This window comes from Burkholderia sp. RF7-non_BP4 (assembly GCF_001521935.1).
Lineage (GTDB): Bacteria > Pseudomonadota > Gammaproteobacteria > Burkholderiales > Burkholderiaceae > Burkholderia > Burkholderia diffusa.
Genome location: NZ_LOTA01000095.1, coordinates 56,392 through 114,062, shown reverse-complemented (window position 1 = coordinate 114,062; position 57,671 = coordinate 56,392). Strand labels below are relative to the sequence as shown.

The following is a 57,671-nucleotide window of genomic DNA, read 5'->3' as shown; positions in this document are numbered from 1 at the left end:
TGCCGGCCAGTCGAGTTCGCGCCACGGATTCGCCGCAGTCGCGCCGTACAGCACGTCGGCCATCACGCGGCCCATGTGCACGGACATCTGCACGCCGTGGCCGCTGTAGCCCATCGAGTAATAGAGCCCGTCGTGCTGGCCCGCGCGCGGCAGCCGGTCGGCGGTGATGTCGACCAGCCCGCCCCAGCAGTAATCGAGCCGCACGTTCGCCAGTTCCGGGAAATAGCCGGCCATGCCGGCGCGCAGGATCTCGCCGCTTTTCGCATCCGACCGCGGGCTCGACATCGCGAAGCGCGCCCGGCCGCCGAACAGCAGCCGGTTGTCGGGCGTCACGCGGAAGTAGTTGCCGATCTGGCGCGACGTGACGTACGCACGGCGATGCGGGAACAGCCGGTTCAGTTGCGCGTCGGGCAGCGGCTCGGTCACGACGATGAAACTGCCGACCGGCGCGATGCGCCGCCGGAACCAGGCGAACGGGCCGTGCTGCGACGCGCCGGTCGCGACCAGCACGCGATCGGCGACGAGCGTGCCGCGCACGCAGGTGATCGCGTGGCGCTCGCCGTCGATCCGCTCGAGCCGCGTGACGGCCGCCTGCTCATAGATGCGCGCGCCCGCCCGCACGGCCGCCTGCGCGAGGCCGACGCCGAACTTGCCCATGTGCATCTGCACGCCGTTCCGCTGCAACAGCCCGCCGTGGAAGCCGTCCGAGGCGACTTCATCGCGAATTCGCGACGGCTCGATCAATTCGATGTCGGGATCCACGTCACGCAGCAGCGCATCGAACGTCTTCGCCAGTCCAGCGAAATGCTGCGGCTTCGCGGCGAGCTTCAGCTTGCCGGCGCGCCGGAAATCGCAGTCGATCGCATGTTCGGCGACGATCGCCTCGACGCTCTTCACCGCGCTTTCGTAGGCGCGATAGAACTGCTTTGCAGGTTCGGCGCCGATCCGCGCGGCCAGCGATGCGTAGTCCTGCGCGACGCCGGTATTGCACTGGCCGCCGTTGCGGCCGGACGCTTCGCCCGCGATCTGCGCGGCTTCGAGCACGACCACCGATACGCCGCGCTGCGCCAGCGCGAGCGCCGCCGACAGGCCGGTGAAGCCGCCGCCGATCACGGCGACGTCGGCGCGCCCTTCGACGGGCCCTTCGCAGCCTGCACGAAACGCGGGGCGCGTATCCAGCCAGTACGATTCGAATTTCATCGGATCCTTCTCGAGCATTCCGTCGACAGCGATCGGTGATCGCCCGTTGAAAGCCATTTAATCACCGTCAAAAAGCGCGGTTGCCGCGTATTCGCGCACGGCGCGCGCACGATCCACCGTTTTGCACGACCGCCGCAGCAGACTATGCGGATCGCCGCGCGGCGCGCTACAAACGCACCGGCTGCACCGGCGCGGCACCCTCCGCTGGCTCGGCCTGGAAGCGCGCGAGATCTTCCTCGCTGCGATGGCACAACACCTGCGCGCCGTTCTCGAGCGTGCGCAGCGCGGGCGCGGTCCGGTTGCACACGCCGTCCACCCGCATCGCGCAGCGCGACAGGAACGGACACAGCTCGGCGTCGTCGGCGCTCGCGCCGATCGGCACGAGCGGCCGGTGGCAGCGCTCGGCCGCATCGTCGAGCCAGCCCGCGCGCAACTCCGGTGCCGACGACACGAGCAGATGCGAATACGGGTGGTAAGGCGGCGCACAGAGCGCGTCGCAGCTACCCGTTTCGACGCGGCGGCCCGCGTACAGCACGACGATGTCGTCGCTGATCGCGCGCACTTTCGCGATGTCGTGTGTGATGAACACGTACGACACGCCGAGCTTCGCCTGCAGGTCGCGCAGCAAATCGATGATCGCGGCGCCGACCACGGTGTCGAGTGCCGACGTGACCTCGTCGCACAGAATCAGGTCGGGCTCGGCCGCCAGCGCGCGCGCGAGATTCACGCGCTGCTTCTGTCCGCCGGACAGCTCGCCGGTGCGCCGCGCGGCCACCGCCTGCGGCAGCCGCACGAGTTCGAGCAGCTCCGCGACGCGCTGCCGTGCACGCGCGCCCTTGATCCCGTGATAGAACGCGAGCGGCCGCGCGAGCGTGCGCTCGACGCTGTGCACCGGGTTGAGCGCGGTATCGGCGTTCTGGAACACGATCTGCACGCGACGGTGCTGCTCCTTGGTGCGTTTGCCGATATCGAGCGCGAGCGGCTCGCCGTCGAGCAGAATCTGCCCGGCCGTCGCCGGCACGAGGCCCGCGATCACCTTCGCGAGCGTCGTCTTGCCCGAGCCCGATTCGCCGATCACGCCGACCGTCTGCCCACGCCCGATGCGCAGGTCCACTTCGTGCAGGATCACCTTCGCGGGCCAGCCTTTCGCGGTACGGCCGCCGTAGCCGGCGACCGCGCCACGCACGTCGAGCAGCGGCGCCGGCGCGGCGCTCGCCGCTTTCGCGTCGCGTTCGGCATCGCTCGGCGTCACCGCCGCGATCAGGCTCTGCGTGTATGGATGCGCCGGCGCATGCAGGATCTGTTCGGTATCGCCCGCTTCGCGGATCACGCCGTCGCTCAGCACGACGATCCGGTCGGCCATCTGCGCGACCACCGCCAGATCGTGCGACACGTATACGGCGCTCATCCCGTAGCGCCGGATCACGCTCTTGAAGGCCTGCAGCACGTCGATCTGCGTGGTCACGTCGAGCGCGGTGGTCGGCTCGTCGAGGATCACCAGCTCCGGATCTGTGATCAGCGCCATCGCGGCCATCAGCCGCTGCAACTGGCCACCCGACACCTGATGCGGATAGCGTTTGCCGATCGTCTCGGGCTCCGGCAGCGCGAGCGCGCGGAACAGCTCGACCGCCTTCGCCTGCGCGTCGCGCTTCGACAGCGTCCTGTGGATCAGCGCGCTCTCGATCACCTGGTCGAGAATCGTGCGCGACGGGTTGAACGCGGCGGCCGCGCTCTGTGCGATGTACGCGACCTTGCGGCCGCGCAGCGCGGCCAGCGCCGGCGCCGACAACGTGCAGACATCGGTACCGCCGAGCTTCACCGAGCCGCCCGCGATCCGGCAGCCGGCACGCGCATGGCCCATCAGCGACAGCGCGATCGTGGTCTTGCCGGAGCCCGATTCGCCGATCAGTGCGAGCACCTCGCCACGCCCGATATCGAAGTCGACGCCGGGGACGATCGTCGTTTCCTCGCCACCCGGCCGGCCGCCGACCACGCGCAGCCCGCGCACCTCGACGAGCGGAGTCGAATCGTCTCGCATCAGTGTTCTCCGGCGGCAGCGGCCGCGCCTTTGCGGCGGCCGCGATGCGGCAGGCCGTCGATCAACAGGTTGACGCCCACCGTCAGGATCGCGATCGCGACCGCGGGCATGATCGCGACGGCCGAGCCGTCGCCGAGGCTCGCGATGTTCTCGCGCACGAGCGAGCCGAGGTCCGCGTACGGCGGCTGCACGCCGAGCCCGAGAAAGCTCAGGCCGCTCAGCAGCAGCACGACGAACGTGAAGCGCAACCCCGTATCGGCGAGCATCGGGTGGATCATGTTCGGCAGCATCTCGACGCACGCGATGTACAGCGCGCTTTCGCCTCGGGCGCGTGCCACCTGCACGAATTCGAGCGTGCTGATGTTGACCGCCAGCGCCCGCGCGATCCGGTACGAGCCCGGCATGTAGCTGACCGCCGCGGTCAGGACCAGGAGCGGCAGCGACGAGCCGAACGCGGCGACGAACATCAACGCGAACATCTTCGACGGAATCGACGTGAGCGCATCGAGCAGCCGGCTCATCGTCTCGTCGACCGCGCGGCCCGACACCGTCGCGAGCAGCCCGAGCGTCGTGCCGGTCAGCGCGGCGAGCAGAACCGCCGCGAGCGCGAGCAGCACGGTCAGGCGCGTGCCGTACAGGATCCGGCTCAGCATGTCGCGGCCGAGGAAGTCGGAGCCGAACGGCAGCTTCGCGCTGAACGGTGCGAACACGTCCGGCGTGACGATCGCGCCGACGTCGTGCGGCGCGAGCAGCGGCGCGAACGCCGCGATGAACAGCATCAGGCCGACCATCGACAGGCCGACGCGGCCGCCGGTCGTCAGTTTCACGCGCGCGGCGCGGCGCTTGCGCGGCTGGTCGGGGGCGGGCGCGGCGGGCGGCGTCGCGCCGCTCCACGGCGGAGGCGGATCGCCGGACGGCGGCAGCGCGCTACTGCGTTGAACGGGTTCGGTCGGGTGCATGGGCGGCATCTCGGAAGAAGGACGGGACGCTCAGGTCCGCAGTCTCGGGTTCGACACGATCGAGCACAGGTCGGCGAACAGCACGAGCGTCAGATAGGCGACGCAGAAGATCAGCGTGCACGCCTGGACCAACGGGAAATCGCGGTTGCCGACGGCGTCGACCATCAGGCTCGCGAGGCCCGGATAGTTGAAGATCGTCTCGACGACGATCACGCCGCCGAGCAGATACGACAGGCTCAACGCGACCGCATTGGCGATCGGGCCGATCGCGTTCGGCAGCGCATGGCGCAGCACGACCCGCGCGGGGCTCGCGCCCTTGAGCACGGCCATCTCGACGTACGACGCGCTCAGCTGCTCGATCACCGCGGCGCGCGTCATCCGTGCCATCTGCGCGATCACGACCGCGCACAGCGTCAGCACCGGCATCGCATACGCGCGCAGGAAATCGTGCAGGCTTTCGATCGGGCCGCTGTACGACAGCGCGGACAGCCAGTGCAGCTTCACGGCCAGCACGAGCACGGCGACCGTCGCGATCAGGAATTCCGGCGTCGCGACGAGCGACAGCGTGCCGAGGCTGATCACGCGATCGACCACCGATTCGCGCTTGACCGCCGCGAGGATCCCGAGCAGCAGCGCGATCGGCACCGACACGGCGGTCGTGATCGCCGCGAGCGCGAGCGACTTCGGCAGGCGCCCGCCGATCATCTCCGACACCGGCATGTCGCCGGACAGCGAGCGGCCGAAATCGCCGTGCAGCAGCCCCGCGAGCCAGTGCAGGTAGCGCACGTGGGCCGGCATGTCGAGGCCGAACTGCTGACGCAGCGCGGCGACCGTCTCCGGCGTCGCGGACTGGCCGAGCGCGGCCTGCGCGGCGTCGCCCGGCAGCAGGTTCGTGATCGTGAAGATGATCGCGGACACGATCAGCAGCGTCAGCGCGGTGACCGCGATGCGCCGGCCGATCAGCCCGAGCAGGATTCGATTCATGAAGCGGCACTCCGGAAAAGGTCGCGCGCGACCGGGGCGGTGACCCGCACCGGTCGCGCGGCGGCGGCACGCGTCGTGCTCAGGCGTTCCACCACACGTGCTCGGCGAACATGAAGCCCATCATTCCGCCGGTCGGAATCGAGCCGAGGCCCGCGAGCCGCTTGTCGTAGCCGTCGAGGAAGCTGATGAAGGCCGGAATGCCGACCCGGCACTGCTGCGCGACGAGCACCTGCATGTCGCCATACATCTGCTTGCGCTTCGCGTCGTCGGTTTCCGATCGCGCGGCGAGCAGCAACTGGTCGAACTTCGCGTTCTTCCAGCCCGACTCGTTCCACGGCGCATCCGACTTGAAGAACTGCGTGAACACCACGTCGGCGCTCGAGCGCGGGTTGATGTTGCCGAAGCCGAGCGGATGCTTCATCCAGTGGTTCGACCAGTAGCCGTCGGGCGATACGCGGTTCACCTGCAGGTTCAGCCCGATCCTCTGGCCGGCCTGCTGCAGCAGCACGGCCATTTCGATCGACCCGTTCGCGTCGGACGTCGCATAGATCGGCGGCAGCGTGGCGCCCAGCGCGCCCGCCTTCTGGAACAGGAACTTCGCCTTGTCCGGATCGTGCGGCCGCTGCGGCAGCGATGCGTTGAAGTAGCGATGCCCCGGCGGGATCGGCTGGTCGTTGCCGATCACCGCGTAGCCGCGGAACACCGCCGAGCGGATCTGCTCGCGATCGAACAGGTACTTCATCCCTTCGACGAAATCCGGGTTCGCGGTGATCGGGTTGTCGCTGCGCACGATCAGGTCGGTATAGAGCCCCGACTTGGTTTCCTGCAGCGCATAGCCCGGCGTCGACGCGACCCGCTGCGTCGAGCGCGGATCGATCGCGTTGATCAGGTGCACGTCGCCCGACAGCAGCGCGTTCAGTCGCGCGGCGCTGTCGCTGATGCCGATCAGCTCGATCTCGTCGAGGTACGGCATCCCCGGCTTGAAGTAGCTGTCGTTGCGCACGCCGACGGTCGACACGCCCGGCTTGAACGATTTCAGCTTGTACGGGCCGCAACCGATGCCGGTGCTGAAGTCGGTCGTGCCGTCCTTGACGATCACGAGCTGCGGCGTCGCGAGGATCACCGGCAGATCGGCGTTCGCGCTGGCGAGCGTGAGCGTGACCTCGTCCGGGCCGCTCGCCTTCGCATCGGCGAACTGATCGGCGAGCGGCTTGACCTTCGAGGCGGTGGCCGCGTTCTTGTGGCGCATCAGCGAGAACACCACGTCGGCCGGCCCGACCGGTTTCCCGTCGTGGAACGTGACGCCCTTGCGCAGCTTGATGATCCACGTCTTCGCGTCGGTCGTCTGCAACGACTGCGCGAGATTCATCTGCGGCGTCAGGCTCGCGTCGAGCTGCGTGAGGCCGCTGTAGAACATGAAGAAACGAATGTAGTCGGCGCCCGTCGAGCCCTTGGCCGGGTCGAGCGTGTCGGCCGTCGAACTCGATTCGTTCGCGACCCGGATCTTGCCGCCGCGCTTGGGCGCTGGCGCGGCGAACGCCGATTGCGCGTCCATCAGCAGCCCGCCGCCGCCGACGGCCATCATGCCGCTCGCCGCCATGACCCGCATCATGTCGCGGCGCGTGAAGCCGCCCTTGCCGCCGTTGTCGATATCGTCGCTCATCCGAACTGCTCCTGACTGTGGAAAGTGGGTCTGGGATCCAGCGTGGTTCGAGAAACCGTCGCGCCGCCTGCTGGTAGCGGGCGCGACGTCTGCGCATTGAGTTCATTTAAGCATCGCCAAAATGCGGGTTGTCGCGATTCGGGGCGGCTGCACGATACGATTCGACCGTTTTGGGCCACCTGCGCAGCATGATTTGCTGCGCGGCCACGCGTGCCGCCGTTTGCTCGATGCCGTGTCGCGACGGCTGCGCAGCACGTGCGCGACGAAGGAAATCGTAAAGCGATGCACGCCGCAGATTGCGCCGACAAAATTGGCGATTCGGCATCCGAAGCACGTTCGGCTCACGCAAACCGCATGTTTGCGTGGAATGCGCACTCGCGGCCCGCGGTGCCCGAAACGACCGGAACGCCCGCGTGCGCATGCGACGGCGGGTGCCGGCCGCGACGACGCCCGCAGCCTGAAAGATCGGGAGATTGCCGCGACGTTGAAGCGGCTTTGCGAGACAACAGGAATACGGCCGGATTGCCCGATGCGGGTACGAACTCGTGGCGCTGCGCCAGGCCGCAATTCCCCGCCGTGATGCGGCCGACGCGGTCGATGCCTGCACGTCGGCGCGCACGCCGGACACAGGCCGGCGCGGCGAGAGGGAGACGAGATGATGCCGTTGCCGGCAGATGCCGGCACGCGGCCGTCAGGCAGCCAGCCTGAACACCGAGACGGCGGCCCGCAACCGTGCCGCCTGCTCATCCAGCGAGGATGCGGCCGCGGCAGCCTGCTCCACCAGCGCGGCATTCTGCTGCGTCACTTCGTCCATTTGCGCGACCGCGAGGCCGACCTGCTCGATGCCCGTGCTTTGCTCGGCGGATGCCGCTGAAATCTCGCCCATGATGTCGGCCACCCGGTCGATCGACCGGACGATCTCCGTCATCCGCGCGCCCGCCGTCTCGACGAGCCGGCTGCCGCTGCCGACCCGCTCGACCGACGCCTCGATCAATCCCTTGATGTCCTTCGCGGCCGCCGCGCTGCGTTGCGCGAGCGAGCGCACCTCCGAGGCCACGACCGCGAACCCGCGCCCTTCCTCGCCGGCCCGCGCGGCCTCGACCGCGGCGTTGAGCGCGAGAATGTTCGTCTGGAACGCGATGCTTTCGATCACGACGGTAATGTCGGTGATCCGCACCGATCCGTCCGAAATCTGCCGCATCGTTTCGACGACTTCGCGCACGGCCGCGCCGCCGAGTTCCGTCGCCTCCTTCGCGTGGGTCACGAGCGTGTTCGCCTGACGTGCATTGTCGGCATTCTGTTTGACCGTCGACGTGATCTGCTCCATGCTCGCGGCCGTTTGCTGCAGCGACGCGGCCTGTTCCTCCGTGCGCTGCGACAAGTCCAGATTGCCCTGCGCGATCTCGCCGGTGCCGACGGCAATCGAGTGGGTCGTGGTCTGGATTTCGGCGATGGTCTCGGTCAGCCGGGCCTTCATGTCGGCGAGCGCGACGAGCAGGCTGCCCGGCGCGGCGTGCACCGTATCGAACTGCACGTCCAGTTCGCCGGCGGCGATGCGGGCCGCGATCTCGGTCGCATGCGCGGGCTCGCCGCCCAGCGTCCGTCGGACGCTGCGCAACACGCCCCACGCGATCGCCGCCAGCGCCGCGGCGATGACGAGCGTGATGGCGCCGAGCACCTGCGCAAGCCGCGTAAACGCGGCGTTGATGTCGTCGTAGAAGAATCCCGTGCCGATCCACCAGTCCCACTCCGGAATGGCGACCACGCCCTGGAGTTTCGGCTCCACGTCCGCGTCCGGGCTGCGCTTGATCAGCACGTCGACGAGCGCGAAATGCGCCTGGGCCATTCCCGCGCGGTACGCCTCGCTGTCGGTCATGCCGCCGGTCGTGCGGTTGCCCTTGGCGCGGGTGCCGATGAACTTCGCGTTCGGATGCACGAGGTTGACGCCGTCGGACGTCGTCACCCAGTAGTAGCTTTTCGAATTCGCGTTGAGCGCGGACAGCGCGGCCTTGGCCTGCTGCTGGGCCTGATCCCGCGTGAGCGTGCCGTTCGCCTGCATCGCGCGATACGCGTCGACCAGATGCTCGGCTTTTGTCAGAAGAATGACGATCTCGTCACGGCGGCTGTCGATCAGCGCGTCGCGCAGCGTGTGCAGCGACATCGCGGCAAGCAATACAACGCCGAGCAGCGCCGCGGCGACGAGCATCAGCAGTTTCGTGGACAACTTCATGCGGAGGGCCTCGCGATATTAACCGTTCGGTACATATATCGGCCCGGGCGGCCCTGCCTTGAATGGCTCTGTATCGGTAATTACCCTCGGTTCGTGCGGTGATCGCGCGCGCAAGGCGGCACGGCCGCGCACGCGGGGCACGCGGCCCCACGCCGGCGCGGCGTCGCTTACAGCCCGAGCTGCGTCGCGAGATGGCCGATGTCCGACACCTCGTAGTAGTTGTAGAACGGTGTGCCCGGCTCGTGGCCGCGGTTGACGAACGCCTTGTGCTTGATGCCGAGATCCTCGGCCGTCATCAGGTCGTAGCGCAGGCTCGACGACACGTGCAGCACGTCCTCCGGCTTGCAGCCGAGCTTGTCGAACATGTATTCGAAGCCCTGCATCCGCGGCTTGTACGACTGCGCCTGCTGCGCGGTGAACACCGCGTGGAACGGCGCGCCGAGCTTGTCGACGTTGCTCATGATCTGGTCGTCCGACGCGTTCGACAGGATCACCAGCTTGTACTTCGTGGCCAGCCGCGAAAGCCCGGCCGGCACGTCCGGATGCGGGCCCCACGTCGGCACCGCCAGATAGAAACGCTCGGCCTCCGCCTCGTCGAACTTCACGCCGATCCGCGCGCAGGTGCGCCGGATCGCATTGACGACGACGTCGCGGTACGGCTTCCATGCGCCGAGCACTTCGTCGAGCCGATACGCGGCGAACGCGCGCACGAATTCCTCGAGCGCGACCGGCGACAGCCGGTCCGCGTAGACCTCGCGCGCCATGTCGGCCATCCGGAAGCGGGTCAGCGTGCCGTAGCAGTCGAACGTGATGTACTTCGGTTCAAATTGGATCATGTGACGTCCTGTCGGTGTGAAGCCCCGGCAGGGCCGGGGACGGTCTGGGTTCAACGAAATTGAATCAGGGCAAAAAATCCGTCGCGCATCGTTCGACGCGGCTCGAAACGCAGATTCGCCGCGTGTTGCAGGCCGCCGGCAGCACGATCTGCGGCGTGATCGCACGCGGCGCCGTCGACGGCGAGCCGGCCGACTTCACGAAACCGTCATGCGGCCGCCGCGTTTCCATCGTAGCGGCATTCCCACAGCAGAAGCTGTCGCAATGACGGGCCGCTCCGGCATGCAGCGCGCGTTCGCCCGTGCCGATCGAGCCGGTTTGCGTCGATCTCGCACGACCGCCCGCCGACGCCGGAAAACAGGCGAATCGTCCTATCCGCGCCGCGGTGGCACTGGCAGAGTCGATATGTCATTCCTACCCATCCGGAGTCCGGCGTGGCCGACCTCAATTCTTCCAGCACGCTCACCTATCGCCCGTTCGCCGAAACCGACCTGCCTGCCGCGCACCGGCTGTCGGAAGCAGTCAAGTGGCCGCATCGACTCGACGACTGGCGCTTCGCATTCCAGCTCGGCAGCGGCTTCGTCGCCGAAGACGAAGCCGGCATCGTCGGCACCGCGCTCGGCTGGCGCTTCGGCGAATCGCACGCATCGCTCGGCATGGTGATCGTGTCGCCCGAGCGCCAGGGCTGCGGCATCGGCCGCGAACTGCTCGCGCGCGTCGTCGACAGCCTCGGCGCACGCACGATCTTCCTGCATGCGACGCCGTCCGGCGAACCGCTCTACGTGAAGTTCGGCTTCGAGGCGATCGGCACGATCGACCAGCACCAGGGCGCCGCGTTCCAGCCGCCGCTGATCTCGCTGCCGCCGGGCGAGCGCCTGCGCCCGCTCGGCACCAACGACGGCCCGCGCCTCGCCGCGCTCGCATCGCGCGCGGCCGGCTACCCGCGCGACGCGGTGATCGATGCGCTGCTCGGCGTCGCCAACGGGATCGCACTCGACCGCGACGGCGAACTGCTCGGCTTCGCGCTGTTCCGCCGTTTCGGCCGCGGGCACGTGATCGGCCCGGTGGTCGCACCGGACGCGCTGCGCGCGCAGGCGCTGATCAGCCACTGGCTCGCGCTGCACGAAGGCATGTTCGTGCGCCTCGACGTGCCGGGCGACAGCGGCCTGTCGGACTGGCTGCAGGGGCTCGGCCTGCCGCGCGTCGATACCGTCGTCGCGATGGCGCGCGGCGCGGCGCCCGCCCGCGATCCGTCGCTGCGCGCGTTCGCGATCGTCAACCAAGCACTCGGCTGAGCGGCGCGCGCGATGAGTTTCCTCTACAAGGCCGACCCCGTGCGCGGCGCGCAATGGGCACGGCGCTTCGCGCAGCAGGCGCCCGACCTCGCGTTCCGGATCTGGCCGGACCTCGGCGATCCTGAAGCCGTGCGCTATCTCGCCGCGTGGCAGCCGCCCGACGATCCGACCGCGCTGCTGCCGAATCTGGAGATCGTGTTTTCGGTCGGTGCCGGCATCGATCAGTTCGACCTGTCGCGCGTGCCCGCGCACATCCCGGTCGTGCGGATGATCGAGCCGGGCATCGTCGAAGGGATGGTCGAATACGTGACGCAGGCCGTGCTGACGATCCATCGCGACCTGTTCGACTATGCGGCGCAGCAGCGCGAGCACGTGTGGCGCGAGAAGCCGGTGCGCGCGGCCGCGTCGCGACGCATCGGCGTGCTCGGGCTCGGCACGCTCGGGCAGGCCGTGCTCGACACGCTGCGGCGCTTCGGCTTCCCGTGCGCCGGCTGGAGCCGCACGCCGCGCACGCTAGACGGCATCGATTGTCATGCGGGCGATGCGGCGCTCGACGCGTTCCTCGCCCGCACCGACATCCTGATCTGCCTGCTGCCGCTCACCGACGACACGCGCGGCCTGCTCGGCACACGCGTATTCGACGCGCTGCCGGCCGGCGCATCGCTCGTGCAGGTCGGGCGCGGCCCGCAACTCGATGCGACCGCGCTGCTCGCCGCGCTCGACAGCGGCCGCCTCGACAGCGCGATCCTCGACGTGACGGACCCGGAGCCGTTGCCGGCCGGCCACCCGTTCTGGACGCATCCGCGCATTCGCATCACGCCGCACATCGCCAGCGCGACGCGGCCGGACACCGCGGTCGACGCCGTGCTCGCGAACCTCGCGCGCCATCGCGCGGGGCAGCCGATGATCGGCGTCGTCGACCGCGCACGCGGCTACTGACGCGCGCGCCCGGCCCGGCGTGGCGCGCAGCAGAAAATGCCGAAGCGCCCCGTGCAAACACCGCGTTCGTACGTTTCAGACCGCAAATTGAAGGCGCGTGCGGATTGCTCGCCCGGTAGCATGACCTCACGCTGACACCCGACGAGAGTCCCGCACTGCCATGAACCAAGCCGCGCTGATCGAAGCCGATCGTCAACACCTGATCCACCCCGTCGTCAACTATCGTGCGCACGAGGCGCGCGGCGTCACCGTGCTCGAATCCGCCGAAGGCGTGTTCCTGCGCGACGCCGACGGCCACACGCTGCTCGATGCGTTCTCGGGCCTGTGGTGCGTGAACGTCGGCTACGGCCGCGACAGCATCGTGAAGGCCGCCGCCGACCAGATGGCGAAGCTGCCCTACGCGACCGGCTATTTCCATTTCGGCTCGCAACCCGCGATCGAGCTGGCCGAACGGCTCGCGTCGCTCGCGCCGCCGTCGCTGAATCGCGTGTACTTCACGCTCGGCGGCTCGGATGCGGTCGACTCCGCGGTGCGTTTCATCACGCACTATTTCAACGCGACCGGTCGCCCGACGAAAAAGCACATGATCGCGCTCGAACGCGGCTATCACGGCTCGTCGTCGATCGGCGCCGGGCTCACCGCGCTGCCCGCGTTCCATCGTCACTTCGACCTGCCGCGCGCGGATCAGCACCACATCCCGTCGCCCTACCCGTATCGCCATCCGCTCGGCGACGACGCGCAGGCGCTGATCGCCGCGTCGGTCGCCGCGCTCGAGGCGAAAGTCGCCGAACTCGGCGCGGACAACGTCGCGGCATTCTTCTGCGAGCCCGTGCAGGGGTCCGGCGGCGTGATCGTCCCGCCGGCCGGCTGGCTGAAGGCGATGCGCGACGCATGCCGGCGCCTCGGCATCCTGTTCGTCGCCGACGAGGTGATCACCGGCTTCGGCCGCACGGGCCCGCTGTTCGCGTGCGAGACCGAGCAGGTCGACCCGGACCTGATGACCGTCGCGAAGGGGCTGACCGCCGGCTATGCGCCGATGGGTGCCGTGCTGATGTCCGATGAAATCTACGAAGGCATCGCGGGCAGCCGCGCCGATTCGCCCGCGGTCGGCCACGGCCATACGTATTCCGCGCATCCGGTCAGCGCGGCGATCGGCCTCGAAGTGCTGAAGCTCTATCACGAAGGCGGGCTGCTCGCGAACGGCCGGGCGATGGCGCCGCGTTTCGCCGCGGGGCTCGATGCGCTGCGCGCGCATCCGCTCGTCGGCGACGCGCGTTCGGCCGGCCTGCTCGGCGCGCTCGAACTGGTGGCCGACAAGACGCGCAAGACGCGCTTCGACCCCGCGCTCAACGTGCCCGACAGGATCGCCGCCGCCGCGTATGCGAACGGCGTGGTGTTTCGTGCATTCGGCGACGGCGTGCTCGGTTTCGCGCCGGCGCTGAGCTTCACCGCGGGCGAGTTCGACCTGATGTTCGAACGCGTGCGCAAGACGCTCGACGACGTGCTGGCCGATGCGGGCGTGCAGTGCGCGCTGGACGCCGCGCACGCGCAGCCGGCCTGACCGGGCACGGGAAAGCCGGGCTTGTGGCGGCAATCGTTCGACTCTAAAGTAACCGGACATTCCATTTTTTCCCTCTCACGCGAACATGACGGACAGCAAGCTGGATCGCATCGACCTGCGCATCCTCTCCCAGTTGCAAAAGCGCGGACGCATGACCAACGTCGAGCTGGCCGATGCGGTCGGGCTGTCGCCCAGCCCTTGCCTGATCCGCGTGAAGCGGCTCGAGAAGGCCGGCTATATCGGCGGCTACGGCGCGCACATCCAGCTCGAGAAACTCGGCGACGTGCAGGTCGTGTTCACCGAGGTCACGCTGGCCGACCACCGCCGCGAGGACTTCGACCGTTTCGTCGCGGCGATCCGCAACGTCGACGAGATCGTCGAGTGTCACCTCGCGAGCGGCGGCTACGACTATCTGCTGAAGTTCATCACGCGCAGCGTGAGCCATTACCAGACGATCGTCGAAGGGCTGCTCGAGCAGAACATCGGCATCGAGAAATATTTCAGTTACGTGATCATCAAGTCGCCGTTCGTCAAACGGCACTACCCGCTCGAATCGCTGTTCGGCGAACGTCACTGATTGCCAGCGTGCGGCATCCGCGAACGCGGCGGCCCGCCGTCCGCGCGGGGTAGTCGCGCGTCCGCGCCGCAGCCGTCGTCGCCGAATCGCTCCATCCAAGGACCTGTCATGCCGCTTACGCTGTCCCGAACCGAACTCGTTCGCACCGCCAACCTGATCGACGGCGCCTGGCGCGACGCGCTCGACGGCCGCCGCTTCGACGTCACCGATCCGGCGACGCTCGAGACCGTTGCCCACGCACCCGACAGCGGCGCGGCCGACGCACGCGCCGCGACCGATGCGGCCGCACGCGCGCTGCCCGCATGGCGCGCGACGCCCGCTCGCGAACGGGCCGCGATCCTGCGCGCATGGCATGCGGCGATCGTCGCGCACACCGACGATCTCGCGAAACTGATGTCGCGCGAACAGGGCAAGCCGCTCGCCGAAGCGCGCGGCGAAGTCGCATACGGGGCGTCGTACGTGCTGTGGTTCGCCGAGGAAGCGACGCGCACGTACGGCGACCTGATTCCGCAGCAACAGCGCGGCAAGCGGCTGAGCGCGGTCAAGGAGCCGATCGGCATCGTCGCCGCGATCACGCCGTGGAACTTCCCGCTCGCGATGATCGCGCGCAAGATCGCACCTGCCCTCGCGGCCGGCTGCACGGTCGTCGCGAAGCCGGCCGAGGACACGCCGCTCACCGCGCTCGCGCTGGCCTTCCTCGCGCAGGAAGCCGGCGTGCCGCCCGGCGTGCTGAACCTGATCGCCGCATCGCGCGAACGCGGCATCGATGCGGTGGCCGACTGGCTCGCCGACGGCCGCGTGCGCAAGATCACGTTCACCGGATCGACGCCCGTCGGCAAGCTGCTCGCGCGCGAATCGGCGGCGACGCTGAAGAAGCTGTCGCTGGAACTGGGCGGTAACGCGCCGTTCATCGTATTCGACGATGCGGAACTCGACGCCGCGATCGACGGGCTGATGGCCGCCAAGTTCCGCAACGGCGGCCAGACCTGCGTATCGCCGAATCGGGTGTACGTGCAGGCCGGCGTCTACGATGCGTTCGCCGCGAAGCTCGCCGCGCGCGTCGCCGCGCTGAAGGTCGCGCCCGCGACCGACCCGGCCGCGCAGATCGGGCCGATGATCAACGCGCGCGCGGTCGACAAGATCGCGCGCCACGTCGGCGACGCCATCGAGCGCGGCGCGCGCGTGCTCGCCGGCGGCAAGCGTCTGCCCGAGCTCGGCCCGAATTATTACGCGCCGACGGTGCTCGCCGACGCCACCGCCGACATGCAGCTGACCTGCGAGGAAACCTTCGGCCCCGTCGCCGCGCTGTTCCGGTTCGACACCGAGGACGAAGCCGTCGCGGCCGCGAACGACACGCCGTTCGGGCTCGCCGCGTATTTCTACACGCAGGACGTGCGCCGCGTCGCGCGCGTGTCGGCGCGGCTCGAAACGGGCATCGTCGGCATCAACGAAGGCGCGCTCGCGAGCGAAGCCGCGCCGTTCGGCGGCGTGAAGGAATCGGGCTACGGCCGCGAAGGCTCGCGCTACGGCCTCGACGATTATCTGTCGATCAAGTACCTGTGCCAGGGCGGGCTCGACTGAGCCTGCGCGACCACCGGGATTCGCCGCTGTCGCGTGCTCGTTGCGCGGCGCACCCCGGACGCACACGTTTGCGGCACCCGTGCGGTCATTGCGTCGCATGCCGGCCTCGATTTCCGGGCATCCCTGCCGTTAACCCGGATTTGACCAGCGCCGCTGCGATCGCAGCCGGCTTCCCGCACGAGCGCGAGCAATGCCTGCATCCATTCCGATCGAGAAAGTTGCCGACTGGGCCGGCCGCCACCACCTGATCGTCGGCGTGCTGGGCACGCTGATGTCGCTTGCCGCGCTCTGCATCAGCGCGGCGACGCTGTGGGCCGCACGCAGCGAGGTCGTCGGACATGCGCACGAGACGTCGCGCAACGTCGCGGCCGTCCTGGTCAGCGAGATCGCGCGCACCGTCGAGACGTCCAACAACGCGCTCGTCTCGCTCGCCACCGATCTCGGCAATCCCGCCGTCGCGCGCATGGACGCCGGGCTGCGTCACGACGTGCTGTTCGAGCGCACGGCCGCGCAATACGTGACCGGCATGGGCGTGACGGACCGCTTCGGCCATTTGATCGACGGCTGTTGCAGCTCGACCCACAACTGGGATTTCAGCGATCGCGACTACTTCAAGGTCCATCGCGATGCGGACAACGTCGGCCTGTACGTGTCCGAGGCGTATCGCGCGCGTTCGCGCGGCAACACGGAATCGATCGCGCTGTCGCGGCGCATCGAGCGCGCGGATCACACGTTCGACGGAATCGCGGTGGTCGCCATCGACCTCGCGTACTTCGATCGGCTTCTGTCCCGCCTGAACGTCGGGCCGCACGGCGTCAGCGCGATCCTGCGCGCGGACGGCACGATCCTCGCGAGAAACCCGCCGTTGACCGATCACCAGATGGTCCGCCTGCGCCGCTCGAAGTCGTTCGAACGCATGGTGAGCCGCGAATCGGGCTTCTATGCGGCGCGCTCGAGCATCGACGGCGTCGTGCGGCTTTATACGTTCCAACGGGTGCCCGGCACGCCGTTGATCGCGGTCGTCGCACCGGCCGAGCATGACGTGCTGGCCGGCACCACGCATTTGATGTGGACGGTCGGCGTGTCCGCGTCCGTCATCGGTGCGCTGTTCTGCGCGGTGGTGTGGCTGCTCGCGTTCGCGCTGCGGGACAACCTGCGCAAGCAGACGCTCCTCACCGACCTGACGCGCACCGATCCGCTCACGGGCCTGCACAACCGTCGCGCGCTCGATGCCGCGCTCGCCGACGAATGGGAACGGCTGCAGCGCGGCAGCGACGGCAGCCTGTCGGTGCTGTTCATCGACGCAGATCACTTCAAGCAGTACAACGACCGCTTCGGTCATGCGCAAGGCGACACCGCGCTGCGCTTTCTCGCCGAGTGCATTCGCGCGCATACGCGGCGGCGCGGCGATCTTGCCGCGCGCTACGGCGGCGAAGAATTCGTCGTCGTATTGCCCGACACGGATGAAAGCGGCGCCGCGAAAGTCGCCGAGGCGATTCGCCGCGCCGTGGAGCGCAGCCGGCTCGACGGGTTCGACGCGACGATTCCGGCTTTCACGGTCAGCATCGGCTACGCGACCGGGCACCGTGCGCACCCGCGGTCCGTGCACGCGTTGTCGCATCAGGCCGACCTCGCCCTCTACGCGGCGAAGCGCCAGGGCAGAAACCGCGTGTGCCGCGCCGACGCGGAATGGGTCGCCCAACCGGCGTGAGCGCGCCGGATCCGATCGTCTTTTCGAACGCGCGCGCTGGCCGGACCGGACATCGCCGACGGCCCGATCGCCCCGCCACGATGTTCAGCATCACGAATTCACCAAATAGTGAGAATTTTGGCGCGTCGACCGCCCCCCCGAAACAAATCCGTAACGGCTGCGTCACGATCGCCCACGACAATCCGCCATCTTCGACACTCAGGATGGAGCCTTGCATGTTTGCGTCACGAAGCCGTTTTCCGCTGCACGTCGCAGCATTGTCGAGTGCGATCGTTCTCGCCGCGTGCGGCGGCGGCGACGATGTCGCATCGACCACCACGACCAGCGCGGCCATGCCGGCACCGCCGGCCGACCCCGGCTTCGTCGACAGCGCACCCGTGCCGAGCGTGCCGGCCTTCGTCGACAACATCGCGACCAACCAGCGCGGCGACGCGCGCTATGCCACGCTGTCGACCAACGCGGCCGTGCGCGTGGTGAGCCGCTTCCTCGACCTGTGGCAGCCGGCGACGATGCTCGTCGATGCCGGCGTGAGCGCGCCGGCCAACGGCGGGTTTCCGGCGATCTCGCCGTCGACCTGCTCGGGCCTGCCCGGCAGCGGCACGCCGTGCGGCACGAGCCTGAACGACACGGTGCTGGCCGCCAACGTTCAATATGTGATCAACGCAACGACCGCACGCACGCAGCAACAGGCCGACGCCGCGTACTTCGACGACCGGCGCGCCAAGGGCTACAGCGTGACCGACGGCATGGGCCCGCTCACCGGCGCGTGGCGCACGGCCGCGCAGCAGACGACCAGCATCACCAGCGTGCCCGCCGACGCGACGACGGTGCTGTACAACGATTCCGGCAACAACGTCGGCGTCGGCAGCAGCACGAACGCGAGCTTCGGCAAGGTCGTCGACCTGCTCAACGAAATGGGCAACAACGCGTCGACCGAACCGTCGAAGCGTTTCTACAAGTACGCGCGGCCGTACCGCTGGAGCACCGGCGTCGTCGTCGCGCCGACGCTCGTGCCGGCGGAAAGCACGACGCCCGCGACCGACGGCGGCTTCATCAGCGGCCACACGGCCGAAGCGATGCGCGACGCGATGACGATGGCGTGGCTCGTGCCGGAGCGCTTCCAGGAGATGGTCGGCCGCGGCCTCGAACTGGGCGAGAACCGCATCCTCGCCGGCATGCACTCGCCGCTCGACGTGATCGGCGGCCGCATGCTCGCGCTTGCCGTCAGCGCGGCGAACCTGACCGCGTACGCGAGCGATGCGCAGGCCGCGTACGGCCAGGCGCATCAGGCGCTGCAGCAGCTCACGGGCACGACCGACACGACGTTCGCCGCCTTCGCGCACTCGGGCACGACGGCCACCGACCGCTTCGCCGATTACGCGACGAACAAGACGGCCTTCGCGCGCCGCCTGACGTTCGGCTTCGGCGCGATCGAGTCGACCGACGCGCCGCCCGTCGTGCCGAAGGGCGCGGAGATCCTGCTGCAGACGCGCTTCCCGTACCTGAGCGCGGACCAGCGCCGCGTCGTGCTGAAGACGACCGAACTGCCGTCCGGCTATCCGGTCATGGACGATGCGGAAGGCTGGGGCCGCCTCAACCTGTTCACCGCGGCCGACGGTTACGGTGCATTCAACGGCAACGTGATCGTGTCGATGGACGCTTCGCAGGGCGGGTTCAATACCGCCGACCTGTGGCGCAACGACATCGCCGGCGCGGGCAAGCTGACGCTGCAAGGCAGCGGCACGCTGACGCTGGCGGGCAACAACAGCTATACGGGCGGCACGCAGGTGAGCGGCGGCATGCTCGCCGCGGCATCGGCAAGCGCGTTCGGCAAGGGCGACGTGTACGTCGGCTCGGGGGGCAGCGTGAGGATTGCCGCCAGTGCGCCGGTGGTCATCGCGACGCGCTATACGCAGCTCGACAACACGACGCTCGAACTCGACATCGACGGCAACGGGGGCGGCCGCCTGCGCGTCGGCGGCCCGCTCACCGTCGCGGGCGGCACGCTGCACGTGAAGTTCGTGAACGGTTATGCGCCCAAGGCCGGCGACACCATCGCGCTGATCGACGGCGCGGCGGCTTCCGCGAAGTTCTCGACGGTGACGGTCGACGGGTTCAAGGCGACGCCGGTTTATACGGCGACGGGCGTGTCGGTCAGGTTGTCGGCGGCATAGCCCGCCTCGGCCCGTCGATCCTTGCCACGGCGCCGCCTGCTGGCGGCGCCCGCCGGTCTCGCCCGTTTCGTCGTCGAGTCGTTCGACGGCCGCCGCGCCACGACCGGACGCCGGCGCCTGCACACACCCCACCTTCCGCGACGCGTCCCGCGTGACGCGCCGCTTGCAGCCCGCATCGCATCATCCCCGAGCGTATGAAATTGCGATTGCAAATGCCTCTCATTTGCATTAAATTTCGGCGCGAATGTACTGTTTGGAACATAGCCGTCGGCGCAAGGCCCATCCACCGTGCCCGAATGCAATCCATATCAAGGGACGGGGTATGAGCAGGAAGAACTGGGCGGCCGCACCGATGGCCATCGTCGTCGGCGCGGCCGGCCTGAGCACCGCCGACGCGCAGGAGGCAACGCTGCCCACCATCGAGGTCTCGGGGCAGCGCGCGAGCGCGCCGTTTCGCACGCGCGAATCGACGAGCGCGACGCGCAGCGAGGCAGACGTGATGGAGATTCCATTCGCGGTCAGCAGCGTCGATGCGAAACTCGTGCAAACCGTCGCCGCGACACGCGGCGAGGACCTGTACGACTGGGTCGCGGGTGTCTCACGGCAGAACAACTTCGGCGGCCTGTGGGACAACTACGCGGTGCGCGGCTTCGCCGGCGACGGCAACACGTCCGGCACCGACTACCTCGTCAACGGCTTCTCGTGGAACCGCGGAATCAGCGTCCCGCGCGACACGGTCGACCTCGAGCGCATGGAAGTGCTCAAGGGGCCCGCGTCGGCGCTATACGGCCGCGGCGATCCGGGCGGGCTCATCAGCTATACGACCAAGCAGCCGCAGTTCGCGCGCTCGAACACCGTCGGCGTGTCGGCCGGCAGCTACGGCGCATTGCGCGAGACCTTCGATTCAACCGGGCCCGTCACGAAGTCGCTCGCGTACCGCTTCGTCGCGATGAACGAGAACAACGGCAGTTTCCGCGATACGGTGTCGAGCAAACGCTACCTGTTCGCGCCGTCGTTCACGTGGGACATCGGCGCGGACACGACGCTCCACTACGAATTCGAGAGCGCACGCCAGCGCGCGCCGCTCGATCGCGGCGTGGTCGCGGTGGGCGGGCAGCTCGGCGCGATTCCGGCTTCGCGCTTTCTCGGCGAGCCCCGCGACGGCGACTACGACGTGCGCAACACGGGCCACCAGTTCACGCTCGAGCATCGCATCGATGCCGGCTGGTCGATCAACGCCGGTTTCGCGCAGCGCACCACCGACCTGTCCGGACGATCGTCCGAGGCGTTCGCGCTGCAGCCCGACGGCCGCACGCTGTGGCGCCGCTACCGGCAAGTCGCGTTTCATTCGAACGATCTGCAAGGCCGCGTCGAGACGACCGGCGCGTTCCGCACCGGCGGCATCGGCCACACGCTCGTGCTGGGCGTCGATGCGTACCGCTTCAACTACGACCAGTTCGTCGCGCGCTCGACGCCCACTGCCGCCGCGCCGTATGCGATCGACATCTTCGATCCCGTCTACGGTCAGCCGGCCCCCGTCCCGCGCACCGCGACCAATCTGCTCGAGCGCGACGACGGCCAGGGCCTCTACGCGCAGGACACGCTCGCGTTCGGGCCGCACTGGAAAATCCTCGCGGGACTGCGCTGGGATCGCTTTCACCAGTCGGTCGAGAATCGACTGAAGGGCACGACGAGCAGCCAGTTGCAGACTGCATTGAGTCCGCGCATCGGTATCGTGTATGAAATGAGCCCCGCGTTTTCCGTGTATGCGAACACCGCGTATTCGTTCCGGCCGAACAACGGCGCCGACGTCGACGGCCGCGCGTTCGATCCGGAGAAGGGGCATGGCTATGAGGTCGGCGCGAAATGGGCCGGCGCACGCTGGCTCGCGACCGTCGCGGCATTCCACGTCAACAAGCGCAACGTGCTGACCGCCGACCCGGCCAATGCAGGCTTCTCGCGCGCGGCCGGCGAAGTGCGCAGCCGCGGCGTCGAATTCGAATGGAACGGCGACCTGGGTCATGGCGTGCGCGGCCTCGTCAATCTTGCGTACGTCGACGCGCAGGTCACGCGCGATGCCGTGCTGACACCCGGCGCGCGCCTCGTCGACATTCCGCGGCTGAGCGGCAGCGCGCTGCTCATGTACGAAACCACCGTCCCGTTCGCGGACAAGGCCGGCGCCGGCGCGGGCGTGATCTACGTCGGGCGCCGGGCCGGCAATACCGCGAACACGCAGGACGGTTTCGAACTGCCGGCCTATGCGACCGTGCAGCTCAACGGCTATGTGCAGGTCAACAAGCACCTGCGTGCGTCGGTCGTGCTGAACAATTTGTTCAATCGCACTACTTACGTCAGTTCCTACAACAGCATGTGGGTCACGCCGGGCGCGCCGCGCAGCCTGTTTGCATCGCTCTCCTACGCGTTCTAGCCTGATTCGGTTTGCCATTGGCCGTCCCGTTGGCGGCCAACCACCATTCTGCTTCGAAGGTCTTCTTTCTCAGTCGATACCGTCTGAGCGCACGTGCTCACGCGGCCCGTTGGCATGCGCTTTTCGCACAGATATTGACAAATTTCCCACACTTTTCGCGCGACTCATTCGTTAGCATTGTCGCCCTGCTTTTCCGATTCATATTTTCGCAACGAATGGTGAAAAATGAAGAAACCCTTCCGACATGCATCCATGGCATTTGCGCTTTTGATATGCGCACAGCTTTCGCACGCGCACGCCATTGCTGCTGACACATCCCCACGATCCAATGGCGCCCTGCCAGTGACGCCACCTCGACCGGATTCCATTTCGCAGCGCGTGAAAGTCGGTTTGTCGAGCGAGGAAACGACGCTCATCCTTCCGTGGTTCGTGGAGGAACTGATCGCGACAGCGAATACCAGCCATTCGCTGGATGAAGCAGCCAGCGATTATGCCGGGCGCTTGAAGCGCGGTCTTTGATCAATAGTCCGTTGCCCAACCTGGAATAGCCTGACAGTCGCCAGAGGCGATTCACCGCATCGGGCGTTTGCTGTTTCAGGGTGGCAAGGGGCTTCTCGTGGTCGTCGATGCCGGGTGCCGAATACTGCGAGGCCGGTCGCTGACTACGTCACCCTTTGCACGAATTTGACTGCCGATGCGTTCCCCGACGTACTCACATGGCTTCAACGTCCGGAAGCCGCCGTCGGATACGACAACAACGATGAGTCCGGCCCTTGACCTTCACGTGGACGTCAGGGTTCACGCCGGCACCTTTTCATCAGGAGATGACTCATGAACCTCACACCGGACGAATTGAACCTGCCCCGGCTCGGTGCTCGTCCCGTTCGAACGCTGCAGCTGGACGGCGGCATCCTGGCCGCACAGGTGGGCAGCGAACCGCCAGCGGTCATCGTACTGAACGGCGGACAAGCATTCGTCTCGAAGACGACCTCGCGTCGGCTGCGGCGCGACCTGCTCCGCGTTGCCGGTATTTTGCCGCCCGACACACCATTCGTATTGCTTGGCTATCCTGACAAGCCCGGCATGCAATACCGAATCGCCGACATCGTCGAGCAGATCGCGCGTGGCATCGCCGCGCATTGGCGGTGCACGACGCTCATCGGCATCTCATTCGGCGGCGTCGTAGCGGCGCGCCTCGCGGCAGCCCACCCCGAACGCGTCTCGCGACTCGGGCTGGTTTCGAGCGCGCATCGCCTTGCCCCGGATGGCTGCCGGCTCATCGAGCAGCAAATCGTTCATACGACCCGCTCCGATTTCGTCCGTCTGCTCGAAACGATGTCCGGATGCTTTCGCGCAAGCTGGCGCAACGTGCTCTTGCGTGCGGCGTTGCTCAGTCGACGCCGCCACGTCGCGTCGTCGGTCAACGAGCGGCACGTCATCGTCCGCACCCTGCGCGCATTGCGTGACGACGCACGTGACGATTCGCCGTGGCCGCGGCGGATCCGCGCAGATACGTTGATCGTCGGTGGCGCCGACGACCCGATTTTCGCCGAGGCGGCGCTCGAAACTTCCGCATGGGTGCCGTCGGTGACCCATCATGCGCTGCCCGGCGAAGGGCATATGGTGATGATCGAGCGCCGGAAGCAGGTTGCGCGACTCGTTCGGAACTGGCTCGACGCGCGCGCTTGATTTTCGCGTGACACGACGGACAGCCGCGAACCTACTTCGCGGCCGGGGGAAACAGCACGCCGCGCGGAATCGACATGATCAGCACGCAACTGACCAGCAGGCAGGCGCCGAGCGCGTAGGTTCCGTTGTTGATGTTGCCGGTCATTTCCTTTGCGATGCCCGTGATCATCGAACCCGTGAAGCCGGACAGATTGCCCACCGAGTTGATCAGTGCAATGCCGGCGGCCGCGGCCGTGCCGGACAGTATCTGCCCCGGAAAGGTCCAGTAGATCGGCATCAGCGCCAGGATGCCGCACGTGGCGATGGTCAGGAACAGGATCGACAGCACCACGTTCTGTGCGCAGGCCGCGCTCATGATCAGGCCGACGCCGCCGATCAGCGCGGGAATCGCGGCGTGCAGCCGGCGTTCGCCGGTCTTGCGCGAGTGCGACGCGTTCCACACCATCGCAAAGATGGCCGTCAGATACGGAACGGCAGTCAGCAGACCGATATGCATCGGGCTGCGCACGCCCGACGCGCGAATGATCGACGGCAGCCAGAAGGCCAGCCCGTAGAAGCCGGTATTGAAGGTGAGCAGGATGAAGGTCAGCAGCCAGACGCGCGGGCTGCGCAACGCGGCACCCACGCCATGCGACTTGTGCGCGGCCTCGGATTCGAGGTTGCGCGACAGCACCGCCTTTTCCTCGGCAGACAGCCACTTCGCCGACTGCGGGCCATCGCCGAGGCAGGCCAGCACGATGAACGCCACCACGATCGACGGCAGGCCTTCGAGCAGCAGCATCCATTGCCATCCGCTCATGCCTGACAAGCCGTGCGTCTGCTCCATCAGCCAGCCGGAAATGACACTGCCCAGCGTCAGGCTCAGCGGGATCGCCACCAGGAAGCCCGACATGGCCACGCTTTGGCGACGCGCGGGAAACCAGTAATTCATGTACAGGATGACGCCCGGGAAAAAGCCGGCTTCGCACAGACCGAGCAGGAAGCGCAGCGTATAGAACATGGTGGACGTCTGCACGTGAAAGAACTGCGCGAGCGGCACGATGAAGGCCATCGACGACGACACGATGCCCCATGTGATCATGATCCGCGCGATCCAGAAGCGTGCGCCGTAGCGGTGCAGCAGCAAGTTGCTCGGCATCTCGAACAGGAAATAGCCCCAGAAGAAAACGCTGGCGCCGAGCGCGTAGACGCTGTCGCTCAGGCTCAGGTCATCGAGCATCTGCAGCTTGGCGAAACCCACGTTGACGCGGTCCAGGTAGGCCACGACGTAGCAGAGCAGCAGCAACGGCAGGATGCGCCGCATGACCTTGCGGTAGAGAGCGTCTTCGGACGAGCCGACCGCGGCCGGTGCGGCGGCGGTCTGCGTGAGGGATGGCATCGGTTTGTCTCCTGATTGTGTAGGACTTCTTCGTGCCGGCGGATTCGCTGAGGAACTGACGCGCCTATGTTACCGATAACATTCCCGCCCAAAAAAAGGCGCCGATCTGGCGACGGGCGCAACCGGCGATCTGATACCGGTAACAGCTTCGAAGGTAGCATGCCGCGACGAGCGTGCTCAAGTCCCGATCGACAAGTGGTTTCCCTAGTGCCGCGCGAATCACCGGCGCGCGGCGGCGGCCCGCACGGCACCGGTATCATGTAGCCTTTCCAGGTTTCTCCCGATCGCGATTCCCATGCCCAGCCCCACCGCCGTCCGGCCTGCCGGACCGCCCCGCATGTCCGATGTAGCGCGCCTGGCCGGCGTATCGAAGATGACCGTCTCGCGCGTGCTGGCCGGCCACAGCGTGGCCGCCGAGACGCGCGAACGGGTCTGCAGGGCCATCGATCAGCTCGGTTACGTGGCCGACGCCGCCGCCGGTGCGCTGTCGTCCGGGCGGTCGGAATTTGTCGCGGTGCTGGTGCCGTCGCTGTCGAGTTCCAACTTCTCCGACACCGTGCGCGGCCTGACCGACGCCCTCGAGCCGCATGGCCTGCAACTGCTGCTCGGCGACACCGACTACGACCTGGCGCGGGAAGAACGGCTGGTACGCTCGATGCTGCGTCACCAGCCGCGCTGCATCGCGCTGACGGGTGCGCAGCACACCGATGCGACGCGCACGGTGCTGACGCGCTCGGGCATCCCCGTGGTCGAGATGTGGGACCTGCCCACGCATCCGATCGATACCGCGGTGGGCTTCTCGAACGTGCGCGCCGCACGCGCGATGGTGCGCCATCTGGCCGAGCGCGGCTACGAGCGCATCGGCTTTCTCGGCGGCGCCAGCGCACTGGACCGCCGCGGGCTGGACCGGCTCAAGGGATACCAGGCGGAGATCAAGGCACTGGGGCTGGGCGAGCCGCGCGTCGTGCGGCTGGGCGAATCGCCGATCACCATGAGCCACGGCGGGCCCGCCATGGCAGCACTGCTGGAGACGTGGCCGGACACCACCGCGGTCATGTGCGTGAGCGACATGTCGGCGTTCGGCGCAATCATGGAATGCCATCGACGCGGACTGTCCGTGCCCACGGACATGGCCGTGGCCGGCTTCGGGAACTTCGAAGTGGCGACATGCTGCCACCCGACCATCACCACGGTGTCGGTCGACGCCTACGGCATCGGCCTGCGCACGGGCGAGGCTCTGCTCGCGGCGCTGCAGGCGCGCGACGGCGGCGAACGGATCGAGCCGCACCGCATCCGCGTCGACTACACGATCGTCGCGCGGGAAAGCGCCTGACGAGCCGACTGCCGGACCTGTCGTCCTTCACGAGAAGCGGTGGCGTCCGATGCGCAACGTGTGCGACGTCATGGAGGCACCTCCCCCCTCCTCCGTCGCCGCACGTTCCCCAACCGCCTGCACCCACCCACACGCAAAATTCCCTTCCGCGACGCAAAAACCCCGTGCTAACATGCCCCGAAATGTTACCGGTAACTATCCGGCACAAAAAACCGGACACGGCCCTATTCGGAGACAACCCGCCATGCCGCAAACCCCTCGCCGCCTGCGCAGCCAGGAGTGGTTCGACGACCCCGCACACGCCGACATGACCGCGCTCTACGTCGAGCGATTCATGAACTACGGGTTGACCCGTGAGGAATTGCAGTCGGGCCGTCCCATCATCGGCATCGCGCAGACGGGCAGCGACCTGGCGCCGTGCAATCGCCACCACATCGAACTGGCCGAACGCACCAAGGCGGGCATTCGCGACGCGGGCGGCATCCCGATGGAATTCCCCGTGCATCCGCTGGCCGAGCAAAGTCGCCGGCCCACCGCGGCGCTCGACCGCAACCTGGCGTATCTCGGGCTGGTGGAAGTCCTGCATGGCTTTCCGCTGGATGGCGTGGTCCTGACGACCGGATGCGACAAGACCACCCCCGCCTGCCTGATGGCCGCGGCCACCGTGGACATGCCCGCCATCGTGCTGTCGGGCGGACCGATGCTCGACGGCTGGCACGAGGGCAAGCGCGTCGGCTCGGGCACGGTGATCTGGCACGCCCGCAATCTGCTGGCCGCCGGCGATATCGACTACGAAGGTTTCATGCAGCTGACCGCGGCGTCGTCGCCGTCGATCGGCCACTGCAACACCATGGGCACGGCGCTGTCGATGAACAGCCTGGCCGAGGCGCTCGGCATGTCGCTGCCGGGGTGCGCGAGCATTCCCGCCGCCTACCGCGAGCGCGGCCAGATGGCATACGCGACGGGCAAGCGCGCCGTCGAGCTCGTCCGCGAAGACCTGCGCCCGTCGAAGATCATGACGCGCGCGGCCTTCGAGAATGCCATCGTCGTCGCCTCCGCGCTCGGCGCATCGACCAACTGCCCGCCGCACCTGATCGCCATCGCGCGCCACATGGGCGTGGCACTGAGCCTGGACGACTGGCAGCGCTTCGGCGAATCCGTGCCGCTGCTCGTCAACTGCATGCCGGCCGGCGAATACCTCGGGGAGAGCTTCTACCGCGCCGGCGGCGTGCCCGCCGTGCTGCGTCAACTCGATGCGGCCGGCCTGCTGCGGCGCGACTGCCTGACCGTGTCCGGCCGCGCGATCGGCGAGATCGCCGACACGGCGCAGGAGGCCGACCGCGACGTGATCCGCACGCCCGACGCGCCGCTCAAGCATGGCGCCGGCTTCATGGTGCTGTCCGGCAACTTCTTCGACAGCGCGATCATGAAGATGTCGGTCGTCGGCGAGGCCTTCCGGAAGACCTACCTTGCGGAGCCGGGCGCGGAGAATACCTTCGAGGCACGCGCCATCGTTTTCGATGGCCCCGAGGACTACCACGCCCGCATCAACGACCCTCGGCTCGACATCGACGAACGCTGCATCCTGGTGATCCGGGGCTGCGGCACGGTCGGCTACCCGGGCAGTTCGGAAGTCGTCAACATGGCGCCGCCCGCCCATCTGGTGAAGCGTGGCGTGACGTCGCTGCCATGTCTCGGCGATGGACGCCAAAGCGGCACGTCGGCCAGCCCGTCGATCCTGAACGTGTCGCCGGAAGCGGCCGTCGGCGGCGGCCTGGCCCTGCTGCGCACGAACGATCGCATCCGCGTGGACCTGAATCGCCGCAGCGTCGATCTGCTCGTCGACGCAGAAGAACTCGCGCGCCGCCGCGAGACCGCAAGCTTCACCGTGCCGCAGGCGCAAACGCCGTGGCAGGCGCTCTATCGCCAGTTCGTGGGCCAGTTGTCCACCGGCGGCTGCCTCGAACCGGCCACGCTCTATCTGAAGGTCATCGAGCAGCGCGGCAACCCGCGCCATTCGCACTGATCCACCCGCCCACGACTCTTGCCGAGCTGACGACCATGCGTACTCCTTCCGTTTCCGACTGCCTGCCGCACGACCTTGCGCAGGCCCTGCTGATCGGCCGTGTCTGGCGGCACGACGGCGCCCACGCGGGCCCGAGCGTCGTCGCCGTGCGCGGCGGCGACGTGTTCGACATCACGCGCACCGTGCCGACCACCGCGGACCTGTTCGACCGCCCCGACGCCGTCGACATCGCCCGCACCGCCCCCGGCGAATCGCTCGGCCGCGTCGAGCCGCTGCTGCAGGCGGCGCTGGACGGCGCGTCCGGCACGCTGCGCCTGCTCGCCCCGTGCGACGTGCAGGCCATCAAGGCGTGCGGCGTGACCTTTGCCGTCAGCCTGATCGAACGCGTGATCGAAGAACAGGCCGGCGGGGATCCTGCCAGGGCGAGGGAAGTACGCGAAACCATCGCCGCGACCATCGGCACCGATCTGTCGAAGATCGTCCCCGGTTCGGACGCCGCCATGCGCCTGAAGGCGGAACTCGAGCGCCGCGGCGCGTGGTCGCAATACATGGAAGTCGGCATCGGCCCAGATGCCGAGGTGTTCTCCAAGTCGCAGCCCATGTCCGCGGTGGGCTTCGGCGCGGACGTGGGGCTGTTGCCCGGATCGGTATGGAACAATCCGGAGCCGGAGATCGTGCTGGCGGTCGCCAGCAACGGCCGGCCGGTCGGCGCCACGCTCGGCAACGACGTGAATTTGCGCGACATCGAAGGCCGCTCCGCGCTGCTGCTCGGCAAATGCAAGGACAACAACGGTTCGTGCGCGATCGGCCCGTTCGTGCGGCTCTTCGACGGCGGCTTCACGCTGGACAGCGTGCGGGAGGCCAGCGTGTCGTTGCGCGTCGACGGCGCGGACGACGACTTCGTCCTCGACGGCATCAGCCACATGCGCGAGATCAGCCGCGACCCGGCCGATCTCGTCGCGCAGACCTGCGGCGCGCATCACCAGTATCCGGACGGCTTCATGCTGTTCCTGGGCACGATGTTCTCGCCGATCCAGGACCGCGACGCGCCCGGCGGCGGATTCACGCATCACCTCGGCGACCGCGTCACCATCTCCACGCCCGCGCTCGGCGCGCTCGTCAACGTCGTGCGGCTTTGCACGGAGATCGCGCCGTGGACCTTCGGCGTGCGCGCGCTGTACGCCAATCTGGCCGCACGCGGCCTGCTCGATGCCGCGGCATGCCGTTGAGCCGATAAACCGCATGCCGCCCGCATCCGGCACGACGCAGCCGAACCGGGAACGAAATATGCGCGCATCCCGGTTTGCCGGTTGCACGGCAGGTTTTGCAACGCAGGCAACCGGCGTCATGACCCGCAATTACAAGGAGAAAAGCGATGACTCTGCTTATCTACCTGCTCGGATGGATCATTTTCATCGCCGGCGTGGCATGGGGCCTGATGACGCTGCACGTGTCGCAGCACATCATCGAGATCGTCGCCGTCATTCTGTTCGGCATCGCGGTGATCACGGGCGCGACGCGCGCCCGCAATCGCGACCGGACGTAGCCCCTGAACGCGCGCCGGATGCCGCATGCGTTCAGGCGTCGTGCAGCGCGGCGGCGGCGTCAATATAATCGGCTTTCCCGACGAGTCGATGATCGGCGACGTGCCGGTTTCGATCGTGTATTCGTACAGCCGAATCTGGAGCCGAGATGACCCTCCCCGCCGTTCCGTTTGCCGAATCGTTCGACCTCGAGGCTGCCTTCGCCGATGTATCGGAGTACTGGTCGCCGAAGGTCGTCGCGCAGGTCAACGATCAATACGTGAAGGTCGCCAAGGTGCGCGGCCAGTTCGTGTGGCACGACCATGCGCATGAAGACGAGCTGTTCTTCGTCGTGCGCGGCCACCTCAGGATCGAGTATGAAGGCGGCCGCGCCGTCGACTTGCCCGCCGGCTCGATGCACGTCGTGCCGCGCGGCACGCGGCACAATCCGGTCGCCGACGACGAATGCTGGGTCGTGCTGATCGAGCCCGTGCAGACGAAACACACCGGCGACGTCCAGTCGCCGCTGACCCGGACGATCGACGAGCAGTTGGGTCAGGCGCGCTGAGTCCCGTGCCGGCGTCGTTTCGGGCATCCGCCGCGCGACGGCCGCACCGGGTTCAACCGCGAGCGGACACGACGCCGTCGAGTTCGCGCACGGCATCCTCCGGCAACGCCAGCGAACCGGCGGCGAGATTCTCGCGCAGATGCGCAACCGACGACGTTCCCGGAATCAGCAGGATGTTCGGCGCGCGGCGCAGCAGCCACGCGAGCGCGGTCTGCATCGGGGTCGCGCCGAGCCGCGCGGCGACGGTGTCGAGCGCGGACGACTGCAAAGGATTGAAGCCGCCGAGCGGAAAGTACGGTACGTAGGCGATGCCGTCGCGGCCAAGCGCATCGACGAGATCGTCGTCGTCCCGGTGCGCGAGGTTGTAGTGGTTCTGCACGCAGACGATGTCGCAGATCCGGCGCCCTTCCGCGACCTGCGCGGCCGTGACGTTGCTCAGCCCGATGTGCCGCACGAAGCCTTGCCGCTGCAGTTCTGCCAGCGCGGACAGCGGCGCCTCGATCGAGCCCTCGGCCGGGCCGTGCGTGTCGAACATGATGCGCAGATTGACCACGTCGAGCACGTCGAGACCGAGGTTGCGCAGGTTGTCCTGCACGGCGGCGGCGAGCGCTTCGGCCGAGAATGCCGGCAGCCACGAACCGTCTTCGCCGCGCCTCGCGCCGATCTTGGTCACGATGAGCAGATCGTCGTGATACGGATGCAACGCTTCGCGAATCAGCCGGTTCGTCACGTGCGGGCCGTAGAAGTCGCTCGTATCGATGTGGTCGACGCCCGATGCAACGGCTTCGCGCAGAACGGCAAGCGCCGCATCGCGGTCCCGGGGCGGGCCGAACACGCCGGGACCGGCGAGTTGCATCGCGCCATACCCGATGCGGTGAACGCGGCGGCCCGCGATGGAAAACGTGCCGGACTGGACGACGGGGGACATGAGCGTGCTCCTGTGGCGAATGAATGAGCCGCAGGTTACGCCGCGACGCGCTGCGCGATAACCGGTCATAATCCGCACGACCTGTACGAAAGGGCGAACAATGCAAGTCGATCTGGGCGATCTGAACGCGTTCGTGGCGGTGGCGCGTGCGAAAGGCTTTCGTGAAGGTGCGCGCACGATCGGTGCGAGCGCGTCCGGCCTGAGCGAGGCTGTGCGCCGGCTGGAGGCGCAACTCGGCGTGCGGCTGCTGCATCGCACGACGCGCAGCGTGGCGCCGACCGAAGCCGGCGAGCGCCTGCTCGCGCGGCTCGCGCCGGCGCTGGGCGAGGTGGAGGCGGCGCTCGACGTCGTCAATACGTTTCGGGAACGGCCGGTCGGCACGCTGAAGCTCAACGTACCGACGAGCGCGGCGCGGCTCGTGCTGCCGTCGATTGTCCCGCGCTTTCTCGACGCGTATCCGGAGATCCGGCTCGAGATCGTGGCGGACGAAAGCTTCGTCGATATCCTCGCGGCCGGCTGCGACGCGGGCATCCGTTACGACGAGCGCCTCGAACAGGACATGATCGCCGTGCCCATCGGCCCGCGTTCACAACGCTTCGCCACCGCCGCGGCGCCCGCCTACCTCGACCGTCGCGGCCGTCCGGCCCATCCGCGCGAACTGCTCGATCACGCATGCCTGCGCGGCCGGTTCGCGAGCGGCGCGATGCCAGCGTGGGAATACGAGCGCGCCGGCGAAGTGGTCCGCGTGGAGCCGTCCGGGCCGCTCGTCGTGCAGATCGGCGGCGCCGTCGATCTCGTCGTGGACGCCGCCTGTGCGGGGCTCGGCATCGTGCATCTTTACGAAGACTGGCTTCGTCCGCATCTCGCGAGCGGCGCGCTCGAGCCCGTGCTCGACGGCTGGTGGCGGCCGTTCTCCGGCCCGTACCTGTACTATCCGGGGCGGCGTTTCGTGCCGGCTCCGCTACGGGCCTTCGTCGATTTCATCAAGGCGGATGTCGAGCAACAGGCGTTCATCGAGAAAGGCGGATGAAAGACCTCGACGCTAGACTGCGTGCGGCACGTCGCTCGCGTAAGCGCGCGCGGCTCGCCGCTCGGCCCGCCACGGCCCGCGTGCCCTTTCACCGTCATCGACGAGGCCCGCATGCGCCATCCGACGAAACGCCCGCTGTTCGCCATGCTGCTGGCCGCCGCCGCACTGTCGTGCGCCGTGCCGCCTGCGCGCGCGTGCGACGTGCCCGCCCCCGTCACGCGCATCGATCCCCCCGGCTACTACGACGATGCGGCCGGCTATGCGCGCGCGGTGAAGCCGATGCGCGATTTCATCGCGCGGCTCAATGCGTCGGCCGACAACGGCGACTGGTCGTGCGCGGTGACGTTGCTCGAAAGCTGGGCGCAAGCCGACGCGCTGATGGAGCCGATCTCCGGTTATCAGGGCGACTACGAGCGTTCGTGGGCCGGCACCGACTTCGCGATGGTGATCCTGCGCATGCCGCGCGACGTGCGCGACGCGAACCGCGCGCGGCTCGATGCAATCGGTCCGTGGCTCGAACGGATCGCGATCGCCACCCGCGATTCGGAGGCGATCAACCATCTGCACAACAATCTCGTGTACTGGGCCGGGCTCGACCTGATCGCGATCGGCACCGTGACGGACAACGCAAACCTCGTCGATTCCGGACTGCTGAGCGTGCGCGAGGGCATTCGCGACATCGGCCCCGACGGGGCGCTCGCGCGCGAAGTGAAACGCGGCAACCGCGCGCTGCACTACCACACGTTCGCGCTGCTGCCGCTCGTGTTCGCGGCCGAACTCGTGCAACAGCGCCATATCGATCTCTATCGGGAAAACGATGGCGCGATCGGCCGTCTCGCGAATCTCGTGATCGACGCGGTGGACGATCCCGCGAGCTTCGCGAAAATCACGCCGATTCGCCAGGACCTGTTCCCGTGGACGCTGCGCGACGAGCTCGGCTGGGTCGAACCGTACTACGCGCGCTTCGACGATCGCCGCCTGCCGGCGATCATTGCACCGCGCCGCCCGTTCAGCGAATGGCGGCTCGGCGGCAACGTGACGGCGGCGTGGGGCGCGCCGCTGCGCTGAGCGGCAAGCGCCTGCACGCGGACAGCCTCACCGCCGGTTCGACCGCGACACCACGTCGATCCACACCGCCAGCACCAGCACCGCGCCCTTGACGATCATCTGCCAGTACGCGTCGACGTCGAGCATCGACATCCCGTTGTCGAGGCTCGCCATCACGAGCGCGCCGATCAGCGCGCCATAGACGGTGCCCGACCCGCCGCGCATCGACGTGCCGCCGATGAAGCATGCGGCGATCGCGTCGAGCTCGCCCATCGTGCCGGCCGACGGCGAGCCGGCCGCGAGCCGCGCGGTGTTGACGATGCCCGCGAACGCGCACATCAGCCCCATCAGCGCGAAGATCGCGAGCTTCACACGGTCGGTGTCGACGCCCGACAGCCGCGTCGCCTCCAGGTTCGAACCCACCGCATAAATGCGCCGGCCGAACACGGTCTGCGTCGCGATCCACGAAAACGCGCCGAGCAGCGCGAGCAGCAGCAGCACGGGCACCGGGATGCCGCCGTAGCGGTCGAGCGTCGCGACGAACGCGAACAGCACCGCGCCGGCGCCGACCACTTTCGCGACGTCCTGCCACAGCGGCGCGACCGCGAGCCGATAGCGGTGCCGCGTGCCGCGCTGCCGGATGACCAGCAGCGCGACGAGCGCGAACAGCAGCACCGCGAGGCCGTCCCCGGCCGCGCGCGGCAGATAGCCCTGCCCGATGAACACGAAGCCGTCGGACACCGGCGCGATCGTCGAGCCGCCCGTCACGCCGAGCAGGATGCCGCGGAACGCGAGCATCCCGCCCAGCCCGACGATGAACGACGGCACGCGCCGGTAGGTCGACCACCAGCCGTTGAACAACCCGACCAGCACGCCGAGCGCGAGCACGGCCGGCACCGTCGCGGCCACGGGCCAGTGGCGATTGACGTCGAGGATCGCCGCAATGCCGCCGAGCAGCCCGAGCAGCGAGCCGACCGACAGGTCGATCTCGCCCGCGATGATCACGAACACCATCCCGCATGCGAGCATCCCGGTGATCGACATCTGCCGCAACAGGTTCGACACGTTGCGCGGCGTGACGAACGCGCCGTCGGTCAGCACCGAGAAGAACACCCAGATCGCCGCGACCGCGAACAGCAGCGCGAGCACCTTGTAGCGCACGAAGATCTGTCGAAGCGGATGGCGATGCGTGCGGCGCGCGTCGGCGTCCGGCGGCACGGCGGAAGAGGAGGAAAGTTCGCTATTCATGTGGCACTCGCTGCAATGGGTTCGGCCGGCTGCCGCGCGGACTTCAGCGCGGCGCCGAGTATCTGTTCCTGCGTGAGACCGTCGTTGACGAAATCGCCGCGCAGCTCGCCTTCTCCGATCACGAGCACGCGATCGGCGAGCCCGAGCACTTCCGGCAACTCCGACGACACGACGATCAGCGCGACGCCGCGTTGCGCGAGCGCGAAGATCAGCCGGTAGATCTCGGCCTTGGCGCCCACGTCGACACCGCGGGTCGGCTCGTCGAGGATCAGCACCTGCGGGTCGGCCAGCAGCATCCTGGCGAGCACCGCCTTCTGCTGGTTGCCGCCGGACAGGCTCGCGATCGGCAGGAACGGATGCGCGGCACGCACCGACAGCCGCTGCATCTCGGTGCGGATCGCGTCGAGTTCGGCGGCCGCGTCGATCCGCCCGTGGGCGGCGAAACGGCGCAGCACCGACAACGTGATGTTGTGGCCGACGCCGAGCTGCGGCACGATCCCGTGACGCTTGCGGTCCTCGGGCACCATCGCGATCCCCGCGCGGATCGCATCGGCCGGCGAACGGATCGCGAGCGGCCGGCCGTTCATCCGCACGCTCGCCGTGCTCGCGCCCGGATACGCGCCGAAGATCGCCTGCATCAGCTCGGTGCGGCCGGCGCCGACCAGCCCCGCGACGCCGAGTATCTCGCCGCGCCGCACGCTGAACGACACGTCGTCGACGCGCTTGCGGCGCGGGTTCGCCACGTCGTGACAGGTGACGTTGCGCGCTTCCAGCACGACGTCGCCGATCTCGTGCGGCTCGCGCGGATACAGGTTGCGGATCTCGCGGCCGACCATCATCGCGATGATCCGGTCGGTCGTCATCCCGCGCATCGGCTCGGTCGCCACGTGGCGGCCGTCGCGGATCACGGTCACGGTGTCGCACACCGCGTCGACTTCATCGAGCTTGTGCGAGATGTACACGCATGCGACGCCGCGGCGCTTCAGGTCGCGCACGATGTCGAGCAGGATGCGCGTCTCGGCCGCACTCAGCGACGACGACGGCTCGTCGAGGATCAGCAGCTTCGCGCGCTTGTTCAGCGCCTTCGCGATCTCGATCAGCTGCTGATGGCCGCCGCCGTAGTTCATCACCGGCTGCGCGACGTTGATCGCGTCGATCCGCAGCTCGCGCAACAGCGCCTCGGAACGCCGCACCATCTCCGCGTAGTGCATGCGCCCGCCGGGCAGCGTGATCTCGTTGCCGAGGAAGATGTTCTCCGCAACCGACAGCTCGGGCACGAGCATCAGTTCCTGGTGGATGATCACGATGCCCGCGCGCTCGGTATCGCGCACGCCGGACGCGACGAGCGGCGCGCCTTCCCAGCGGATCTCGCCATCCCACGTGCCGTGCGGGTAGACGCCCGACAGCACCTTCATCAACGTCGACTTGCCGGCGCCGTTCTCGCCGCACAGCCCGACGCACTCGCCGGGCCGCACGGTCAGATCGATTCCGTCGAGCGCCTTCACGCCATCGAATGCCTTGACGATGCCGCGCATCGTCAGCAAGGGTTCGGTCATACGTTCATTGCCTCGCAGTGAGCATGCGGCCGCACCTGGCCGACCACACCTGGCCGGCCGCATGCATCCTGCCCGTCGCGCCGTTACTGGCTCGCGAGCTGGGCCTGGGTATAGAAGCCGTCCTTCACGACGACGTCGACGTTGCGCTTGGTCAGCAGTGTCGGCTGCAACAGCACCGTGTCGACCTTCTTCTTCCCGTTGTCGTACTGCGCGTTGAATGCGGGCTTCGTGCCCTTCGCGAGATCGACCGCGAGCTTCGCGGCTTCGCTGGCGATCAGCTTCAGCGGCTTGTAGACGGTCATCGTCTGCGTGCCGGCGATCACGCGCTTGACCGCCGCCAGGTCCGCGTCCTGCCCCGACACCGGCACCTTGCCGGCCAGGTGTTGCGCGGCGAGCGCCTGGATCGCACCGCCCGCGGTGCCGTCGTTCGACGCGACGATCGCGTCGATCCGGTTGTTGTTTGCGGTGAGGGCATCCTCGACGATGCGCAGCGCGGTCGATGCGCTCCATTCGGGCACCCACTGCTGGCCGACGACCTTGATGTCGCCGCGATCGATCGCCGGCTTCAGCACCTTCAGCTGGCCCTCGCGCAGCATCTTCGCGTTGTTGTCGGTCGGCGCGCCGCCGAGCAGGAAATAGTTGCCCTTCGGCTTTGCATCGAACACACCCTTCGCCTGCAGTTCGCCGACCTTCTCGTTGTCGAACGAGATGTACGCGTCGACGTCCGCATCGAGGATCAGACGGTCGTACGACACGACCTTGATGCCGGCCTTCCTCGCTTCGGCGACGACGTTGCCGAGCGTCTTCGAATTGAACGGCACGATCACGATCACGTCGACGCCGCGCGAAATCAGGTTCTCGATCTGCGAAATCTGCCGCTCCTCGCTCGCATCGGCCGACTGCACCGACACCTTCGCGCCGAGTTTCGTCGCGGCCGCGACGAAATAGTCGCGATCGCGCGACCAGCGCTCGACGCGCAGGTCGTCGATGCAGAAGCCGATCTCGGGCTTGTCCTTGCTCGCATGCGCGAGCGGCGCGCCGAGCGCGAAGAGCGCCAGCGCTGCCGCGCCGGCAAGGGAACTCAATACGGTACGACGCGTCACGGATTTCATGTCTCCACTCCTTGTTATTGGACAACTCACGAACACCGGGCGGCCGCGGGAATGCGCCGCCCGCATCGAGTCACTGCAAAGCACGGGATCGCACCGGCGAAGCGCCGGTCACGCGCCCGTCGCAAACACCGGCTCGAGCGCGCGGTAAAGCGCGCGAAACGTCGGCCGCCGCGCGTCGCGATACCACGCGTGTCGCGCGGGATCGGGCTCGCGCACCGCGACGATCGGCGGCTGCGGACACACGTCGTCGAGCGACGCATCCGGTTCGAGCGCGAGATGCGCGAGCCGTGCGGCACCGAGCGCCGGGCCAACCTCGCCGCCCGCGCGCAGCGTCAGCGCGCGACCGCTCAGGTCGGCGAGCATCTGCGTCCAGTACGCGCTGCGCGAGCCGCCGCCGATCACCGTGATGCCCTCGGGCGCCAGTCCGGCCGCATGCAGCGCGTCGATGCCGTCGAGCAACGCGAAGCCGACGCCTTCGAGCGTTGCGTTCGCGAGATCCGCGCGCTGCGTGTCGGGCGTGAGCCCGTAAAACACGCCCTTCGCATTCACGTCGTTGTGCGGCGTGCGCTCGCCGCTCAGGTAAGGCAGGAACCACGGGCGGCTGGCGCGTGCGTTCGCCTCGGCATCGGCGAGGAGTGCGGCAACGCCGTCGTAACCGGCCAGTTGCGCGGTGAAGTCGATGCAGCCGGCCGCGTTCAGCATCACCGACATCAAATGCCAGGTATCGGGCAGTGCGTGGCAGAAGCTGTGCACCGCCGATTCGGGGTTCGCGCGAAACCCGTCCGACACCGCGAAATAGACACCCGACGTGCCGAGCGACAGCAACGCGTCGCCGGGTCGCACGATCCCGACGCCCACCGCGCCGGCCGCGTTGTCGCCGCCGCCGGCCACCACCGGAATCTCGCGCAGCCCGAGCGCGCGCGCGACGGCCGGCAGCAGCGTGCCGGTCACGCGGTTGCCCTCGAACACGGCCGGCATCTGCGCGCGCGACAGCCCGCACGCGGCGAGCAGCGTATCGTCGTAGTCGCGCTTCGCGACGTCGAGCCAGAGCGTGCCGGCGGCATCCGACGGATCGGTCGCGAACGCGCCGGTCAGCCGGTAGCGCAGGTAATCCTTCGGCAGCAGCACGTGTGCGATGCGCGCGAACACGTCGGGCTCGTGGCGGCGCACCCACAGCAGTTTCGGTGCGGTGAAGCCCGGCATCGCGACGTTGCCCGTCACCGCGCGCAGCGCGGGCACGAGCCGCTCGAGTTCCGCGCACTCCGCGTCCGCACGGCCGTCGTTCCACAGAATCGCGGGACGCAGCACGTCGCGGTGCGCATCGAGCAGCGTCGCGCCGTGCATCTGCCCGGTCAGTCCCAGCGCGTCGATGTCGCGCGGATCGATGTCGGCCGCGCGCGCCTCATCGACGACCGCGGCCAGCGCGCCGCACGCGGCATCCCACCAGTCGCGCGGCGCCTGTTCGGACCAGCGCGGCCGCGGCCGGCTCACCGTCAGCGGGCGGCTCGCGCTCGCCCGCACCACACCGTCGCGGTCGAGCAGCACCGCCTTCACGCCCGACGTGCCGAGATCGAGTCCGATATACATGGCGTCAGCGCAGCCCGAAGATCGCCTGGTTCACGATGTTCTCGAGCCGCTCCTGCGCGCCGCTCACATGCCGCGGGTCCACGCCGCGCGCGAGCGCGTCGTCCGCGAGCGACTGCAGCGTATAGCCGCCCGACAGGATCTTGCGGCCGAACGCGTCGTCCCACTGCGCGTAGCGCTGCCGGCGCAGCGCATCGAGCCGGTCGTTCTCGACCAGCACGGCCGCGCGTTCGAGCGCGAGCGCGAGCACGTCGATCGCGCCGACGTGGCCGTAGAACAGGTCTTCCGGATCGATGCTCTGGCGCCGCACCTTCGCGTCGAAGTTCATCCCGCCGGTCGTGAAGCCGCCGTGGCGCAGGATCTCGTAGAACGCGAGCGTCAGTTCCTCGACGCTGTTCGGGAACTGGTCGGTGTCCCAACCGTTCTGCGGATCGCCGCGGTTCGCGTCGACGCTGCCGAACACGTCGAGTGCGAACGCGTTCGCGATCTCGTGATGGAACGAGTGGCCGGCGAGCGTGGCATGGTTCGCCTCGATGTTGACGCGAATCTCGTTCTGCAGTCCGTACTGCACGAGGAAGCCGTGCACGGTCGCGACGTCGTAGTCGTATTGATGCTTGGTCGGCTCCTGCGGTTTCGGCTCGATCAGCAGCGCACCCTTGAAGCCGATCCGGTGCTTGTGCTCGACGACCATCGACAGGAAACGCGCGAACTGATCGCGCTCGCGCTTCAGGTCGGTATTGAGCAGCGTCTCGTACCCTTCGCGGCCGCCCCACAGCACGTAGTTCTCGCCGCCGAGCCGGTGTGTCGCGTCGAGCGCGTGGCACACCTGGGTCGCGGCCCACGCGAACACGTCGGGGTTCGGATTCGTCGCGGCGCCCGCCGCGAAGCGCGGGTGCGAGAACAGGTTCGCGGTGCCCCACAGCAGCCGCACGCCGCTCGCCTGCTGGCGCTCGCCAAGATAGTCGACCATCCGTGCGAAATTGGCCGCGTACTCGCGCAGGCTGTCGCCTTCCGGCGCGACGTCGGTGTCGTGGAACGTGTAGAAAGGCGTGCCGAGCTTCGTGAAGAACTCGAATGCGGCATCGGCCTTCATCCGCGCACGTTCGAGCGCGTCGCTGGGCTGCTGCCATGGCCGCCGGAACGCGCCCTGCCCGAAGATGTCGTGCCCCGGCCATACGAACGTATGCCAGTAGCAGACCGCGATCCGCAGATGCTCGGCGAGCGTCTTGCCGAGCACGCGTTTCTCGGGGTCGTAATAGTGGTACGCCAGCGGGTTGTCCGACTGCGGACCTTCGTAGCGAATGGCGGGAATGTGTTCGAAATACGACATGGTGTCTCCGTGCTGGGTCTTGTTGCAGCGCAACGCGCATCGCGATGAAGCACGCGGCCGAATCCGGTTGGCTGGATCGTGCCCGCGCGACTGCCGGCCGGCAATTGCGAAATTGCGCAGCACGCTTAACGTTTCTTGCCAGCCGCTGCGCGCGGCGTGCGTTCCGTCCTACAATCGCCGGACACCAGAGAACCGCGCGGCACGCCCGCGCGCCCCGGAGACAATGGCGAGACGCCCGAGCGGCGCCCACCCCGAGACCGACATGACCCGTGCCTCTTCCGCCCAGACGCCGCACCGCATCGCGCTGCTGTTCAACGCGAACAAGGTCTACGACCGCGAGATCATCAGCGGCATCGGCCAGTACCTGCACACGACGCGCGTCGTGTGGGACCTGTTCCTCGAAGACGACTTCCGCTGCCGGCTCGCCGGCATCGAACGCTTCGACGGCGACGGCATCATCGCGGACTTCGACGATCCGGCCGTCGCCGACGCGCTCGCCGGCTCGCCGCTGCCGATCGTCGCGGTCGGCTCGTCGTACGAGGATCCGGCGCAGTACCCGGAGGGCGTCCCATATATTGCGACGGACAACCCGAAGCTCGTGTCGCTCGCCTATACGCATCTGATCGGCGCGGGGCTCGCGCATTTCGCGATGTACAGCCTGCCGGTCGCGCAGGAGAACCGCTGGGCGCAGCAGCGTGAGCTCGCGTTCGACCGGCTCGCGCGCGCGGACGGGCTCGACGCGCCGATCTACCGCGGCGTGTCGACGAGCGCATCGGGCTGGAATCACGCGATCGAGCAGCTGATCGGCTGGCTGCATGCGCTGCCGAAGCCCGTCGGCGTGATCGCGGTCACGGATGCGCGCGCGCGGCATCTGCTGCAGGCGTGCCTGCTCGCCGGCATCGCGGTGCCGGAACAGGTCGCGATCATCGGCATCGACAACGATCCGCTCACGCGCACGCTGACGCGCATTCCGCTGTCGTCGGTGATCCAGGGCACCGAGGAAATGGGCCGCACCGCCGCGCACCTGCTGCACCGGATGCTGCGCGGCGCGAGGTTTCCCGGGCAGCGCATCCTCGTGCCGCCGGTCGGCATCAACGTGCTCGAATCGACGCGCCACCAGCCGCTCGCGAGCCCGCACGTGATGCGCGCCCGGCATTTCATCCGGCAGTACGCGTGCCAGGGGATCAAGACCGAACAGGTCGCCGACTATGTCGGCGTGTCGCGCTCGCTGCTCGAAGAGCACTTCCGGCGCGAACTGCAGCGCACCGTGCACCAGGAAATCCTGCGTCACAAGATCGAGGCCGCGCAGGCGCTGCTCGCGAGCCGCAATGCGTCGAGCGCGGAAGTCGCGATCCGCTGCGGCTTCACGTCGCTGCAATACATGTACGCGGTGTTCCGCCGCGAACTCGGCTGCACGCCGCGCGAGTATCAGGAACGCGCGGCATCGGCTCACTGAATTCACCGCTCACGAGCGAACCCACACATGCATATCGACACCGACTCCCCCCGCCCGGCATCCGACGTCGGCCGCATTCCGTCCGAACCGTGGGGCACGCTGCCCGGGGGCGACCCGGTGCGGCGCTACACGCTGCGCAACGCGCACGGCATGCGCGTCGTCGTGAGCGATCTCGGCGCGACCGTCGTGTCGTGGCTCGCCCCCGACCGCACCGGGCGCTTCGCCGATATCGTGCTGGCGCACGACACGCCGGCCGAGTACCTCGAATCGGGTGCGTACCTCGGCGCGACGGTCGGCCGCTGGGCCAACCGGATCGCGGACGCGCGCTTCACGCTCGACGGCATCGATTACACGCTCGACCGCAACGAGAACGGCAATCTGCTGCACGGCGGCGCAAGCGGCTTTCATCGTGCGCGCTGGGACGTGATCGACGACCGCGGCGAGCTGACGCTGCGGCTCGATTCGCCGGAAGGCGATGCGGGATTCCCCGGCAACGTGAGCGTGCAGGTGCGCTACGTGCTCGACGACGACGGCACGCTGACGATCGACTATTCGGCACGAACCGATGCACCGACCCCGCTGAACCTCACGAATCACAGCTACTTCAACCTCAGCGGACGCGCGGGCAGCGACGTGCGCGGCCACCTGCTGCAGGTCGACGCCGACGCGTTCGTCGAAGTCGACGACGCGCTGATCCCGACCGGCACGGCCGACGTGACCGGCACCGCGTTCGATTTCCGGCAGAGCGCGCCGATCGGCGCCCGCCTCGACTGGCCGCATGCGCAGCTCGCGCGCGGGCGCGGCTTCGATCACTGCTACGTGCTGCGCGACCCTACGCGCGGCGTGCGGCCCGTCGCGTCGATCTACGATCCGGAAAGCGGTCGGGAGCTCACCGTGTCGACGGACCAGCGCGGGCTGCAGCTCTATACGGGTAACTATCTGGATGGCGTGCGCGTGGGCGGCGGCATCCCGTGCGTGCGGCATGCGGCGCTATGCGTCGAAGCCGGGTTCTATCCGAACCAGGTCAACATGGACGCGTTGCGCGACGAAACCATCCTTCATCCGGGCCAGACCTATCGCCAGACGACCCGGTATCGGGTCGGCATTCGCGGATAGCAGGCAACGCACGCGTTCTTTGCGTCGGCATCGGCGGCTGCGCTGCGCTGCGCTACGCTCGCGCAGCGTTGGCCGCCCGGCGAGTGCGGTTTCCGACGTCACGGATCGCCGCGCGAGCGATCGCGCTGACGCTCGACATGATCGACAGGGTCGAGCCGGCTGCGGCGGTGCATACGATCGGGGCGCCGGAGCGCGCCGCGTCGACATCGCGCATCGGCCGGCCGTCCACGCTCGCGTTTCTGCGTGAATGGCCGGCCGTCCCGCTTTCGATCCCGATCCGGTCAGAACTTGTGCCGAATCCCCGCATGCACCATCAACTGCTTCGACGTCGATGACAGATCGGCCGCCCCCGGGACATACGCCTGGTCGAGCGACGAGCCGGTCGCGTCACCGGCAACCCGCTGGTACGCGCCCATCAGATAAACGTCGGTGCGCTTCGACAGGTTGTAGTCGGCCATCAACCCGATCGAATGGATCTTCGGTTTCGCGCTGCCCGTGGTCGCGTCGTAGCGCACGGTCGTATACACATACTGCGCGCCCACGAAGAACGCCGGCGTGAACTGGTATTTGCCGTTCACTTCGAAGTTCTGATACTTGATCGCCGTGACCGTGCCGCCCGCGAGCGGCCCTGTCACCGGTTCGATCGTCTCGTCGCCGAACAGGTAGCCGACGTTCGCGGTCGGCCGCGTGACGTTGCTGTTCGTATACGCAAACCCGACCGTCGCGGGCCCTGCCGTGTAGTTGACGCCCGCCCCGAAGATCCGCAGCCGCGCCGACGCGAAGTTCGCATCCGCGCCGACCGACCCCGAGCCCGCGATCGCGCCGCCGGCCGTCGCACCCGGGTTATCCGCATTCAGGAACGCCGCGCCGACGAGCAGGCCGCCCTGCTCGTACTGCGCGCCGACGCTCCACTGCCGGTTGTTCGCGAACCCGGTGTCGTTGCTGAAGCTGTACGTGCCGCCGAACGAGAAGCCGGCGAAATCCGGGCTCGCGTACTTGACCGTGTTGTTCACGCGAAACGTATTGCCGGTATTGTCGTTGTCGAGCGGATGCGAGAACGGATAGACACCCCAGTTGCCATTCGCGGTCGTCGGCGCGAGATAGTCGACGACCGAGTCATATTGCCGGCCGAGCGTCAGCGTGCCGAAGCGCGTGCTGCCGAGCCCGACGTAAGCCTGCCGCCCGAACATGCGGCCGCCCTGCGCGAGCGTGCCGCTGTTCACGTTGAAGCCGCTCTCGATCTGGAACAGCGCGCTGTAGCCGCCGCCGAGATCCTCGGACCCTTTGAGACCCCAGCGGCTGCCCTGCGCAAAGCCGCTCGCCATCTGCCATGCGCCGTGACCACCGACGTTGTTCGTGTAGTCGATGCCCGCGTCGATCAGCCCGTACAGCGTGACGCTGCTCTGCGCGAAGGCCGGAGCAGCACAAAGTGCCGGCATCGCGACGAAAAACAATCTCCAGTTCATTCGTTTTCCTTATCGATATGATGGTCGCTACCCGCTCGATACGGAGCGGCGCGGCTTACTTCGTACCGTAAATGTCGAAGTCGAAGTACTTGCGGTTGATCCGCTGATACGTGCCATTCGCGAGGATCGCCGCCAGCGCGCGGTTGAATGCATCGCGCAGGTCGGTGTCCTGCTTGCGCAGCCCGAGGCCATCGCCCTGCCCGAAATACTTCGCATCGTCGATCGCCGCGCCGACGAACATGAAATCCTTGCCCTGCGGCTTCTTCAGGAAGCCGTCGCTCGCCGCGATCGATGCCTGGAACGCCGCGTCGAGCCGCCCCGTCACGAGATCGGCATAGACCTGATCCTGGTTCTGGTACGACTCGATCTGCACGCCCGCCGGCTGCCAGTTCGCGATCGCATAGTCGGCCTGCGCGGAACCCTGCTCGACGCCGACCCGCTTGCCCTTCAGCGATGCAGCCGTCGGCAGCAGCGGCGAACCCTTGCGCGCAATCAGCCGCGCCGGCGCATTCGAGATCCGGTTGGTGAACGCGATCTGCTGCATCCGCTTCGGCGTGATCGTCATCGACGACGCGATCACGTCGAACTTGCGCGCGAGCAGCCCCGGAATCATCCCGTCGAAACTCGACTCGACCCACACGCAGCGCGCATGCAGCTCCGCGCACAACGCGTTCGTGATGTCGATCCCGAAGCCGGTCAGCGTGCCGTCGGGTTGCTTGTATTCGAGCGGCGGATACGTGGGATCGACCGCGAGGCGGATCTCCTTGCCCGTCCAGTCGCCGGCATGCGCGACGCCTGCCACCGTCGTTGCCGTCAGCGCCACCGCAAGCGCCGCCATCCACTGTTTCATTGCCAGTCTCCTTGTTTCCATCGTTGAAGGTAAATCGAATCGGTCCGGCCGCCTCACGCGAGGTAGCGCTCGGCGAGCGCGATCCAGTAACTCGCGCCCGTCGCGAGACACGCATCGTTGAAGTCGTAGCCGGGGTTGTGCAGCCCGCAGCCGGCCGCGCCGTCGCCGTTGCCGATCGACAGGTAGCTGCCCGGACAGACGTCGAGCATGAACGCGAAGTCCTCGCTCGCCGCGATCGGCCGCAGGTGCGGAATCAGCGCGTCGTCGCCGCCCCATTCGCGCGCGACGTCGCGGGCGAACGCGGTTTCCGCCGCGTGATTGACGAGCACGGGATAGCCGTGGCGATACTCGATTTCGGCCGTTGCGCCATAGCTGTCGGCTTGCCCGTGCACGATCGCGCGAATGCGCCGTTCGAGCAGCGCGCGCACGTCCGGCGACAGCGCCCGCACGCTCAATTCCAGATCCGCATGCGGCGGAATCACGTTCGATGCGGTGCCGGCATGAATCGAGCCGGTCGTGACGATCGCCAGTTCCTGCGGATTCACGTTGCGCGACACGACCGTCTGCAACGCCATCACGATCGATGCGCAGACCACCACCGGATCGATCGTCGTGTGCGGCGCCGCGCCATGGCCACCTCGCCCGGTCACGCGCACACGCACCTCGTCGGCCGACGCCATCGCCGGGCCGTCGCAGAAGCCGAGCACGCCCGTCGGCAGCCCCGGCACGTTGTGCATCGCAAACACGGCATCGCACGGAAACTGCGTGAACAGCCCGTCGTCGATCATCCGCTTCGCGCCGCCGAGCCCTTCCTCCGCCGGCTGGAAAATCAGGTTCAGCGTGCCGCTGAAGCGTCCGCGCTCCGCGATGCAGCGGGCGGCCGCGAGCAGCATCGCGGTATGGCCGTCGTGGCCGCACGCATGCATCACGCCGTCGTGCCGGCTCGCATGCGGCAGCCCGGTCGACTCGCGGATCGGCAGCGCATCCATGTCCGCGCGCAGCCCGAGCCGCTTCCCCGTGCCGCGTGTGAGCGTGCCGACCACCCCGGTGCCGCCGAGTCCGCGCGTGACGCGATAACCCCATGTTGTCAGGCAATCGGCGACGAGTTCGCTCGTCGCATGTTCCTCGAACCCGAGTTCCGGATGCGCATGCAGCCGGTGGCGCAGCGCGATCATCTCCGTCTCGATGGCCGCCATTTCAGGTGGAATGCGTGCTCGATCCAACCCCGTTACTCCTCGATGCGTGCCGGTTGTCGATCGCCGGGATGGCGGATCGTGGCGAAATCGTAGGCAGCGAAAAAACCGGCGAACAGCCGCAGTTTCGTTATGATGACAACCTTTCGTTGTCGGGTATCGCACCATGAGCACGATCAAGCTGCATCAGCTGCAGGCGCTCGTCGCGAGCGCGGAGGCCGGGAGCATCCGCGGCGCGGCGCGCACGCTCGGGCTGTCGCAGGCGGCCGTCACCCGCGCGCTGCGCGAGCTGGAGGCCAGCGAGCGCCTGCCGCTGCTGGTGCGCGCGCCGGAAGGCATCGGCTTCACGGAATACGGGAAAACCTTGCTCACGCACGCGAAGCTCGTGCTCAAGCAGCTCGAGCATGCGCAAAGCGATCTCGAACGAATGCGCGGGCGCGTCGAAGGGCGGCTGAGCGTCGGCGTCACGCCGTGGCTGACGATGACGTTCCTCGCGGAAACCGTGCTGCGGTTTCGCGAGCGGATGCCCGACGTGCGCCTCGAACTCTACGAAGCGCTGATGGCCGTCGCGCAACCGCTGCTGCGCGACGGCAGCATGGATTTCGCGCTGGGTCACGTGCAGGCCGGCGGCGGCGCGCAGGAATTCGCGTTCGAGCCGCTGCTGCGCTACGAGACGTCGGTGATGGTGCGCGCCGGGCATCCGCTCGAACGCGCGAAGTCGGTGCACGACCTGCTCGAATGCGACTGGGTGCTGAATTCGTCGGCCGACGGCCAGGCCGCGCTCGTCGACTATCTGTTTACGCGGCACGGCGCACGGATCGACGAGCGGCGCATCGTGCGCGCGCAATCGGTCGCGATGCTGCAGACGATGCTCGAGCAGGCCGGCATGTGCACGTGGTGCCCGACGATCCTCGCGGCGGTGCCGCCGTTCGGTGAGCGGATGCGCGTGCTGTCGCTCAAGGAGACCTTCGAGCCGAGCGAACTCGGCATCGTCACGCGCCGCAGCAGCACGCTGAGTGATGCCGCGCGCTGCTTCATCGACTGTCTGCTGCAGGTGATCCGGCGGCATGCGCGGTCGGCGCGCAGCGAGGACCTTGCACTGTTCCGCACGCTCACGCTGCTGATCTGACGATGTGCCGGGCAGGCGCACGCGCGCGGCGCCTGCCCGGCAGCGATCCCGTATACCTCCGCGCCGCATTGCTCTATACTGCCCCCCAGTATCCGGAACCCACCGATCCCATGCCCCATTCCCCCGAAGAAAAGAAACGCGTCCTGACCCGCGTGCGCCGTGTTCGCGGGCAACTGAACGCGCTCGAGCAAGCGCTCGAGGAGGGGGCGGACTGTGGCCCGATACTTCAGCAACTGGCTGCCATCCGCGGCGCGATCAACGGCGTGATGGCCGGCGTGCTCGAAAGCCATTTGCGCGAGGAATTCACCCAGCTCGCGGACGCCCCGCGGCCCTCGTCCGGATCGATCGACGATATCGTGACCCTCGTCCGGTCCTACTTGCGCTGACCGGTGCAGGTTCGTCGACGTCCGAGCCATTCGATGATTCTTTTTTGACAGGATTGCCATGAAATCACGTGCCGCAGTTGCGTTCGAGGCGGGTAAGCCGCTCCAGATCGTCGAAATCGACGTCGAACCGCCCCGCAAGGGCGAAGTGCTCATCAAGATCACCCATACCGGCGTCTGTCACACCGATGCCTTCACGTTGTCGGGCGACGATCCGGAAGGCATCTTTCCCGCCGTGCTGGGCCACGAAGGCGCCGGCATCGTGGTGGAAGTCGGCGAAGGCGTGACGAGCGTGAAACCCGGCGATCACGTCATTCCGCTGTACACCGCCGAATGCGGCGAGTGCCTGTTCTGCAAGAGCGGCAAGACGAATCTGTGCGTGTCGGTGCGCGCCACCCAGGGCAAGGGCGTGATGCCCGACGGCACCACGCGCTTCAGCTACAACGGCCAGCCGATCTATCACTACATGGGCTGCTCGACGTTCAGCGAATACACGGTCGTCGCCGAAGTCTCGCTCGCGAAGATCAACCCGGACGCGAACCCGGAGCAGGTGTGCCTGCTGGGCTGCGGCGTCACGACCGGCCTCGGCGCGGTGAAGAACACCGCGAAGGTGCAGGAAGGCGATACGGTGGCCGTATTCGGTCTCGGCGGCATCGGCCTCGCGGTGATTCAGGGCGCCAAGCTCGCGAAGGCCGGCCGCATCATCGCGATCGACACCAACCCCGGCAAGTTCGACCTCGCACGCGTGTTCGGCGCAACCGACTGCGTCAATCCGAAGGACCACGAAAAGCCCATCCAGCAAGTGATCGTCGACATGACCGGCTGGGGCGTCGACCACAGCTTCGAGTGCATCGGCAACGTCAACGTGATGCGCGCCGCGCTCGAATGCGCGCACCGCGGCTGGGGCCAGTCCGTCATCATCGGCGTCGCGGGCGCCGGCCAGGAAATCTCCACGCGCCCGTTCCAGCTCGTCACCGGTCGCCGTTGGCTCGGTACGGCATTCGGCGGCGTGAAGGGCCGCTCCGAACTGCCGGGCATGGTCGAGGAAGCGATGGCCGGCACGATCCAGCTGGCGCCGTTCGTCACGCACACGAAGCCGCTCACCGGCATCAACGAAGCGTTCGACCTGATGCACGAAGGCAAGTCCATCCGGACCGTCGTGCATTTCTGAAATACGCGCAACGAGATCGGCCGCAGTAACCGGTCTCGTTGCGCGATACCGCCGGCACGCCAGGCGCTCGGCCCGGACGCGCCGGCGATCGGAACCGGCGCGCAACCCGCGCGCGACCTATTTGGCCGCCTGCGCCGCCGGCGTGAAACTGCACTTCGGATCGTTCTTGCCCCGCGCCGAACAGCATTCGAGCAGGTCGCTCACCGACTTCGCGTTCGCCGCATTCCATTCATACAGGCTCTTGTTGTTGTCGATCGGCATCCAGTGCGTCATCGGATACCGGCTCGCACGCGCGTTGCTTCCCTTCGGCGGCGGCAGCAAACCCGCGGCCAGCGGCACGTAGATCTTGCAGCTATTCTGATCGCCGATCCGGTGACAGCCGATGCAGGTATTGCCCGGCGTGCTGATCGCGCGCGACGTCCACGACGCGAAGTCGGCGCCGAGGTTCACGTACTTGCCCCACGGATCGGTCGGCACCTTGTTCCAGACCTGCCCGATCCACGGGCTGTACATGACCGGGCTCGCGTCGTGACACGACACGCAGCGCTTCGTCGCGGTCGCGGCCGGCTTCCACCAGAACTCCGCCGCGGACGGATGGCCGGGCGGCGGCGTCGTCTCGTTCGGCGGCGGCACGCGCGCAGCGTTCATGCCCTCGGCGCCGCCCTTCTCCGCATGAAACCAGCAGGTCTTGCCGTTGCCCGCATGATGCAGCACGATGTCGACTTCGTCGTAATACGGGCTCCGGTTCGCGCGGATCTGCTTGCGGCGGCAAAACGCCGAGATCTGCGTGTCGCCGCGCGACAGGTCGAGGATCTTCGAATACGGCGTGCACTGTCCGGACGTCGGCGCGTCGTAAGGCAACAGCGCCGGGCGATCGCACGTCATGTGCGCCGCGTAGCGCGCGGGCACGCGGCCGTTGACGGTGATCGGCACATCGGTGCCGTCATTGCAGTCGAACGCGGGAATCTCGCCGATTTCGTCGGTGCACTGCTGCGCATACTCGTGCAGCGACGTATCGCCGCTTGCCGCCGCGAGCGCGAGCGGCGTGACCTGTGCGGCCAGCATCGCCGCCAGCGCGACGACGCAGGTTCTCATCGTCATGCCGCCCCCTTCGTGTAGCGTATCGCCACCTTGCGAATGGCCTCGATGTACTTCACGTAACCGGTGCAACGACAGATGTTGCCGCCCACCCAGGTTTCGATCATCGCGTCCAAATCGCGCTCGTGCACCGGCTGCACGCGCAGATGATCGAGCATCGCGGTCGCGGCCATCAGGAAACCCGACACGCAGTAACCGCACTGGAACGCGAACGACTCGAGAAAACTCTGCTGCAGCGGCGACAGCGCGCCGCCCTGCGCGAGCCCCTCGATCGTGTACACGTGCATGTCCGCCATCGCGCTGACCGGCGTCGAGCACGACAGCGTCTTTTCCATCGGCGCATCGGGCGCATTGCGCACGCCGACCGTGCACGCGCGGCACACGCCGATGCCGCAGCACAGCTTGGTGCCCGTCAGGTCCTGCCGCTCGTGCAGGAAGTCGATGAGGTTCATGTCCGCGTCGGCCGCGTCCGCTTCGACGGGCTTGCCGTTGACGATCATTCGGACCGGATTGCTCATTGCAGTGCCTCCCGAATCTTCTCCGGCGTCACGGGCGTCACCCGGAACCGCCGCCCCGTCGCCATCGCGAGCGCATTGAGCAGCGCCGGCGCGATCGGACACATCACCGCTTCCGCGATGCCGCGTGCGTTCGCGGGATCGCCGCCGGGCGGCGGTAATGCGATCAGCTCCTGCACGGGGATGTCCGGCAGCCGCGTGACCTCGTAGCGATCCAGATTCCATCGGCCGCCGCCCGGCCCATCCGGCCCCAGCGGACAGGTTTCGGTCAGCACGTTGCCGATACCCATCGCGACCGCGCCCTGCGACTGCCCTTCCACGAGCTCCGGCGACAACTGCCGGCCGACGCTCACCGCCGTCACCACGCGTTCGACCTTCACGCGCCCGGTCGCCGAATCGACGGACACCGCGACGAGCGTCGCCGACGGCGCGTAGGTCGTGCGCCCGTAAAGCGTCGTATTGACCGGCGGCGGCTGCAGCACGCGCTTCAACGGCGTCAGGTGATACGGATCGAGGCCGACCGCCACGTAGTCGTAGTCGACCTGCGCATTGCCGGACGCGAACGGATAGGTTCCCTTCCAGAAATACCCGGCATAACTCGCATGCACGGCCGCGATCGTCTGTAATCCTAGCTTCCTGATCGTGCCGAGCAGCGCCGCCCACGGAATCGGTGCGAGGCCGTTCGCGGCGAGCGCGCGATCGGTCCAGCGCACGTCCTCCGCACGCACGGGTATGCCCCACCACGCGCGCGCAGCGGGCAGCACGCTCTGCAGAAACAGCACCTGCGCGGCGCCCTTGACCGCGTGGTACTGATGGAATGCGCCGAGACAGGCGCTCGACGAACCGTAGGTGTAGCAGACGTACTTGCTGTCGTCGGGCGGACTGCTCGAACGCTTCAACCCGAGCGCGTTGAACGGCCCGATCTCGCTCATCGCAATCGTTTGCGCGTTTTGCCCGAGAAACTCGGCCGGCGCGAGACCGAGCGTCGTGGCCGCGCCGTTGCCCATGTCAGTGTACGGCGTGACCACGCGCAGGTTGCCGTCGGGCAGGATCTGCACCATGCCGAACATCCCGTCGCCGGAGGTGCCGTATGCTTCGTTCGCCATCGCGAGGCCGACGCCGTAGCGGAGGCCGCGCGCGCTGCGCTCGGCACGAATCTGCTCACGCTCGAGCCATAACGGATGACGTTCGAGCTTGTCGAGCAGCGCGTCCAGCTGCAGGTCGAACAGGATCGGCGCGCCCGTGATCGCGCGGCCCTTGCCGAGCTCGGGCGCCTTGCCGAGCAGATTGGCGCGCCGGATCTCGAACGGCGACATCCCCAGCCGGCGTGCTGCCTCGTCCATCAGCGTCTCGATCGCCATGAACGCCTGCGGGCCGCCGAAGCCGCGCTGCGAACCGCCGAAGACTTCCCGCGTGTAGGTCGACGCGGCCTGCGCGCGTGCCCGCGGAATCTCGTAGCAGCTCATCGCGCTCAACGCGGCAAGCTGCGCGACGTACGGCGACAGGTTCTTCTTCCCGCCGCCGTTCATCAGGAAATCGCAGGTGATCGCTTCGAGCTTGCCGCGACGGTCGAACCACAGCGATTCGGAGAACTGCGTTTCGCAGCGTTTCAGGCCAACCTGGAATTGCTCGTAGCGCGACTGCTGCCAACGCAGCGCGCCCTTCGCAAACGGTGCCGCAAGGGCCAGATACAGCGGGAAGTAGGATTTGTCGCGTCCGCCGAAGCCACCGCCCGGGTAGCACGCGATGACCTGGGCCTCCTTGACCGCGACGGCGCTGCCGTCGAACAGCAAACACGCACCATTCGCATCGTCGTTCGCCGACTGCGTGCCGAGCACGAGGCTGATCTTCGACGCGGACGCGTCGTACCATGCGAGTCCCGCTTCGGGCTCCATGAACATCGGGTCCATCGCCGGCGTCTCGAACCCCTCGTCGCCCGTCGCCCGAATGCCGATCCACGTGCCGGCGGCCGCGTGGCTGGCGATCGTCGCATCGATGTTGGCGACCGCCGCCTCACGTTCCTCCAAGTACTTCGCCGTCGGCTTGCCGTTGCCGTCGGTCTGGTAGTTGTCGACGTAGCTGAACCGCCGCGCGTCGTCGCGCACGTAGACGGTCACGGGCGAATACGGTACGACCGGTGCGGCCTGGCCGGTGCCGACCGGCGCGCCGTAGCGGATCACGCTGCGATTGAAATCGAGCAGCTTCCTCGCGCGACGATAGATGTCGAAGTTCTCGAATATCAGCAGCGCGGCCGGTTGCCCGTAGCAGTCCGCCGGATAACCCACTCGCGCGAGCCAGTAGATGTCCTGGTTCGCGATCGGATCGGGCCCCGGTGCAAGCTTGATCCTGCGCGCGCTCAGCAATGCGTTGTCGACGATGGCGATCGGCCGCAGTTCGCGCGGCAGCACGCCGAGATCGTAGCCCTGATACACGGCGTCGACCCGGTCGCAGCGCAGTGCATAAAGCCAGTTCTCCTGCTGCGGCCAGCCCACGAAGTCGCGGGACTTGAAGTCGCGCGCGTAGATCTTCTGGCCCGTTACCTTCGGCATGCCATCGATGCGCCAGCGCGCCTTGCCGGGCACCGGCGCCCAGCTCGGGCCGTCCGCATCGGCCTGCGTCTCGCCTGCGGCGAGTACGAGTGCCGGCAAATGCGTAACCGAAACGGCGACGACGGCGCCGCTGCCGGCGAGCTTCAGAAACGTCCGGCGTGTCACAGGCACATGGATGGCCATGCTGCGTCCCTCGTTCGAATTGTTATGTCGGTCCGTCGAGTGCGCGACGTGCGTCGCCGCGCCGGCCGCGAGCGGCCCGATACGCGTGTGCGTCGGTGCACAGGATGTCGGTGAGAAAGCAGTGTTCCGGGCGCGGTTGCGCGCGCCGGCCGTCAGGAATCGGGAGGGAGACGACGCGCGCCGAAGCCCGGCGGCATCGCAGGTTCGGTCCGCGCGGGTGGGCGCCTGTTCGATGAAGCGTCAGGCGGCGTGCATCGCGCTGCGTATTCGTTCATGATTCCCCCGGCCCCGATCGTGCTTGACTGGCCTGTTGCCCGTATCGTCGGGCAGTCGCTCGATTTTCAGGCGTTGTGTTGGTTCTTTCCGCGACGCGGGGCGATCGTCCCGTTCGCGGCGTCATTCAAGCCTGATTTTGAACAATCGTAGGAATTCGAATCGACGATTTCAAGGAGATTTTCGGGCGCGATGACGCGCGCATCGGCGGCGGCATCCGTCGATACGTGCCGCGGCCGCGCGGCGGTTGCCTGCGTCGACCGGCAATCCGGTAAACAATCGCTCGCGTTATCGACACGAATGGATTCAGCCGTGACGGCTGGTCCGTTCCGGGCGGTTTTCCGTCCAGGGTTAGCCGTAGGGGGCCACCCGCGCGGGCAGTGGACTACGGCTGTCTCCATGGTCGACCATGGGTCCGGGTTGCATTGACGCCGCTATGATCGACCTGTCTCGCGACGCCGCCCGGGGGGAGGAGGAGCCTCCCATGAAGACGGTGACCGTGCCGGCCGGCGATGCCCGGTCGGCACGTACATCCGGTTCGCGCGGCAGTCCCGCGCCGCTGCTTACTGCCCGATGCTCGTGAAGGTCGGCAGCAGCACGCGATACACGTGAATCATCGCCGGCCCGAGCAACACGCACATCAGCGCCGGGAAGATGCAGAAGATCAGCGGGAACAGCAGCTTCAGCGCGATCTTCGCGGCGCGCTCCTCGGCGCGCATCCGCCGCCGCGTGCGCAGCATGTCGGACAGCACGCGCAGCGATTCGGCGATGCTCGTGCCGAAGCGGTCGGCCTGGATCAGCATCGCGCAAAACGATTCGATGTCCTCGACGCCGGTCCGCAGTGCCAGATTGCGCAGCGCGGTTTCCTTGGTGAATCCGGAACGCATCTCGAGCAGCAGCAAGTCGAGCTCGCTCGCGACCACTTCGCTGCGAAAGCGCAGTTCCTCGCTTACCCTCATCAGCGCCGCATCGAGCCCGAGCCCTGCTTCGACGCATACGGTCAGCAGGTCGAGCGCATCCGGAAAGTCCTCGAAGATCACCCGCTGACGCGTCGCGATCCGCCGCTTGAGGATCACGTTCGGCACGTAGTAGCCGATCCCGGCGAGCGCGACGAGGATGAACGACAGCAGCATGCGTTGCCCCGCGAGCCGCGTCGTGGCGAGTGCCAGCAGCGCCGCGCCCGGCAGCGCCAGCGCGAGTACCGTCTTCGCCGCGAAGTAAAGCGCGCCCGCGTTCGCATCGCGCCAGCCGGCGTTCATCAGCCGGATCCGCAGCGGTGAATTCTCCCAGCCCTCCTGCGGCACCGACAGCCGGGAAATCGGTTGCGACAGCTCGACGAGCTTCGCGACCCAGCGCGATGCCGGCCCGCCGCCGTCGCCCGCGCCGGCGCCGATGCCGACACTTGCTCCGCTCGCCTGCTGGATCCGGCGCTCCATGTTGCGCGGCGCAAACAGCAGCATCGCGACCAGCACGCCGCCGGCGACGAAGATGAACAAGCCGGCCAGCATCACGGTATGTACTACGCTCAGGTTTTGCATGACAGCCTCGAATCGGTTCGTGAAGCCTGAGACGCGCGTCAGACGCGAATCCGGATGATGCGGCGAATCCACAGCATGCCGAATGCCATCGACCCCAGCATCACGCCAACCATCTTGATGCCGGCCGGATCCTGCCAGAGCACCGACAGAAACTCCCGGTTCAACACCGCCATCATGCCCGCCGTGCCGAACGGCAGCAGCCCGAGGATCCAGGCCGACAGCCGCCCTTCCGCCGACAGCACGCGGACCTTGTCGAACAGCTTGAAGCGCTCGCGAACCAGCGATGCGATGCTGTCGAGCAGCTCGGCCAGGTTGCCGCCGGTCTCGCGCTGGATCAGCACCGCGATCACGAAGTAGCGCAGGTCATGGGCCGGCACGCGCGTCGCGAGGTTCACCAGCGCATCGTGCAGCGATACGCCGTAATTGATCTCGTCGAACGTGATCCGGAATTCACCGCCCATCGGATCCGGAAACTCCTCGCCGACCATGCCGAGCGCGCTCGTAAAGGAGTGGCCGGAGCGCAGCGCGCGCGCGATCATGTCGCAGATATCCGGCAGCTGGCGCTCGAGCTTGAGCATCCGCCGGTTGCGATGCCGCATCACGTACAAGGCCGGAAAGCACGCGGTCAGCAACGCAATCGGCACCACGGCGATCAGCGGCAACGGGGTGAACAACAGGACGAGCATCGCCGTCACCGGCAATACCGTGCTGTACACGACGAGCTTCGCCACCGTCCAGTCGAGCCCCGATTGCTGCAGCAGCAGGTCCACCGACTGCACACGCGGCACGCGCAGCAGCAGCCGGTCGAACGGTTTCGACTCGTCGAGCATCCGCTTCTTGAGAATCGACAGCCGCTCCTGCTGCACGCTTCCGCCGGCCGACATCGCGCGCAGGCGCGACTCGATCCGGCGTGCCGCGGCACCGTGGCGTGAGTTCCACCATTGATAGACACCTTCGATCGCGAGCACGACTGCGACGAAGGTGAGAATCACAAAACCGTAGAATATCGAGTCCATGAAACCTCCCCGGAATCAGACGAACGCGCGCCGTCACTTCGTCTCGTAACGCTGCGCCGGGTCGTAGAGTGAATCCGGCAGGTTGATGCCGAACGCCTGCAGCCGCTCGGCGAACTTCGGCCGCACGCCGGTCGCGCAGAAGTGTCCGCGCACCGTTCCGTCGCGATCCATGCCGGTGCGCTTGAACGTGAAGATCTCCTGCATGTTGATGATGTCGCCTTCCATCCCGGTCAGCTCCTGGATGCTGACGATCTTGCGCTTGCCGTCGGTGAGCCGCGTCGCCTGGACCACCACCGAGATCGCCGACGCGATCTGCTGACGCATCGTCTTCGGCGGCAGCGTCAGGCCGCCGACGCTGATCATGTTCTCGAGCCGCGTGAGCGCATCGCGCGGCGTGTTGGCGTGAATCGTCGCGAGCGAGCCTTCGTGGCCGGTGTTCATCGCATTGAGCATGTCGAGCGCTTCCGCGCCGCGCACTTCGCCGAGAATGATCCGGTCCGGCCGCATCCGCAGCGCGTTGCGCACGAGCGTGCGCTGCGTGATCTCGCCCTTGCCCTCGATGTTCGGCGGCCGCGTTTCGAGCCGCAGCACGTGGGGCTGCTGAAGCTGCAGCTCCGCCGCATCCTCGATCGTCACGATCCGCTCCGATCGCGGGATGAAGCCCGACAGGATGTTGAGCAGCGTCGTCTTGCCGCTGCCGGTCCCGCCCGACACGAGCACGTTCACTTTCGCCCTGGCCAGCGCATCGAGCAGTTCCGCCATCGGCGGCGTGAGGCTCTGGTAACTCACGAGGTCGTCCATCTTCAGCGGGTTGACCGCGAAACGCCGGATCGACATCAGCGGCCCGTCGATCGCCGACGGCGGAATGATCGCGTTCACGCGCGAGCCGTCCGGCAAACGCGCATCGACCATCGGGGTCGATTCGTCGATGCGGCGCCCGACCCGCGACACGATCTTCTCGATCACCTTCATCAGGTGCGCGTCGTCGTAGAACGTCACGTCGGTCAGCTCGAGCTGGCCGGCGCGCTCGACGTACACCTGGCGGTACGTGTTCACGAGGATGTCGGAGATGCCGGGGTCGCGCAGCAGCGCCTCCAGCGGTCCGAAGCCGAACATTTCGTCGTACACGTCGATCACGAGCTGGCGCCGCTCGATGTCGTTCGCGAGCAGGCGCTCCTCGTCGAGGATGCGCGAGATCAGCGCCGCGAT

At 67.7% G+C, this 57,671-nt stretch carries 47 protein-coding genes and 1 pseudogene (2 of these 48 only partly in view); 25 read left to right on the top strand and 23 right to left on the bottom strand.

Annotation, left to right across the window (positions count from 1 at the left end):
- The 7 genes from WS49_RS30460 to WS49_RS30425 all read right to left on the bottom strand — a co-directional run.
- Positions 1–1,200, bottom strand: the 5' portion of a protein-coding gene (locus tag WS49_RS30460) for an NAD(P)/FAD-dependent oxidoreductase (RefSeq protein ID WP_059537331.1). It extends 78 nt beyond the left edge of the window; 1,200 of the gene's 1,278 nt are visible here — the first part of the coding sequence; it begins with the start codon at positions 1,198–1,200; the stop codon falls past the left edge of the window.
- A 166-nt stretch (positions 1,201–1,366) separates the two neighbouring features.
- The gene (locus WS49_RS30455) at positions 1,367–3,238 is read right to left on the bottom strand and encodes an ABC transporter ATP-binding protein (protein WP_059536203.1); all 1,872 of its coding nucleotides are present in this window, start codon (positions 3,236–3,238) and stop codon (positions 1,367–1,369) included.
- Positions 3,238–4,197, bottom strand: a complete 960-nt coding sequence (locus WS49_RS30450; RefSeq protein ID WP_059536200.1) for an ABC transporter permease — start codon at positions 4,195–4,197, stop codon at positions 3,238–3,240. Before WS49_RS30450 ends, WS49_RS30455 begins: the two co-directional genes overlap by 1 nt.
- Positions 4,198–4,227: 30 nt before the next feature.
- Positions 4,228–5,181 (bottom strand): ABC transporter permease, encoded by a 954-nt coding sequence (locus WS49_RS30445; protein WP_059536198.1) that lies wholly within the window; start codon positions 5,179–5,181, stop codon positions 4,228–4,230.
- A gap of 79 nt (positions 5,182–5,260) precedes the next feature.
- On the bottom strand, positions 5,261–6,844 hold the full coding sequence (locus tag WS49_RS30440; RefSeq protein WP_059536195.1) for an ABC transporter substrate-binding protein: 1,584 nt from the start codon (positions 6,842–6,844) through the stop codon (positions 5,261–5,263).
- Between the two features lie 691 nt (positions 6,845–7,535).
- Positions 7,536–9,074, bottom strand: coding sequence for a methyl-accepting chemotaxis protein (locus tag WS49_RS30430; RefSeq protein ID WP_059536190.1), 1,539 nt, complete (start codon positions 9,072–9,074; stop codon positions 7,536–7,538).
- A 167-nt stretch (positions 9,075–9,241) separates the two neighbouring features.
- Positions 9,242–9,910, bottom strand: coding sequence for a haloacid dehalogenase type II (locus tag WS49_RS30425; RefSeq protein ID WP_059536187.1), 669 nt, complete (start codon positions 9,908–9,910; stop codon positions 9,242–9,244).
- Positions 9,911–9,969: 59 nt separating this feature from the next.
- On the opposite strand from WS49_RS30425, the gene WS49_RS30420 reads away from it, so the two are divergent.
- From WS49_RS30420 to WS49_RS30370, 11 genes are all read left to right on the top strand, one after another.
- A complete protein-coding gene (locus tag WS49_RS30420) occupies positions 9,970–10,176 on the top strand; it encodes a hypothetical protein (RefSeq protein WP_059536183.1) in 207 nt (68 codons plus the stop codon).
- A 166-nt stretch (positions 10,177–10,342) separates the two neighbouring features.
- Complete coding sequence (locus WS49_RS30415; RefSeq protein WP_059536178.1) at positions 10,343–11,203, top strand: GNAT family N-acetyltransferase; 861 nt, start codon at positions 10,343–10,345, stop codon at positions 11,201–11,203.
- A 12-nt stretch (positions 11,204–11,215) separates the two neighbouring features.
- Positions 11,216–12,142: a 2-hydroxyacid dehydrogenase gene (locus WS49_RS30410; RefSeq protein ID WP_059536175.1), complete on the top strand. Its 927-nt coding sequence runs from the start codon at positions 11,216–11,218 to the stop codon at positions 12,140–12,142.
- Between the two features lie 160 nt (positions 12,143–12,302).
- Positions 12,303–13,703, top strand: coding sequence for an aspartate aminotransferase family protein (locus WS49_RS30405; protein ID WP_059536170.1), 1,401 nt, complete (start codon positions 12,303–12,305; stop codon positions 13,701–13,703).
- An 85-nt stretch (positions 13,704–13,788) separates the two neighbouring features.
- A complete protein-coding gene (locus tag WS49_RS30400) occupies positions 13,789–14,280 on the top strand; it encodes an Lrp/AsnC family transcriptional regulator (protein ID WP_006749694.1) in 492 nt (163 codons plus the stop codon).
- 108 nt (positions 14,281–14,388) lie between these two features.
- Positions 14,389–15,861, top strand: coding sequence for an NAD-dependent succinate-semialdehyde dehydrogenase (locus WS49_RS30395; RefSeq protein ID WP_059536166.1), 1,473 nt, complete (start codon positions 14,389–14,391; stop codon positions 15,859–15,861).
- A gap of 190 nt (positions 15,862–16,051) precedes the next feature.
- Complete coding sequence (locus WS49_RS30390; protein WP_059536161.1) at positions 16,052–17,572, top strand: GGDEF domain-containing protein; 1,521 nt, start codon at positions 16,052–16,054, stop codon at positions 17,570–17,572.
- A gap of 215 nt (positions 17,573–17,787) precedes the next feature.
- A complete protein-coding gene (locus WS49_RS30385) occupies positions 17,788–19,746 on the top strand; it encodes a phosphatase PAP2 family protein (RefSeq protein ID WP_059536158.1) in 1,959 nt (652 codons plus the stop codon).
- Between the two features lie 322 nt (positions 19,747–20,068).
- On the top strand, positions 20,069–22,174 hold the full coding sequence (locus WS49_RS30380) for a TonB-dependent siderophore receptor (RefSeq protein WP_059536155.1): 2,106 nt from the start codon (positions 20,069–20,071) through the stop codon (positions 22,172–22,174).
- A gap of 225 nt (positions 22,175–22,399) precedes the next feature.
- Positions 22,400–22,693, top strand: coding sequence for a hypothetical protein (locus WS49_RS30375; protein ID WP_059536152.1), 294 nt, complete (start codon positions 22,400–22,402; stop codon positions 22,691–22,693).
- A gap of 312 nt (positions 22,694–23,005) precedes the next feature.
- Positions 23,006–23,863: an alpha/beta fold hydrolase gene (locus WS49_RS30370; protein ID WP_059536149.1), complete on the top strand. Its 858-nt coding sequence runs from the start codon at positions 23,006–23,008 to the stop codon at positions 23,861–23,863.
- Positions 23,864–23,894: 31 nt separating this feature from the next.
- On the opposite strand, the gene WS49_RS30365 is transcribed toward WS49_RS30370, so the two are convergent.
- Positions 23,895–25,241, bottom strand: a complete 1,347-nt coding sequence (locus WS49_RS30365; RefSeq protein ID WP_059536145.1) for an MFS transporter — start codon at positions 25,239–25,241, stop codon at positions 23,895–23,897.
- A 295-nt stretch (positions 25,242–25,536) separates the two neighbouring features.
- Here WS49_RS30365 and WS49_RS30360 point away from each other — a divergent pair, with 295 nt between their 5' ends.
- The 5 genes from WS49_RS30360 to WS49_RS30345 all read left to right on the top strand — a co-directional run bounded on the left by WS49_RS30360 (position 25,537) and on the right by WS49_RS30345 (position 30,691).
- Positions 25,537–26,574 carry a LacI family DNA-binding transcriptional regulator gene (locus tag WS49_RS30360; protein WP_082725608.1) on the top strand — a complete coding sequence of 346 codons (1,038 nt, stop codon included), beginning with the start codon at positions 25,537–25,539 and terminating at the stop codon, positions 26,572–26,574.
- Between the two features lie 244 nt (positions 26,575–26,818).
- Positions 26,819–28,600: an IlvD/Edd family dehydratase gene (locus WS49_RS30355; protein WP_059536136.1), complete on the top strand. Its 1,782-nt coding sequence runs from the start codon at positions 26,819–26,821 to the stop codon at positions 28,598–28,600.
- A gap of 35 nt (positions 28,601–28,635) precedes the next feature.
- A complete protein-coding gene (locus WS49_RS30350; protein ID WP_059536132.1) occupies positions 28,636–29,829 on the top strand; it encodes a fumarylacetoacetate hydrolase family protein in 1,194 nt (397 codons plus the stop codon).
- Between the two features lie 146 nt (positions 29,830–29,975).
- Positions 29,976–30,146, top strand: coding sequence for a hypothetical protein (locus WS49_RS35790; RefSeq protein WP_162999306.1), 171 nt, complete (start codon positions 29,976–29,978; stop codon positions 30,144–30,146).
- A 146-nt stretch (positions 30,147–30,292) separates the two neighbouring features.
- On the top strand, positions 30,293–30,691 hold the full coding sequence (locus WS49_RS30345) for a cupin domain-containing protein (RefSeq protein ID WP_059536128.1): 399 nt from the start codon (positions 30,293–30,295) through the stop codon (positions 30,689–30,691).
- 52 nt (positions 30,692–30,743) lie between these two features.
- On the opposite strand, the gene WS49_RS30340 is transcribed toward WS49_RS30345, so the two are convergent.
- The gene (locus WS49_RS30340; protein WP_059536124.1) at positions 30,744–31,619 is read right to left on the bottom strand and encodes an aldo/keto reductase family oxidoreductase; all 876 of its coding nucleotides are present in this window, start codon (positions 31,617–31,619) and stop codon (positions 30,744–30,746) included.
- A 100-nt stretch (positions 31,620–31,719) separates the two neighbouring features.
- On the opposite strand from WS49_RS30340, the gene WS49_RS30335 reads away from it, so the two are divergent.
- A complete protein-coding gene (locus WS49_RS30335) occupies positions 31,720–32,649 on the top strand; it encodes a LysR family transcriptional regulator (RefSeq protein WP_059536119.1) in 930 nt (309 codons plus the stop codon).
- Between the two features lie 111 nt (positions 32,650–32,760).
- Positions 32,761–33,717, top strand: a complete 957-nt coding sequence (locus WS49_RS30330) for a mannuronate-specific alginate lyase (protein ID WP_059536116.1) — start codon at positions 32,761–32,763, stop codon at positions 33,715–33,717.
- 27 nt (positions 33,718–33,744) lie between these two features.
- On the opposite strand, the gene WS49_RS30325 is transcribed toward WS49_RS30330, so the two are convergent.
- The 5 genes from WS49_RS30325 to xylA all read right to left on the bottom strand — a co-directional run bounded on the left by WS49_RS30325 (position 33,745) and on the right by xylA (position 40,526).
- Positions 33,745–34,944 carry a sugar ABC transporter permease gene (locus WS49_RS30325; RefSeq protein ID WP_059536111.1) on the bottom strand — a complete coding sequence of 400 codons (1,200 nt, stop codon included), beginning with the start codon at positions 34,942–34,944 and terminating at the stop codon, positions 33,745–33,747.
- A complete protein-coding gene (gene xylG, locus WS49_RS30320) occupies positions 34,941–36,500 on the bottom strand; it encodes a D-xylose ABC transporter ATP-binding protein (RefSeq protein WP_059536108.1) in 1,560 nt (519 codons plus the stop codon). Before xylG ends, WS49_RS30325 begins: the two co-directional genes overlap by 4 nt.
- Positions 36,501–36,583: 83 nt before the next feature.
- Entirely contained in the window at positions 36,584–37,612 is a 1,029-nt protein-coding gene (xylF, locus tag WS49_RS30315) for a D-xylose ABC transporter substrate-binding protein (protein WP_059536104.1), read from the bottom strand.
- A gap of 108 nt (positions 37,613–37,720) precedes the next feature.
- A complete protein-coding gene (gene xylB / locus WS49_RS30310) occupies positions 37,721–39,199 on the bottom strand; it encodes a xylulokinase (protein ID WP_059536100.1) in 1,479 nt (492 codons plus the stop codon).
- A 4-nt stretch (positions 39,200–39,203) separates the two neighbouring features.
- On the bottom strand, positions 39,204–40,526 hold the full coding sequence (gene xylA / locus WS49_RS30305; protein WP_059537326.1) for a xylose isomerase: 1,323 nt from the start codon (positions 40,524–40,526) through the stop codon (positions 39,204–39,206).
- 262 nt (positions 40,527–40,788) lie between these two features.
- Between xylA and WS49_RS30300 the strand changes: the two genes are divergently transcribed.
- From WS49_RS30300 to WS49_RS36290, 3 genes and pseudogenes are all read left to right on the top strand, one after another.
- Positions 40,789–41,982: a XylR family transcriptional regulator gene (locus WS49_RS30300; protein ID WP_059536097.1), complete on the top strand. Its 1,194-nt coding sequence runs from the start codon at positions 40,789–40,791 to the stop codon at positions 41,980–41,982.
- 27 nt (positions 41,983–42,009) lie between these two features.
- Positions 42,010–43,098 carry an aldose epimerase family protein gene (locus tag WS49_RS30295; protein ID WP_059536093.1) on the top strand — a complete coding sequence of 363 codons (1,089 nt, stop codon included), beginning with the start codon at positions 42,010–42,012 and terminating at the stop codon, positions 43,096–43,098.
- A gap of 71 nt (positions 43,099–43,169) precedes the next feature.
- Positions 43,170–43,289 (top strand): annotated as a pseudogene (locus WS49_RS36290) (LacI family DNA-binding transcriptional regulator); the annotation flags it as partial.
- Between the two features lie 90 nt (positions 43,290–43,379).
- Here the strand turns inward: WS49_RS36290 and WS49_RS30290 are convergent.
- From WS49_RS30290 to WS49_RS30280, 3 genes are read right to left on the bottom strand one after another with little or no spacing between them, the layout of a single operon-like run.
- Positions 43,380–44,564 carry a porin gene (locus WS49_RS30290; protein ID WP_059536089.1) on the bottom strand — a complete coding sequence of 395 codons (1,185 nt, stop codon included), beginning with the start codon at positions 44,562–44,564 and terminating at the stop codon, positions 43,380–43,382.
- 55 nt (positions 44,565–44,619) lie between these two features.
- Positions 44,620–45,414: an ABC transporter substrate-binding protein gene (locus WS49_RS30285; protein WP_059536085.1), complete on the bottom strand. Its 795-nt coding sequence runs from the start codon at positions 45,412–45,414 to the stop codon at positions 44,620–44,622.
- A gap of 53 nt (positions 45,415–45,467) precedes the next feature.
- The gene (locus WS49_RS30280) at positions 45,468–46,637 is read right to left on the bottom strand and encodes a M20 aminoacylase family protein (RefSeq protein WP_059536082.1); all 1,170 of its coding nucleotides are present in this window, start codon (positions 46,635–46,637) and stop codon (positions 45,468–45,470) included.
- On the opposite strand from WS49_RS30280, the gene WS49_RS35420 reads away from it, so the two are divergent.
- The 4 genes from WS49_RS35420 to WS49_RS30265 all read left to right on the top strand — a co-directional run bounded on the left by WS49_RS35420 (position 46,625) and on the right by WS49_RS30265 (position 49,290).
- Positions 46,625–46,777, top strand: coding sequence for a hypothetical protein (locus WS49_RS35420; RefSeq protein ID WP_156441476.1), 153 nt, complete (start codon positions 46,625–46,627; stop codon positions 46,775–46,777). The two genes, WS49_RS30280 and WS49_RS35420, sit on opposite strands and share 13 nt — an antisense overlap.
- Positions 46,774–47,736 carry a LysR substrate-binding domain-containing protein gene (locus WS49_RS30275; protein WP_059536077.1) on the top strand — a complete coding sequence of 321 codons (963 nt, stop codon included), beginning with the start codon at positions 46,774–46,776 and terminating at the stop codon, positions 47,734–47,736. Before WS49_RS35420 ends, WS49_RS30275 begins: the two co-directional genes overlap by 4 nt.
- A gap of 110 nt (positions 47,737–47,846) precedes the next feature.
- Positions 47,847–48,122 carry a formaldehyde-responsive transcriptional repressor FrmR gene (frmR, locus tag WS49_RS30270; protein ID WP_006753040.1) on the top strand — a complete coding sequence of 92 codons (276 nt, stop codon included), beginning with the start codon at positions 47,847–47,849 and terminating at the stop codon, positions 48,120–48,122.
- Positions 48,123–48,180: 58 nt separating this feature from the next.
- Complete coding sequence (locus tag WS49_RS30265; RefSeq protein WP_059536073.1) at positions 48,181–49,290, top strand: S-(hydroxymethyl)glutathione dehydrogenase/class III alcohol dehydrogenase; 1,110 nt, start codon at positions 48,181–48,183, stop codon at positions 49,288–49,290.
- Positions 49,291–49,407: 117 nt separating this feature from the next.
- Here the strand turns inward: WS49_RS30265 and WS49_RS30260 are convergent, their stop codons facing one another.
- The 6 genes from WS49_RS30260 to WS49_RS30235 form a co-directional block, all read right to left on the bottom strand.
- On the bottom strand, positions 49,408–50,391 hold the full coding sequence (locus WS49_RS30260; RefSeq protein ID WP_059536068.1) for a hypothetical protein: 984 nt from the start codon (positions 50,389–50,391) through the stop codon (positions 49,408–49,410).
- Positions 50,388–50,906 carry a (2Fe-2S)-binding protein gene (locus WS49_RS30255; protein WP_059536065.1) on the bottom strand — a complete coding sequence of 173 codons (519 nt, stop codon included), beginning with the start codon at positions 50,904–50,906 and terminating at the stop codon, positions 50,388–50,390. The genes WS49_RS30260 and WS49_RS30255 overlap by 4 nt, the downstream gene beginning before the upstream one ends.
- Entirely contained in the window at positions 50,903–53,635 is a 2,733-nt protein-coding gene (locus tag WS49_RS30250; RefSeq protein WP_059536061.1) for a xanthine dehydrogenase family protein molybdopterin-binding subunit, read from the bottom strand. Before WS49_RS30250 ends, WS49_RS30255 begins: the two co-directional genes overlap by 4 nt.
- A gap of 836 nt (positions 53,636–54,471) precedes the next feature.
- Complete coding sequence (locus tag WS49_RS30245; protein ID WP_059536058.1) at positions 54,472–55,446, bottom strand: type II secretion system F family protein; 975 nt, start codon at positions 55,444–55,446, stop codon at positions 54,472–54,474.
- 38 nt (positions 55,447–55,484) lie between these two features.
- Positions 55,485–56,462, bottom strand: a complete 978-nt coding sequence (locus WS49_RS30240; protein WP_059536055.1) for a type II secretion system F family protein — start codon at positions 56,460–56,462, stop codon at positions 55,485–55,487.
- A gap of 33 nt (positions 56,463–56,495) precedes the next feature.
- On the bottom strand, positions 56,496–57,671 hold the 3' portion of the coding sequence (locus tag WS49_RS30235) for a CpaF family protein (protein ID WP_059536051.1). The gene runs 192 nt beyond the window's last position; only the last 1,176 of its 1,368 coding nucleotides appear in the window; its start codon lies beyond the right edge, outside the window — the gene reads right to left on this strand; it ends in the stop codon at positions 56,496–56,498.

What these genes read in the sequence shown, in the direction of transcription:
- WS49_RS30455 (WP_059536203.1), bottom strand. Translation starts at nt 3,238, where the DNA reads ATGCGAGACGATTCGACTCCGCTCGTCGAGGTGCGCGGGCTGCGCGTG.
- WS49_RS30450 (WP_059536200.1), bottom strand. Translation starts at nt 4,197, where the DNA reads ATGCACCCGACCGAACCCGTTCAACGCAGTAGCGCGCTGCCGCCGTCC.
- WS49_RS30445 (WP_059536198.1), bottom strand. Translation starts at nt 5,181, where the DNA reads ATGAATCGAATCCTGCTCGGGCTGATCGGCCGGCGCATCGCGGTCACC.
- WS49_RS30440 (WP_059536195.1), bottom strand. Translation starts at nt 6,844, where the DNA reads ATGAGCGACGATATCGACAACGGCGGCAAGGGCGGCTTCACGCGCCGC.
- WS49_RS30430 (WP_059536190.1), bottom strand. Translation starts at nt 9,074, where the DNA reads ATGAAGTTGTCCACGAAACTGCTGATGCTCGTCGCCGCGGCGCTGCTC.
- WS49_RS30425 (WP_059536187.1), bottom strand. Translation starts at nt 9,910, where the DNA reads ATGATCCAATTTGAACCGAAGTACATCACGTTCGACTGCTACGGCACG.
- WS49_RS30410 (WP_059536175.1), top strand. Translation starts at nt 11,216, where the DNA reads ATGAGTTTCCTCTACAAGGCCGACCCCGTGCGCGGCGCGCAATGGGCA.
- WS49_RS30405 (WP_059536170.1), top strand. Translation starts at nt 12,303, where the DNA reads ATGAACCAAGCCGCGCTGATCGAAGCCGATCGTCAACACCTGATCCAC.
- WS49_RS30400 (WP_006749694.1), top strand. Translation starts at nt 13,789, where the DNA reads ATGACGGACAGCAAGCTGGATCGCATCGACCTGCGCATCCTCTCCCAG.
- WS49_RS30395 (WP_059536166.1), top strand. Translation starts at nt 14,389, where the DNA reads ATGCCGCTTACGCTGTCCCGAACCGAACTCGTTCGCACCGCCAACCTG.
- WS49_RS30390 (WP_059536161.1), top strand. Translation starts at nt 16,052, where the DNA reads ATGCCTGCATCCATTCCGATCGAGAAAGTTGCCGACTGGGCCGGCCGC.
- WS49_RS30385 (WP_059536158.1), top strand. Translation starts at nt 17,788, where the DNA reads ATGTTTGCGTCACGAAGCCGTTTTCCGCTGCACGTCGCAGCATTGTCG.
- WS49_RS30380 (WP_059536155.1), top strand. Translation starts at nt 20,069, where the DNA reads ATGAGCAGGAAGAACTGGGCGGCCGCACCGATGGCCATCGTCGTCGGC.
- WS49_RS30375 (WP_059536152.1), top strand. Translation starts at nt 22,400, where the DNA reads ATGAAGAAACCCTTCCGACATGCATCCATGGCATTTGCGCTTTTGATA.
- WS49_RS30370 (WP_059536149.1), top strand. Translation starts at nt 23,006, where the DNA reads ATGAACCTCACACCGGACGAATTGAACCTGCCCCGGCTCGGTGCTCGT.
- WS49_RS30365 (WP_059536145.1), bottom strand. Translation starts at nt 25,241, where the DNA reads ATGCCATCCCTCACGCAGACCGCCGCCGCACCGGCCGCGGTCGGCTCG.
- WS49_RS30360 (WP_082725608.1), top strand. Translation starts at nt 25,537, where the DNA reads ATGCCCAGCCCCACCGCCGTCCGGCCTGCCGGACCGCCCCGCATGTCC.
- WS49_RS30355 (WP_059536136.1), top strand. Translation starts at nt 26,819, where the DNA reads ATGCCGCAAACCCCTCGCCGCCTGCGCAGCCAGGAGTGGTTCGACGAC.
- WS49_RS30350 (WP_059536132.1), top strand. Translation starts at nt 28,636, where the DNA reads ATGCGTACTCCTTCCGTTTCCGACTGCCTGCCGCACGACCTTGCGCAG.
- WS49_RS35790 (WP_162999306.1), top strand. Translation starts at nt 29,976, where the DNA reads ATGACTCTGCTTATCTACCTGCTCGGATGGATCATTTTCATCGCCGGC.
- WS49_RS30345 (WP_059536128.1), top strand. Translation starts at nt 30,293, where the DNA reads ATGACCCTCCCCGCCGTTCCGTTTGCCGAATCGTTCGACCTCGAGGCT.
- WS49_RS30340 (WP_059536124.1), bottom strand. Translation starts at nt 31,619, where the DNA reads ATGTCCCCCGTCGTCCAGTCCGGCACGTTTTCCATCGCGGGCCGCCGC.
- WS49_RS30335 (WP_059536119.1), top strand. Translation starts at nt 31,720, where the DNA reads ATGCAAGTCGATCTGGGCGATCTGAACGCGTTCGTGGCGGTGGCGCGT.
- WS49_RS30330 (WP_059536116.1), top strand. Translation starts at nt 32,761, where the DNA reads ATGCGCCATCCGACGAAACGCCCGCTGTTCGCCATGCTGCTGGCCGCC.
- WS49_RS30325 (WP_059536111.1), bottom strand. Translation starts at nt 34,944, where the DNA reads ATGAATAGCGAACTTTCCTCCTCTTCCGCCGTGCCGCCGGACGCCGAC.
- xylG (WP_059536108.1), bottom strand. Translation starts at nt 36,500, where the DNA reads ATGACCGAACCCTTGCTGACGATGCGCGGCATCGTCAAGGCATTCGAT.
- xylF (WP_059536104.1), bottom strand. Translation starts at nt 37,612, where the DNA reads ATGAAATCCGTGACGCGTCGTACCGTATTGAGTTCCCTTGCCGGCGCG.
- xylB (WP_059536100.1), bottom strand. Translation starts at nt 39,199, where the DNA reads ATGTATATCGGACTCGATCTCGGCACGTCGGGCGTGAAGGCGGTGCTG.
- xylA (WP_059537326.1), bottom strand. Translation starts at nt 40,526, where the DNA reads ATGTCGTATTTCGAACACATTCCCGCCATTCGCTACGAAGGTCCGCAG.
- WS49_RS30300 (WP_059536097.1), top strand. Translation starts at nt 40,789, where the DNA reads ATGACCCGTGCCTCTTCCGCCCAGACGCCGCACCGCATCGCGCTGCTG.
- WS49_RS30295 (WP_059536093.1), top strand. Translation starts at nt 42,010, where the DNA reads ATGCATATCGACACCGACTCCCCCCGCCCGGCATCCGACGTCGGCCGC.
- WS49_RS30290 (WP_059536089.1), bottom strand. Translation starts at nt 44,564, where the DNA reads ATGAACTGGAGATTGTTTTTCGTCGCGATGCCGGCACTTTGTGCTGCT.
- WS49_RS30285 (WP_059536085.1), bottom strand. Translation starts at nt 45,414, where the DNA reads ATGAAACAGTGGATGGCGGCGCTTGCGGTGGCGCTGACGGCAACGACG.
- WS49_RS30275 (WP_059536077.1), top strand. Translation starts at nt 46,774, where the DNA reads ATGAGCACGATCAAGCTGCATCAGCTGCAGGCGCTCGTCGCGAGCGCG.
- frmR (WP_006753040.1), top strand. Translation starts at nt 47,847, where the DNA reads ATGCCCCATTCCCCCGAAGAAAAGAAACGCGTCCTGACCCGCGTGCGC.
- WS49_RS30265 (WP_059536073.1), top strand. Translation starts at nt 48,181, where the DNA reads ATGAAATCACGTGCCGCAGTTGCGTTCGAGGCGGGTAAGCCGCTCCAG.
- WS49_RS30260 (WP_059536068.1), bottom strand. Translation starts at nt 50,391, where the DNA reads ATGACGATGAGAACCTGCGTCGTCGCGCTGGCGGCGATGCTGGCCGCA.
- WS49_RS30255 (WP_059536065.1), bottom strand. Translation starts at nt 50,906, where the DNA reads ATGAGCAATCCGGTCCGAATGATCGTCAACGGCAAGCCCGTCGAAGCG.
- WS49_RS30250 (WP_059536061.1), bottom strand. Translation starts at nt 53,635, where the DNA reads ATGGCCATCCATGTGCCTGTGACACGCCGGACGTTTCTGAAGCTCGCC.
- WS49_RS30245 (WP_059536058.1), bottom strand. Translation starts at nt 55,446, where the DNA reads ATGCAAAACCTGAGCGTAGTACATACCGTGATGCTGGCCGGCTTGTTC.
- WS49_RS30240 (WP_059536055.1), bottom strand. Translation starts at nt 56,462, where the DNA reads ATGGACTCGATATTCTACGGTTTTGTGATTCTCACCTTCGTCGCAGTC.